56 protein-coding genes (1 of these 56 only partly in view) are annotated in these 55641 nt (G+C 59.1%); 35 read left to right on the forward strand and 21 right to left on the reverse strand.

Features of this window, described 5'->3' with window-relative positions; genetic code table 11:
- The 3 genes from AC13RM_RS17385 to AC13RM_RS17395 form a co-directional block, all read right to left on the reverse strand.
- Window positions 1-648, reverse strand: a 648-nt coding sequence (locus AC13RM_RS17385; RefSeq protein WP_488555345.1) for an alcohol dehydrogenase catalytic domain-containing protein, incomplete at its 3' end; no start/stop codon positions are given.
- A gap of 50 nt (window positions 649-698) precedes the next feature.
- Complete coding sequence (locus AC13RM_RS17390; protein ID WP_488555346.1) at window positions 699-1532, reverse strand: sugar phosphate isomerase/epimerase family protein; 834 nt, start codon at window positions 1530-1532, stop codon at window positions 699-701.
- A gap of 30 nt (window positions 1533-1562) precedes the next feature.
- Window positions 1563-1733 carry a hypothetical protein gene (locus AC13RM_RS17395; protein ID WP_488555347.1) on the reverse strand — a complete coding sequence of 57 codons (171 nt, stop codon included), beginning with the start codon at window positions 1731-1733 and terminating at the stop codon, window positions 1563-1565.
- Window positions 1734-1762: 29 nt separating this feature from the next.
- Between AC13RM_RS17395 and AC13RM_RS17400 the strand changes: the two genes are divergently transcribed.
- Entirely contained in the window at window positions 1763-2692 is a 930-nt protein-coding gene (locus AC13RM_RS17400) for a sugar ABC transporter substrate-binding protein (protein WP_488555348.1), read from the forward strand.
- A 190-nt stretch (window positions 2693-2882) separates the two neighbouring features.
- A complete protein-coding gene (locus tag AC13RM_RS17405) occupies window positions 2883-3917 on the forward strand; it encodes a sterol desaturase family protein (protein WP_488555349.1) in 1035 nt (344 codons plus the stop codon).
- A 176-nt stretch (window positions 3918-4093) separates the two neighbouring features.
- Here AC13RM_RS17405 and AC13RM_RS17410 read toward each other — a convergent pair whose 3' ends face one another.
- Window positions 4094-5134 (reverse strand): LacI family DNA-binding transcriptional regulator, encoded by a 1041-nt coding sequence (locus AC13RM_RS17410; protein WP_488555350.1) that lies wholly within the window; start codon window positions 5132-5134, stop codon window positions 4094-4096.
- Between the two features lie 177 nt (window positions 5135-5311).
- Between AC13RM_RS17410 and AC13RM_RS17415 the strand changes: the two genes are divergently transcribed.
- The 3 genes from AC13RM_RS17415 to AC13RM_RS17425 all read left to right on the forward strand — a co-directional run bounded on the left by AC13RM_RS17415 (window position 5312) and on the right by AC13RM_RS17425 (window position 7540).
- The gene (locus AC13RM_RS17415) at window positions 5312-5629 is read left to right on the forward strand and encodes a MocE family 2Fe-2S type ferredoxin (RefSeq protein WP_488555381.1); all 318 of its coding nucleotides are present in this window, start codon (window positions 5312-5314) and stop codon (window positions 5627-5629) included.
- Window positions 5626-6867 carry an NAD(P)/FAD-dependent oxidoreductase gene (locus AC13RM_RS17420; protein WP_488555351.1) on the forward strand — a complete coding sequence of 414 codons (1242 nt, stop codon included), beginning with the start codon at window positions 5626-5628 and terminating at the stop codon, window positions 6865-6867. Before AC13RM_RS17415 ends, AC13RM_RS17420 begins: the two co-directional genes overlap by 4 nt.
- Before the next feature lie 373 nt (window positions 6868-7240).
- On the forward strand, window positions 7241-7540 hold the full coding sequence (locus AC13RM_RS17425) for a tautomerase family protein (RefSeq protein ID WP_285203767.1): 300 nt from the start codon (window positions 7241-7243) through the stop codon (window positions 7538-7540).
- 8 nt (window positions 7541-7548) lie between these two features.
- Here AC13RM_RS17425 and AC13RM_RS17430 read toward each other — a convergent pair whose 3' ends face one another.
- Window positions 7549-8211 (reverse strand): HAD-IA family hydrolase, encoded by a 663-nt coding sequence (locus AC13RM_RS17430; RefSeq protein WP_374817984.1) that lies wholly within the window; start codon window positions 8209-8211, stop codon window positions 7549-7551.
- A complete protein-coding gene (locus AC13RM_RS17435) occupies window positions 8211-9131 on the reverse strand; it encodes a sugar-binding transcriptional regulator (RefSeq protein ID WP_374817986.1) in 921 nt (306 codons plus the stop codon). Before AC13RM_RS17435 ends, AC13RM_RS17430 begins: the two co-directional genes overlap by 1 nt.
- 228 nt (window positions 9132-9359) lie before the next feature.
- On the opposite strand from AC13RM_RS17435, the gene AC13RM_RS17440 reads away from it, so the two are divergent.
- From AC13RM_RS17440 to AC13RM_RS17485, 10 genes are all read left to right on the forward strand, one after another.
- Window positions 9360-10301 carry a tagatose-bisphosphate aldolase gene (locus AC13RM_RS17440; RefSeq protein WP_374817988.1) on the forward strand — a complete coding sequence of 314 codons (942 nt, stop codon included), beginning with the start codon at window positions 9360-9362 and terminating at the stop codon, window positions 10299-10301.
- The gene (locus AC13RM_RS17445) at window positions 10294-11706 is read left to right on the forward strand and encodes an ROK family protein (RefSeq protein WP_374817990.1); all 1413 of its coding nucleotides are present in this window, start codon (window positions 10294-10296) and stop codon (window positions 11704-11706) included. Before AC13RM_RS17440 ends, AC13RM_RS17445 begins: the two co-directional genes overlap by 8 nt.
- 228 nt (window positions 11707-11934) lie before the next feature.
- Window positions 11935-12924 (forward strand): substrate-binding domain-containing protein, encoded by a 990-nt coding sequence (locus AC13RM_RS17450; RefSeq protein ID WP_113233287.1) that lies wholly within the window; start codon window positions 11935-11937, stop codon window positions 12922-12924.
- Between the two features lie 109 nt (window positions 12925-13033).
- Window positions 13034-14098, forward strand: a complete 1065-nt coding sequence (locus AC13RM_RS17455) for an ABC transporter permease subunit (protein WP_374817992.1) — start codon at window positions 13034-13036, stop codon at window positions 14096-14098.
- Window positions 14091-14837, forward strand: coding sequence for an ATP-binding cassette domain-containing protein (locus AC13RM_RS17460; protein WP_015343065.1), 747 nt, complete (start codon window positions 14091-14093; stop codon window positions 14835-14837). The genes AC13RM_RS17455 and AC13RM_RS17460 overlap by 8 nt, the downstream gene beginning before the upstream one ends.
- Window positions 14838-15077: 240 nt before the next feature.
- A complete protein-coding gene (locus AC13RM_RS17465; protein WP_374817995.1) occupies window positions 15078-15335 on the forward strand; it encodes a FitA-like ribbon-helix-helix domain-containing protein in 258 nt (85 codons plus the stop codon).
- A complete protein-coding gene (locus AC13RM_RS17470; protein ID WP_374817997.1) occupies window positions 15332-15754 on the forward strand; it encodes a type II toxin-antitoxin system VapC family toxin in 423 nt (140 codons plus the stop codon). The genes AC13RM_RS17465 and AC13RM_RS17470 overlap by 4 nt, the downstream gene beginning before the upstream one ends.
- Before the next feature lie 294 nt (window positions 15755-16048).
- Window positions 16049-17563 carry an HAL/PAL/TAL family ammonia-lyase gene (locus AC13RM_RS17475; RefSeq protein WP_374817999.1) on the forward strand — a complete coding sequence of 505 codons (1515 nt, stop codon included), beginning with the start codon at window positions 16049-16051 and terminating at the stop codon, window positions 17561-17563.
- Window positions 17564-17675: 112 nt separating this feature from the next.
- On the forward strand, window positions 17676-18680 hold the full coding sequence (locus tag AC13RM_RS17480; protein ID WP_374818001.1) for an ornithine cyclodeaminase family protein: 1005 nt from the start codon (window positions 17676-17678) through the stop codon (window positions 18678-18680).
- Window positions 18681-18686: 6 nt separating this feature from the next.
- On the forward strand, window positions 18687-19502 hold the full coding sequence (locus tag AC13RM_RS17485) for a phosphate/phosphite/phosphonate ABC transporter substrate-binding protein (RefSeq protein WP_374818003.1): 816 nt from the start codon (window positions 18687-18689) through the stop codon (window positions 19500-19502).
- Window positions 19503-19533: 31 nt separating this feature from the next.
- On the opposite strand, the gene AC13RM_RS17490 is transcribed toward AC13RM_RS17485, so the two are convergent.
- Entirely contained in the window at window positions 19534-20115 is a 582-nt protein-coding gene (locus AC13RM_RS17490; RefSeq protein WP_374818005.1) for a nucleoside 2-deoxyribosyltransferase, read from the reverse strand.
- Window positions 20116-20340: 225 nt separating this feature from the next.
- On the opposite strand from AC13RM_RS17490, the gene AC13RM_RS17495 reads away from it, so the two are divergent.
- The 4 genes from AC13RM_RS17495 to AC13RM_RS17510 all read left to right on the forward strand — a co-directional run bounded on the left by AC13RM_RS17495 (window position 20341) and on the right by AC13RM_RS17510 (window position 24845).
- Complete coding sequence (locus AC13RM_RS17495) at window positions 20341-21603, forward strand: adenylate/guanylate cyclase domain-containing protein (RefSeq protein WP_374818007.1); 1263 nt, start codon at window positions 20341-20343, stop codon at window positions 21601-21603.
- Window positions 21604-21839: 236 nt separating this feature from the next.
- Window positions 21840-22364: a DUF992 domain-containing protein gene (locus AC13RM_RS17500; protein WP_113233295.1), complete on the forward strand. Its 525-nt coding sequence runs from the start codon at window positions 21840-21842 to the stop codon at window positions 22362-22364.
- Between the two features lie 182 nt (window positions 22365-22546).
- Window positions 22547-23779, forward strand: coding sequence for a peptidase T (gene pepT, locus AC13RM_RS17505; protein WP_374818009.1), 1233 nt, complete (start codon window positions 22547-22549; stop codon window positions 23777-23779).
- A gap of 274 nt (window positions 23780-24053) precedes the next feature.
- Window positions 24054-24845: a hypothetical protein gene (locus AC13RM_RS17510; RefSeq protein ID WP_488555352.1), complete on the forward strand. Its 792-nt coding sequence runs from the start codon at window positions 24054-24056 to the stop codon at window positions 24843-24845.
- 82 nt (window positions 24846-24927) lie between these two features.
- Here the strand turns inward: AC13RM_RS17510 and AC13RM_RS17515 are convergent, their stop codons facing one another.
- A complete protein-coding gene (locus tag AC13RM_RS17515; RefSeq protein ID WP_488555353.1) occupies window positions 24928-25545 on the reverse strand; it encodes a hypothetical protein in 618 nt (205 codons plus the stop codon).
- A gap of 610 nt (window positions 25546-26155) precedes the next feature.
- Here AC13RM_RS17515 and AC13RM_RS17520 point away from each other — a divergent pair.
- Genes AC13RM_RS17520 through AC13RM_RS17535 form a run of 4 tightly spaced genes read left to right on the forward strand, consistent with a single transcriptional unit; the run spans window position 26156 to window position 30762 of the window.
- Window positions 26156-26653 (forward strand): Csu type fimbrial protein, encoded by a 498-nt coding sequence (locus AC13RM_RS17520; protein ID WP_113231254.1) that lies wholly within the window; start codon window positions 26156-26158, stop codon window positions 26651-26653.
- 25 nt (window positions 26654-26678) lie between these two features.
- Window positions 26679-27398 (forward strand): fimbrial biogenesis chaperone, encoded by a 720-nt coding sequence (locus tag AC13RM_RS17525; protein ID WP_374818017.1) that lies wholly within the window; start codon window positions 26679-26681, stop codon window positions 27396-27398.
- Between the two features lie 22 nt (window positions 27399-27420).
- On the forward strand, window positions 27421-29784 hold the full coding sequence (locus AC13RM_RS17530; RefSeq protein ID WP_374818019.1) for a fimbria/pilus outer membrane usher protein: 2364 nt from the start codon (window positions 27421-27423) through the stop codon (window positions 29782-29784).
- A gap of 15 nt (window positions 29785-29799) precedes the next feature.
- On the forward strand, window positions 29800-30762 hold the full coding sequence (locus AC13RM_RS17535) for a Csu type fimbrial protein (protein ID WP_113231251.1): 963 nt from the start codon (window positions 29800-29802) through the stop codon (window positions 30760-30762).
- Between the two features lie 50 nt (window positions 30763-30812).
- Here AC13RM_RS17535 and AC13RM_RS17540 read toward each other — a convergent pair whose 3' ends face one another.
- The 3 genes from AC13RM_RS17540 to AC13RM_RS17550 form a co-directional block, all read right to left on the reverse strand.
- Complete coding sequence (locus AC13RM_RS17540) at window positions 30813-32549, reverse strand: GGDEF domain-containing protein (protein ID WP_488555354.1); 1737 nt, start codon at window positions 32547-32549, stop codon at window positions 30813-30815.
- A 364-nt stretch (window positions 32550-32913) separates the two neighbouring features.
- Complete coding sequence (locus tag AC13RM_RS17545; protein ID WP_488555355.1) at window positions 32914-33219, reverse strand: hypothetical protein; 306 nt, start codon at window positions 33217-33219, stop codon at window positions 32914-32916.
- A gap of 30 nt (window positions 33220-33249) precedes the next feature.
- On the reverse strand, window positions 33250-33471 hold the full coding sequence (locus AC13RM_RS17550) for a hypothetical protein (protein ID WP_374818028.1): 222 nt from the start codon (window positions 33469-33471) through the stop codon (window positions 33250-33252).
- A 318-nt stretch (window positions 33472-33789) separates the two neighbouring features.
- Here AC13RM_RS17550 and AC13RM_RS17555 point away from each other — a divergent pair, with 318 nt between their 5' ends.
- The 3 genes from AC13RM_RS17555 to AC13RM_RS17565 all read left to right on the forward strand — a co-directional run bounded on the left by AC13RM_RS17555 (window position 33790) and on the right by AC13RM_RS17565 (window position 35842).
- Window positions 33790-34074 carry a GNAT family N-acetyltransferase gene (locus tag AC13RM_RS17555; RefSeq protein WP_374818383.1) on the forward strand — a complete coding sequence of 95 codons (285 nt, stop codon included), beginning with the start codon at window positions 33790-33792 and terminating at the stop codon, window positions 34072-34074.
- An 83-nt stretch (window positions 34075-34157) separates the two neighbouring features.
- Window positions 34158-35117, forward strand: coding sequence for an acetylxylan esterase (locus tag AC13RM_RS17560; RefSeq protein ID WP_374818031.1), 960 nt, complete (start codon window positions 34158-34160; stop codon window positions 35115-35117).
- Window positions 35114-35842, forward strand: a complete 729-nt coding sequence (locus AC13RM_RS17565) for an esterase family protein (protein WP_374818033.1) — start codon at window positions 35114-35116, stop codon at window positions 35840-35842. The genes AC13RM_RS17560 and AC13RM_RS17565 overlap by 4 nt, the downstream gene beginning before the upstream one ends.
- Window positions 35843-35866: 24 nt before the next feature.
- On the opposite strand, the gene AC13RM_RS17570 is transcribed toward AC13RM_RS17565, so the two are convergent.
- The gene (locus tag AC13RM_RS17570) at window positions 35867-36055 is read right to left on the reverse strand and encodes a hypothetical protein (protein ID WP_095436481.1); all 189 of its coding nucleotides are present in this window, start codon (window positions 36053-36055) and stop codon (window positions 35867-35869) included.
- 356 nt (window positions 36056-36411) lie between these two features.
- On the opposite strand from AC13RM_RS17570, the gene AC13RM_RS17575 reads away from it, so the two are divergent.
- A complete protein-coding gene (locus tag AC13RM_RS17575; protein WP_374818035.1) occupies window positions 36412-38748 on the forward strand; it encodes a glucose/quinate/shikimate family membrane-bound PQQ-dependent dehydrogenase in 2337 nt (778 codons plus the stop codon).
- A gap of 49 nt (window positions 38749-38797) precedes the next feature.
- On the opposite strand, the gene AC13RM_RS17580 is transcribed toward AC13RM_RS17575, so the two are convergent.
- The 6 genes from AC13RM_RS17580 to AC13RM_RS17605 form a co-directional block, all read right to left on the reverse strand.
- Complete coding sequence (locus AC13RM_RS17580; RefSeq protein WP_374818037.1) at window positions 38798-40084, reverse strand: DUF763 domain-containing protein; 1287 nt, start codon at window positions 40082-40084, stop codon at window positions 38798-38800.
- Between the two features lie 107 nt (window positions 40085-40191).
- A complete protein-coding gene (locus AC13RM_RS17585) occupies window positions 40192-40935 on the reverse strand; it encodes an aspartate/glutamate racemase family protein (protein WP_374818039.1) in 744 nt (247 codons plus the stop codon).
- 4 nt (window positions 40936-40939) lie between these two features.
- Complete coding sequence (locus AC13RM_RS17590; protein WP_069615545.1) at window positions 40940-41761, reverse strand: ABC transporter permease; 822 nt, start codon at window positions 41759-41761, stop codon at window positions 40940-40942.
- Window position 41762: 1 nt separating this feature from the next.
- The gene (locus AC13RM_RS17595) at window positions 41763-42674 is read right to left on the reverse strand and encodes an ABC transporter permease (protein WP_488555356.1); all 912 of its coding nucleotides are present in this window, start codon (window positions 42672-42674) and stop codon (window positions 41763-41765) included.
- Between the two features lie 70 nt (window positions 42675-42744).
- Window positions 42745-44043 carry an ABC transporter substrate-binding protein gene (locus tag AC13RM_RS17600; RefSeq protein ID WP_113231242.1) on the reverse strand — a complete coding sequence of 433 codons (1299 nt, stop codon included), beginning with the start codon at window positions 44041-44043 and terminating at the stop codon, window positions 42745-42747.
- Window positions 44044-44075: 32 nt separating this feature from the next.
- Entirely contained in the window at window positions 44076-45164 is a 1089-nt protein-coding gene (locus tag AC13RM_RS17605; protein ID WP_488555357.1) for an ABC transporter ATP-binding protein, read from the reverse strand.
- Window positions 45165-45431: 267 nt separating this feature from the next.
- Here AC13RM_RS17605 and AC13RM_RS17610 point away from each other — a divergent pair, with 267 nt between their 5' ends.
- Both AC13RM_RS17610 and AC13RM_RS17615 read left to right on the forward strand, forming a co-directional pair.
- Window positions 45432-46145, forward strand: coding sequence for a GntR family transcriptional regulator (locus AC13RM_RS17610; protein ID WP_488555358.1), 714 nt, complete (start codon window positions 45432-45434; stop codon window positions 46143-46145).
- A gap of 60 nt (window positions 46146-46205) precedes the next feature.
- Complete coding sequence (locus tag AC13RM_RS17615; protein ID WP_488555359.1) at window positions 46206-47408, forward strand: amidohydrolase family protein; 1203 nt, start codon at window positions 46206-46208, stop codon at window positions 47406-47408.
- Between the two features lie 33 nt (window positions 47409-47441).
- Here AC13RM_RS17615 and AC13RM_RS17620 read toward each other — a convergent pair whose 3' ends face one another.
- Together AC13RM_RS17620 and AC13RM_RS17625 are read right to left on the reverse strand one after the other, a co-directional pair.
- The gene (locus tag AC13RM_RS17620) at window positions 47442-47576 is read right to left on the reverse strand and encodes a hypothetical protein (protein WP_274538728.1); all 135 of its coding nucleotides are present in this window, start codon (window positions 47574-47576) and stop codon (window positions 47442-47444) included.
- A 364-nt stretch (window positions 47577-47940) separates the two neighbouring features.
- Entirely contained in the window at window positions 47941-48204 is a 264-nt protein-coding gene (locus tag AC13RM_RS17625) for a hypothetical protein (protein WP_095436489.1), read from the reverse strand.
- Between the two features lie 194 nt (window positions 48205-48398).
- Here AC13RM_RS17625 and AC13RM_RS17630 point away from each other — a divergent pair, with 194 nt between their 5' ends.
- From AC13RM_RS17630 to AC13RM_RS17655, 6 genes are all read left to right on the forward strand, one after another.
- Entirely contained in the window at window positions 48399-49094 is a 696-nt protein-coding gene (locus tag AC13RM_RS17630) for a FadR/GntR family transcriptional regulator (protein WP_113231240.1), read from the forward strand.
- Window positions 49091-50257, forward strand: a complete 1167-nt coding sequence (locus AC13RM_RS17635; protein ID WP_440480136.1) for a PLP-dependent transferase — start codon at window positions 49091-49093, stop codon at window positions 50255-50257. Before AC13RM_RS17630 ends, AC13RM_RS17635 begins: the two co-directional genes overlap by 4 nt.
- A 41-nt stretch (window positions 50258-50298) precedes the next feature.
- Window positions 50299-51558, forward strand: coding sequence for an ABC transporter substrate-binding protein (locus AC13RM_RS17640; RefSeq protein WP_095436492.1), 1260 nt, complete (start codon window positions 50299-50301; stop codon window positions 51556-51558).
- A 90-nt stretch (window positions 51559-51648) separates the two neighbouring features.
- Window positions 51649-52584 (forward strand): carbohydrate ABC transporter permease, encoded by a 936-nt coding sequence (locus AC13RM_RS17645; protein ID WP_488555360.1) that lies wholly within the window; start codon window positions 51649-51651, stop codon window positions 52582-52584.
- 3 nt (window positions 52585-52587) lie between these two features.
- A complete protein-coding gene (locus AC13RM_RS17650; protein ID WP_440479044.1) occupies window positions 52588-53418 on the forward strand; it encodes a carbohydrate ABC transporter permease in 831 nt (276 codons plus the stop codon).
- Window positions 53419-53422: 4 nt separating this feature from the next.
- The gene (locus tag AC13RM_RS17655) at window positions 53423-54481 is read left to right on the forward strand and encodes an ABC transporter ATP-binding protein (protein ID WP_440479043.1); all 1059 of its coding nucleotides are present in this window, start codon (window positions 53423-53425) and stop codon (window positions 54479-54481) included.
- Between the two features lie 21 nt (window positions 54482-54502).
- Here the strand turns inward: AC13RM_RS17655 and AC13RM_RS17660 are convergent, their stop codons facing one another.
- Window positions 54503-55641: the 3' portion of a M24 family metallopeptidase gene (locus AC13RM_RS17660; protein ID WP_374818061.1), read on the reverse strand. Its footprint extends 7 nt past the window's final position; the window shows 1139 of its 1146 coding nt (coding positions 8-1146); its start codon lies beyond the right edge, outside the window; its stop codon occupies window positions 54503-54505.

A 55641-nucleotide genomic window follows, 5' to 3' on the forward strand; every position in this document is an offset into this window, starting at 1 on the left:
GCCGATGATCATGTCGGCACCGGCAAGCTTCAGGCCCTGGATAACGTTAAGCCCGATACCGCCGAGACCGAAGACGATGGCGGTTGCGCCGATCTCCACCTTGGCGGTGTTGATGACCGCACCGATGCCTGTGGTGACGCCGCAGCCGATGTAGCAGATCTTGTCGAAGGGGGCGTCGGGATTGACCTTGGCAACGGCAATCTCCGGCAGCACGGTATAATTGGCGAAGGTCGAGCAGCCCATGTAATGATGGATCTTGTCCTTGCCGATCGAGAAGCGCGAAGTGCCGTCCGGCATCAGACCCTGGCCCTGGGTCGAACGGATTGCGGTGCACAGATTGGTCTTGCGGCTGAGGCACGACGGACATTCGCGGCATTCGGGAGTATAGAGCGGAATGACGTGATCGCCCTTCCTGACCGAGGTGACGCCCGGACCGACATCGACGACAATGCCGGCACCCTCATGGCCGAGGATGGCCGGAAATAAGCCTTCCGGATCGGCACCGGACAAGGTGAAATCATCGGTGTGGCAGATGCCGGTCGCCTTGACCTCGATCAGCACTTCGCCGGCTCTCGGCCCCTCCAGCTGAACCGTCATCACCTCAAGCGGCTTGCCCGCCGCAACCGCGACCGCTGCTCTTACGTCCATAGAAAATCCTCCAAAATCAATAGCCTATGATCGATATCTAATTTGACTTCTTAGCCGGATACCTTCGCCCATAAATCGAGTATTTCTTGCCGCATCAGCAGCGATTCTTCCCAGCGGTCGGTCGTGTCTTCACCGTCCCTTCCGGTGATGGCATAGGGCTTCGGCCCTAGTTCGCAGGTGAAGGCAAGTGTGGCGTCTTTGTCGGCGCGCTTCCGCCAGCTTTTGAAGCCATATTCCCACCAGCCCAGGAACAGATCGACCCAGGGTCTGTGATGCGGGAAGGAAATTTCGATCTGAACCTGTTCGCGGGAGGCAATGCGGCCGTGGAAGGCCCAGGAGCTGTCCAATATCCGATGAATAAGGGCGTGATTTTCCTCGGATACCGGCCAGGCGAACTCCCGCCCGACAAGGAAATGGGAGATATCGCCGAGCAGCCGCAGGTCCGGCAGGCGATCGAGCAGGTCGAGCGTGAAGAAGAGATCCGTCGTCATGCGATCGCGATGCGTCTCGATCCAGACATCGATGCCGGCCTCTTCCGCCAGGCGTTGCCATCCCTCCAGCAGAGGAATGCAATCCTCAAGCCGCCGCAGGCGCACGTCCGGCTGCAGACAGATGTGATGGACATCATATTCGGCGGCGATCTCGAGCACTGGTTTCAGATCGTCGACGGTCTTCGGGAAGCATTGCCCTTCCGCCTGCAAGCCGTGCTGCTTGAGCAGACCCGCGACACGGGAGACAAAATTGCGATCGGACCAGTGGGCGCTGACGCCATCGAAGCCGGCAGCTGCTATCTTATCGATGCTTTCCTCCAGGGAAAGCTCTGGATATCTCGCACTACGCCGCTCCATAGACCAGAGCGACTGGAATATAAGCAAGTTCTGCATAGGTCCTCCCGTATGGGTGGCTTGCTCAGATCACGAATCCCGGGGCTTGGCCAGTGAGCGCGATGATGGATTTTGATCATCGGCGCTTTTCACCGCAAAGCGGATATATTCGCCTGGTCGAGAGCCTTGGCGTGATGGTTTTTCATCAAAATACTCCCGGACGCCGATCTGCCCCGTCGGTAACTCTTTCCAGGCGGTCAAGGTGGGCCGCCGTTTCCTGGGAGGAGAACATGTTGAAATTTCTGAGTGCAAGCGCGCTCGCGCTGGTGCTGTCGTCGCAAGCCTACGCCGCCGACAGAATCGGCGTTTCGATGGGCTATCTGACGACCAATTTCCAGACCCTGATCGCCAATGGCATGCAGGATTATGCCAGGACCAAGGGCCTTGATCTGCAGGTGGTGGATGCCGCCAACGACGTCAACAAGCAGCTCGATCAGGTGCGCAATTTCGCAGCCGGCGGTGTCTCGGCCATCATCGTCGATCCGGTGGATTCGGACGGCACGCCGGCGATCAGCAAGATTGCCGAAGATGCCGGCATTCCCCTGATCTACGTCAATATCCAGCCGACAGATCTCTCCACGCTCGGCAAGAAGCAGGCATTCGTCGGCTCGAATGAAACCGAATCCGGCACGTTTCAGACGAAGGAAGTCTGTCGCATGCTCGACGGCAAGGGTGAGGTCGTCATCATGGTCGGCGACCTCAGCAGCCAGGCGGCCCGCCAGCGGACGCAGGATGTGCATGACGTGCTCAAGACCGGTGATTGCAGCGGCATCAAGGTGGTGCGCGAGCAGGTCGGCAATTGGAGCCGCGTCGATGGCGCCGATCTCGTTTCGAACTGGCTGACCTCTGGCCTGTCGTTCGATGCCGTCATTGCCAACAACGACGAAATGGCACTTGGCGCGATCTCAGCGATCAAGAACGCCGGCGGTTCGACCGATAAGACGATCGTTGCGGGCATCGATGCGACGCCGGATGCGCTGCAGGCGATGAAGTCGGGCGACCTCAAGGTCACCGTGTTCCAGGACGCCAAGGCGCAGGGCCGCGGCGCCGTCGATACGGCCATCAAGGCCATCAAGGGCGAGCAGATCGACCGCGAGGTCTGGATCCCTTTCAAGCTTGTGACGAAGGAGAACATGGTTCAATTCGAGAGCCTCAACTGAGTGGAAAAGCGCCGGCAACGTAGAGCATGACTGCCGGTGTACGGGAAGGCGGGGCCGTGGCCTCCCCTTCCCCGATTGCGGCCCGGCGAATTTCCCGCCGCCGTGAGCAAATTTCATCAAATCAATGCTGTCGTTTCCAGCCGATGCCGCTGACACTGACCGCATCGTTTCATTCATCGGGAGGCACATCATGGACGACACGTTCTATGGCACGCGCGACAAGCGCGGCGACTGGAAGCCCAATAAGCTCTTGCAATATCCGCCTGTTTTCATCTGGCCGGCAAAACCGGTCGCGTTCCTGAAATGGTTCTTCGGATATCCCGGCTATCTGATGCCCTGGAATGTCGTCTATGCCGTCGTCGCAACGTTGCTCTGGCTTTACGCGACGCCCTCCATGGAGACCATGAAGACGCTGGCGCCAGGCTGGATAGCCTATCTCTTCCTGCGCAATGCCGCGCTGGTCTTCCTGTTCTTCGGCGCCTTTCACTTGCGTCTCTACATGCAGAAGAAGCAGGGCACGAGCTTCAAATACAACAGCAAATGGCCGTCGAAGGATAATTCGGCCTTCCTCTTCAGCAACCAGACCGTCGACAATGTGATCTGGACCTTTGCAAGCGCCGTACCCCTCTGGACAGCCTTTGAAGTGCTGACGCTATGGGCCTTTGCGAACGGCATCATTCCCTATGTCGACTTCGCCGAGCACCCGATCTATTGCGCCATCATCATGCTCTTGATCCCGGCGTTCCGCGATCTGCATTTCTATCTCGTGCATCGTCTGATCCACTGGCCGCCACTCTATCATGCGGTCCACAAGCTGCATCACAACAACGTCAATCCCGGTCCCTGGTCCGGCCTTGCCATGCACCCGGTCGAGCATCTCCTGTATTTCTCCGGCGTTCTCATCCATTGGATCGTACCGTCCAATCCGATCCATGCCCTGTTCCATCTGACCCATGCGGCACTTGCGCCGGCTCCGGGCCATGCCGGTTTCGACAAGATCGTGATCGGTGAGGAAGCCGGGATCGATACCCACGCCTATGATCACTATCTCCATCACAAATTCTTCGAGTGCAATTATGCCGATGGCGTGATCCCGCTCGACCAGTGGTTCGGCACCTTCCACGACGGCTCAAAAGAGGCCGAGGACCGCATGAACAAGCGCTTCATGGAGCGCGCCAAGAAATACGCGGAGAAGCAAGCGCGTCGCTCCGGCACGACGAGCTAGCAAAGAGCCGAAGCCCGGCCGGGTTTCTCCGGCCGGGCGATGATCTCAAGGACTTGCCAAAGGCGCTATATGCTCCATACGCGCGAATTGAGCTCCCCCCCGCCACCGGTTCAATCGGCCGTTGATGGCGGGAAATGCCGGAGCCTACGGCCCTCCTTCCGCAGGCTCCGGCCTTATCACTTATCGGTGAGTGGATGTGTGGCAATATTCTCCGCCGTATAGGTTAGGAATGGAACCGGCGTTTGGCTGACTGGCACGTCGATAATCCCCATTCGCGATAATATCGTATCCAGTGCGCGCCTTGCCTGGGTTTCGGGTGCCTGATCGAAAACGAGGGTCATCAGTCCCGAGGTGATGAAGCGGCGTGTTTCGTCATTGAGTTCGTGCCCTATCCAGATGCAATCCCTTCCCTGTCGTTCCTGAAAGCGCTGAAGCACCGAGCCGACCCCGAGATTGGCACCGCCGGCATTGTAGATGCCGACAATATCCGGACAGCGACGCAGCGCCTGCGTCATCACTTCCGCGGATTTCACGTCGTCATCCCAGCCGAATACGACTTCCGAAAACTGCAGTGCCGAACCACGCTGAGAACCGAGATAATCGGAGAAGCCACGAATGCGCTCCCGGTGAATCTGATAGGCCCAGCTATGACAGATGGCGACAATGCTTCCCGCCGTGTGCCGAAGCATCCGCGACATGTAGAAGCCGGCGGTTCGGCCCGCGGCATAGTTGTCGATCCCCACGAACACGTCGTCCCTTCCCGTGAGATATGAAACGATCTGGACGACTTCGATGCCGGCGGCACGCGCCTTTCGCAAGCTCTCGCGGATTGCCGGATGATCGACTGCCGCAACGATCAGGCCATGCCGGCGAATGCTGCTATTGGCCACATGCGCGGCAAACTTCTCAGGCTCGCTTTCTTCGACAAAGGTCCGTTGGACCGTGATCGAGCTATCCAGTGAGGCAGCGATCCGCTCGAAGGCATGGTTGAGCCTGCTGAAGAACGGCGACTCCGGCCTGACCAGGATGACTTCGATGCGGATCGTGCCACGATAGAGACTTGGGATGATCCCCTTATAGCCTAAGCGCTTTGCGGCCAGCACCACCTTCTCCGCCGTCTGTGGCCTGACGCTGCCGCGTTCGTTGAGAACGCGTTCAACGGTCGCAAGGCCGACACCAGCGACGGCCGCGATGTCCACGAGACGTGCCTTCTTCATTTCGCTCCTCCTGATGAAAAATGATCATAATCGGCGTGGAATGTGAAGGGTCATTTCGCGCATGCTTGAAACCAGCCGGGAGGAAAAACGATGCGCGATCAAAGCGCAACGGCAGCCTGCTCCCAGGATTGGGCGATGCCTTTCACGCCTGGCGGCGATTGCAATGAGGAGGAAGAAATGACGAACTGGGTTGATGCCTGCGCTGCTGATGAAATCGATCAGGAGGATGTTGTCCGCTTCGATCACGCCGGGCGAACCTTTGCGATCTATCGCAGCCCTGACGATGAGTATTTCGCCACGGATGGACTTTGCACCCATGAAAAAATCCATCTGGCAGACGGGCTCGTCATGGACGATACGATTGAGTGTCCGAAGCATAATGGCCGCTTCAGCTACAAGACGGGGGAAGCGCGCGGTGCTCCGGTCTGCATCAATCTGAAGACCTATCCGGTTAAAGTGGAAGGCGATCGCGTCATGATCGGGCTCGGCGCATGAGTGGCGATGCGGGCATCATCATCGTCGGTGCCGGCGAATGCGGCGCGCGCGCCGCCTTGAGCCTCAGGGAAAACGGCTACCGGCACGCAATCACCCTTATCGGCGACGAGGTCCATCTCCCCTATGAGCGGCCTCCCCTTTCTAAACAGATTTTGCTCGATGCGACAGAGCCAAAGCTGCCCGCTGTCCTCAGCGATCTTGTGCTGGCGGAGCAGGCAATCCGTCATATCGGCGGCACCTCGGCCGATGCCATCGACACGTCCGCAAAGCAATTGTTCCTCTCCGATGGCCGGGCGCTGCGCTACGACAAACTGTTGCTGGCGACCGGTGCGGTACCAAGGCGACTGCCGAACGCGCCCCTCAGCCGCCGGATAGTCTATCTGCGGACAATCGACGATGCGCTTGCGCTCCGTTCCCTTGTCCGAGCCGATATGCATATTGCAGTGCTTGGAGGCGGTTTCATCGGCCTGGAGGTCGCCGCTTCGGCGCGCGGCCGCGGAGCGAAGGTTACGGTCATCGAGTCGCAGGAGCGTATTCTCAAGCGCGGTGTCCCCGAACGGATCGCCGAAACGATCACTGCCCTGCACCAAGGCAATGGTGTCGTCGTGAAATGTGGCGTGGCGGTTCTCGGGCTCGAAGCGGATGAGCAGCGTGTCGATATTTCACTTTCCGATGGAGACGCGATTTCGGCCGATGTGCTCGTCGTCGGGATCGGCGCGCAGCCGCGCACCGAGCTTGCTGCTCGGGCCGGTATCGCGATCGATAACGGCATTGCGGTCAATGAGCATTTGGAAACATCGGAGCGCGATATCTACGCCGCCGGCGACTGCTGCTCGTTTCCGCATCTCTTGTATGGCGGGCGCTGCCTACGTCTCGAAGCCTGGCGCAATGCGCAGGATCAGGGCATTCTCGCCGCCGCCAATTTGATGGGGGCGGCGCGCAGCTATCAGGCAGTTCCCTATTTCTGGTCGGACCAGTTCGATCATACGCTGCAGATCGCCGGCCTTGCCGATGAGGGCCGCATGGTTGTGCGCAGAGACCTCGGGGACGGTGCCTTCATCCTGTTTCATCTCGACGACCAGCAGCGGCTGGTCGCCGCAAGCGGTGTCGGCCCCGGCAACAAGGTCGCCAAGGATATCAAGCTCAGCGAGATGCTGATTGCCGGACGCGTCACGCCCTCAATCGAGGCGCTGGCTGGCAACGCGAACCTGAAATCGATGCTGCCTCGAGCGGCCTGACAGGCTATCAAGATACGTTCCCTTGCGTCTTCGATCACGACAGCCTGCCGGCATTACCGGCAGGCTGCAGCAATGCATTCATGAGCAGGCGCCATAAGTGCTTTCAGCATTCAGGTGCTAATCCGGCATCCGGATCGTCCTACATTCCTTTTGCGATTCCCTAAGGTGTAGCAGCGGCCGCCATTCGTCCGGATCGCTGCGAAATCCGATGCGGATATCTGCCTTGCTCCGCAAAGACGTCGAGCCGGAGCCGAAAGCCCCATGAGTGACGTCGCAGGCTAGGTCAGATCGAAGAGAGGATAGCCATGAAACGCACCCTTCCGCAGCAAGCTTCATCCTCTCAGTGCTTTTCCTATGCGGACAAGCAAAGAGCATGGAGCTTGGTCCGGCGGAGACTTTTACCGGCCCGACAATCTCCGACAAACACAGGAATGACCCGATGCCCCATATTATTTTGAAAATGGCAGCAGGAAGAACCGACGCAATGAAGCATGCCGTGGCTGAAAATCTGGCCAAGGCGGTCATCGAAACACTCGGCGTTGACGAGAGTTCGGTTTCCGTCGCGATCGAGGATGTGGCGATGTCCGATTGGGCCGGGAAGGTCTATGTTCCCGACATCCAGGGCAAGTCAGACACGATCTATAAAAAGCCGGGCTACGATCCGTTTCGGTGAGGGGCCGGTCAATCGGGTCTGGCACAGAGACGCAGATGACCATTTGCATCGATGCTCGCGCTCACGCGATCATAGTCCTCAATAGTCGGATGCCGCGTGAATAACGGCGTCCGATGGGTCGCGCTGATCACGAGCACGGAAGCACCCGAGGTTTCTGCTGCCTCTATCCCCGCTGGTGCATCCTCAAAAATAAGACATTCTTCAATAGGTTGCGCCAACATCCTTGCAGCCAAGATGAAGCAGTCCGGCGCCGGCTTGCCATGTTGCACATCCTCGCCCGCGATCAGAATCTCCGGCCAGGGAATACCGGCTGCCGCAATGCGGACCTTGGCGAGTTCGCGTGGGGCGGAGGTGACGATCGCCCAGCGATCGGACGGCAGGCTTTTCAGAAAGCCGATAGCGCCCGCGATCGGTTCGACGCCGGCAACATCATCGATTTCGGCCTGTGTGAGTACCCTCACCTCTTCGGCGGGGTCGATCCCTGACAGGCCGAGGCGGGTGATCGTCTCGATCGCCTTGCGACCATGAACGGTCGCCAGCAGGGCGATAGCATCGACGCCGCGTTTTTCCGCCCACGCGGTCCAGACCCGTTCGGCGACCGCAATCGAATTCAGGACGGTTCCATCCATGTCGAACAGGAACGCGCCGAAGGAGCGGTCGTCAAAGGGCATCAGGATCGATCCTCGGCTTTCTGATGGGACGACAGACGATCGAGGATAGCCTGCGCTGTATTGGCATCGGTGACCAAAGCGTTGATCATTCCCGATCGCGCCGCGCCGATAATGCCGCTTGCCTTGCCGGGGGTAGCGGCAACCGCGATGCAGAGCGGCACCTTGCGCAATTGCGCGGGAGAGGCTGCAATCATGCCCTCCTCTCCATCCCAGTGCAGGATCTCGCCTTCTTCCGTGACGTAGTGGCGCAGCACGTCGCCGGTTGCTTGGCTCAGCGCCTTTTCACCCGGCAACGCCGTTTCCGAGGGGTTGGCCGCATGCGTCAGTCCGACCCCGACGATTGCCGCGTCCAGCCTGTCCCAGAGAGACGTCACCTGCTGGACTGTGGGATCTCCGAGAAATGCATCCCGGAGTTCGGTCGAAGAAATATAAGGCGCATGCAGGAAATGCGGCACGCCACCCATCTGGATCGCCGCCTGGCGTACGAATTCATTTATCTGAAAGTGAGGCGCTGCATGCTGCATGCCACCGTTCAGCGCGACCGTGACGATGCCGGGCAATTGCGGCAGGCCCGCCATTGTCACCTCGCGCACCGCCCGCCCCCAACCGATGCCGAGCGTCGAACCCGAACGCAGGCCCGCCTGTTGCAGAAGCGAGCCGACAGGCGCGGCAAGCGCGCTCAAGACATTTGATGACGGCGTATCGATCACCGCAGCGGTGCGCAGCTTCAGGCCGTCGATCAGTGCGGCACTCAGGTCCTCGGCAGGTGAAAGATCGATCACTTCAATCCGGACGATCCCGACTGCTCGGGCTCGCTGCAGCAACCGCGAAACCGTCGCCGTCGACAGGCCGAGCTTCCTGGCAATATCCACCTGCGCCATATCGGATTGGTAGTGCAGTTTGGCGACCGTGTGCAGCAACGCGCGATTTGCCGCAGCCTCCTGCGATTGAGATGAATTCAGCTTGAAATTCCTTTCTGCAATGTGTTACACATACGCCACTTGAGGAGTTATCGCTTAAAAAGCCCGGTTTCGCAACGTTTATACCGCGCATGAGAGTCCTCAATTTAAGGAGCACTGCCCTCTTCGAGGAGTGGGGAAGGCGTGCCCGTATGGGTGCCGTTTCGCAACGGCTGGAGGAAGGATCACATGACGAAATTGACGACAGCGGAGATGCGCGGCTACCAGCAGATTTGCGGCAGCGACGGCGCCATGATGGTGATTGCCTGTGACCAGCGCGGCGGCATGCGCAGCCTTCTGGCCAGGGATCCGGCCGAGCAGGCAGCGATCTCCGACAAGGTGCTGGGGGACACGAAGGCCGATATCGCCCGGTTCCTGGCAAGCAAGGCGTCCTGCGTGTTGGTCGATCCCATCTGCGCCGTGCCGGCGCTGGTCGATGATCGTGTCCTTCAGCGCGATACCGCACTGCTGATCGGCCTCGATGCTTCCGGCTGGGATACGTCGCCGGAGGGCTATCGTCTGTCGAAGCTGGTTCCCGGCATCTCCGCGCGCCGCGTGCGTCAGTTGGGGGCAACGGGCGGCAAGATCATGGTCTATCTGCGCTCGGATCGGGATGCGGCGAATGCCCACAATATTCAGATCTTGAAGCAATGCATCGAAGATTTCGCGCATGAGGATCTTCTGCTGGTCGTTGAATTCCTGACCTACAAGTTCGAAGACGAGGATGAGGCCGAGTACAAGGCGAAACTACCCTCTCTGATCGTCGGCGGCAGCAAGATCTGCCTCGATCTCGGCGCGAAGGTCTTGAAAATCCCTTATCCGGGCTCGTCGGAAGCCTGTGCCGAAGTCACGCGCCTTTCGGGCGACGTGCCCTGGGCGGTGCTGTCGGCCGGCGTCGACCATGCAACCTTTCTCACCCAGGTCGAGGATGCCATGCGCAACGGAGCTTCCGGCGTCATCGCCGGTCGCTCGCTCTGGAAAGACTGCATCTCGCTCGACCGTTCGGTAACGAAGGATCGGCTGGAGACGGTCGCGGTGCCAAGGCTTCGCGAAATCCAGGCCGTCATCGCGACGCACTTCAAGGGCAGAGGCTCGCACGGCGCTGATCAAAGGCAGCGCGCCCATGGCTGATATCGCCATCGGCGTCGATATTGGCGGCACGAATATTCGCGCTGCCCTCGTCTCTGCCCAGGGCGAGATCCTTGCAAAGCTGTCGGAAAGAACTCCGACCGATCCCCTGTTGGCATTGGAGCGCGTGATCGCGATGGCGCGCACTCTCGACACTCCTGAAGTTTTAGGGATTGGTGTCGGCATACCAGGGCGGGTCGATGTCGACAGTCGCGAAATTCTGTCTGGCGGCATCCTCAACCTCTCGAGCGTCGACTTCGTAAAGCGGCTTGAGACAGCGCTGCAAAAACCTGTTGTCATCGAGAATGATTGCAGCATGGCGCTGATCGCAGAAATGCGGATCGGTGGTGCCAAAGGCTATCAGAACGTCGCGATGCTAACGATCGGGACGGGCATTGGCGGTGCCGTCGCCCATGCCGGGCGCATCTATCATGGACACAAGGCGGCCGGACAACTCGGCCATATTTGTGTATCGCAGGATGGCCCGCCATGCCCTTGCGGCAGACGCGGCTGTGTCGAAACCTTCAGTTCGGGAACCGCTTTGCGCCGACACATCGCTGAAGCGGGATTGTCGGTGACGACAATCCGCGAAATCTTCGACATGGCGGCAGAAGGAAACGATACGGCAGTCCGCGTGCTGCGCCAATGGGCAACACCTTTGCGTGCTGCGCTTGACAATATCGCAGCGACCATGGACCCGGAGATTATCCTGCTCGGTGGCGGGCTCGGCTGTGATGCTGCGCGGGCTCTAGCCGACTTGCCGGCACCCGCCCCCTGGTTTTGCCCCGCCATATTGCCGGCGAAGCTTGCAGACGATGCCGGCGTGATCGGCTCGGGGCTTTTGATTTTCGGCGCTGATGTCCTACCGCAAGGAAAGCGGGTTGTCCTCGTCAACGGCGTGCCGGCTTCCGGCAAAAGCAGGCTGGCCAAGGCTTTGTCGCTGCGGACCGGCTGGCCGATCCTGTCTCTCGACGGCATCAAGAACCCGTTCCTGCAGCACATCGGTCCGGTCGACCGCGACTTCAATCGGACGCTGGGAAAGGCGAGCTACCAGGCGATCTGGTCTTTTATCGCGGAGGCGCCGACGGGTTCGACCTTCATCGTCGATGCATGGTTCGGCTTTCAGCCGAAGGCTCAACTGGAGAGTTATCTCAATGCTGCGCAAATAGACCATGTCGCCGAGCTTTGGTGCAAGGTGCCTGGATCGGTCGCGGGCGAGCGCTATGCCAGCCGGCTGAAGGAGCGGCTGCCGGGACATCCGGGTGCCGAATATGTGCCCGAACTGATAGCGCTTGCCGATCGGGCTGAACCCATGGGCTGTGGTGCCGTGATGACGGTCGACCAGACGGAGGAACCGGATATGGAGGCTGTCATGACCTGGCTTTCAAAGGTCTTCGAGCGCGAATGACAGGCGCCGCCGTCCGGGCAGACGGCATAAATGCGAAATAATCCTGAACCGTCGTGCGACGCTATGTCCCCCGCGGATGTGGGCATCGTGTGCATGGCAGAATTGTGTAGCTATATCAACAAGATAAAGGAAATTCCTTGCAGAAAAAAATTACTTGACGTGCCGCGGTAACCCACTGATTATCGCGTTGCCGGACAGGGGAGGTTCGGTTTCAAGAGGAGGAAAATTATGGAGCGCCGCTCATTTCTGAAGGCTTCGGCCGTGGCATCGCTCGCTACCGGTGTTGCCGCTATTGCCGGTACCACCAAAGCTGCAGACAAGAAATTTACGATTGCCCTTATACCGGGGCTGACGACCGATGCTTTTTACATCACCATGCGCAAGGGCGCCGAAGCCGCGGCCAAGGCCATCGGCGCGACGCTGGTGTTCCAAGGTGGCCCCGATTTCAACCCGGTGACACAAGTTCCGGTCCTTGATGCAGTGATTGCCAAGAAGCCCGATGCAATTCTCATCGCACCGACCGACAAGGACCAGCTGATCCAGCCGCTGAAAAAAGCCAATGATGCCGGCATCCCGGTCATCACCGTCGATACGTTCATCGGTACCGGTGTCTACCAGACCGGCAAAGGCGATGCCGATTTTCCGCTGGCCTACATCGCGTCCGACAATCTGCTCGGCGGCGCGATTGCCGCACGCGCGCTGGCGAAAGCCGTCGGCGAAAAGGGCAAGGTCTACGTTTCCAACGTCAAGCCCGGCATCTCGACCACGGATCAGCGCGAGCAGGGCTTCAAGGAGGAAATGAAAAAATATCCGAACATCACCGTTCTGGAGACGCAGTATAATGACGACGACGCCAACAAGGCGGCATCGCAGCTGCAGGCGGTCTTCGCCCGCAACTCCGATCTCGATGGTGTCTTCGGGGCCAATCTGTTCTCCGCTCTCGGTGCTGCCAACGGCGTGCAGCAGGCTGGCCAGACGGGCAAGATCCGCGTGGTCGCCTTCGATGCGCCGACGTCGATCGTCGACAACATCAACTCCGGCCTCGTCGATCTGGCGATCGCACAGCATCCGGCTGAAATCGGCTATTTCGGTGTGATGGCAGCCTATGCGCACCTGACCGGCAATTCGATCCCGACGGCGATCGGCACCGGCTTCACGGTCATCGACAAATCGAACGTCGCCGATAAGAATGTCGCGAAGTTCATCTACTCCGATTAATCCGGAGATAGTCTGTGCCTCGCCGAAAGGCGAGGCACATCATCCAACGATGATAGAGCGAACGGCGCCGTGATCTTCGCGCCTTCAACGCTTCAGTTTGGACCAGTCCATGACAATCGACAATGCAGAGGTCCGCAAGGCGGATCAGCACGTGGCGCCGCAGGCGGACCATGGCGACCAGGCAAAAACCATCCTAAACCGCATCGCGCAATTGCGTGCATGGCTCTTTCTTGCCGCGCTCATCGTGACTTTCGAGATCTGGGCGCGGATCGATTTCGGCGGCACGTTCATCGGCTCAAGCTTCAACTGGCAGTCCGTTGCCATCTTCGCGGTGGCACCGCTGCTGCTGGCGATCGGACAGACCTTCGTCATCATTTCCGGCGGCATCGATCTATCGACCGGCTTCATCATGGGGCTTGCCGCAGTCGTCGCGGCGCATATCGCCAATATCGCCGGGCTCTATATGCCGCTGCCGGTCGCGATGGTGTTTGGCATTCTCGTTGCCATGCTGGCCGCCGCCGTACCTGGCTTCATCAACGGTCTCCTGATCTCCCGTCTCAAGGTTCCGCCATTCATCGGCACGCTTGGCATGTTCGGCGTCGCCCGCGGCACGGCCTTCCTGATTGCCGGCGGCACCACCGTGCCGGTCAAGAATTCCTATTTTGCCGAACTCGGCAACGGGCGGTTCTATGGTGTTCCCTATCTCGTCATCGTCACGCTCGCCTTCGTGGTCATCATGCACTACCTGCTGAGCCAGACGCGCTTCGGCCAGCACAACTACGCCGTCGGCGCCAATGCCCAGGCCGCCCGCCGCGCCGGCATCGACATCAAGTCCCATCTCTTGCGGCTCTATATTCTCTCGGCCGTCTGCGCCGGCTTGGGCGGCGCGCTTTATGCAGCCCGCTTCACAGCGGGCGCGGCTCAGGCGGGGGAGCCCCTTCTGCTTGATAGCGTGGCTGCCGTCGTCATCGGTGGCGCCAGCCTGTTCGGCGGCTCCGGCACGATTATCGGCACGGTCGCCGGCGCTCTCGTCATCGCCGTCATCCAGTACGGTCTCGTCTTCATGAACGTGGAACCGTTCTGGCAATTCATCGCGGTCGGTATCGTCATCATCATTTCGGTGCTCATCGACCAGGCGCAGCGCCGGTTCAGCGGAGCAAAACAGGATGAATAGTGCAACTCCCCTCCTCGAGGTCCGCAATCTCTCGCGTTATTTCGGCGCGGTGCGTGCCCTCGACAATTGCTCCATGGTCGTCCGGCCCGGTGAAGTCGTAGCACTTGCGGGCGATAACGGCGCCGGCAAGACGACGATGATCAAGGCGATCTCCGGCGTCTATCCACCGACCGCCGGTGAAATCCTGATCGAAGGCAAGCCCGTCACCTTCTCATCGCCGCAGGATGCGCGAGAGAAAGGCATCGAGACGATCTACCAGGACCTTGCGCTTGCCGACAACCTGACGATCGGCTCCAACATCTTCCTTGGGCGCGAACCGATGAAAAAGCTCTTCGGTTTTCTGCCGGTTCTCGACCGGAAGGCTATGGCGGAGGCTGCGCGCAAGACGATGGCGGAGCTCGATTTCCATGTGAAGCGGCTCGATGCGCCGGTTAGCAACTTCTCCGGTGGTCAGCGCCAGGCGGTCGCGATCGGGCGTGCGGTTTACTGGAATGCCCGCATTCTCGTCATGGACGAACCGACCGCTGCACTCGGTGTGCCCGAACAGCGCAAGGTCGTGGCCCTTATCAAGTCGCTGAAGGCGCAGGGGCGCGGCGTCATCTTCATCTCGCACAATCTGCAGGATATTTTCGCCGTCTCCGACCGCATCGTCGTCCTGCGTCGAGGGATTGTCGCCGGTGAGCGTAACATCGCCGACACCAATCATGAGGAAGTCGTGAGGCTCATGATCGGCGGTTAGCAGGATCGCCAGCACATGATTTGTGCGAAGAGCGGCAATGGTGTTTCGTCGCCATTGCCGCTTCGGTATCGGCAATCAAAGGGGCTTATTTTGGAGTCGCCAAAACAAGCAGCAAAGACTGGGTGCCGGCAGTTCATGCTGGAGCGCAGTAAAATGCGGCCAAACGCGATTCCACTTGCTTTGCTTGATTGCAATCTTATATATTGCCATCAATGCACTCAAATATGAGAATGCGAAGCAATGGCATCAATCACAGTCCGTAATGTGCCGGATGAGGTGCATCGCGCGATCCGGGTGCGAGCTGCTATGCACGGTCGCAGCACTGAAGCCGAAATCCGCGACATTCTGGAAAAGGCGGCAAAGCCGGAAGGCCGTCTGAAGCTAGGTTCGCTGTTGACATCCATCGCTCGTGAAGCGGGGGGGCTAACCGAAGCCGAAGCCGAGGGTTTCAACCAGCTTCGCGACAAGACCCCGGTCGAGCCGATTAGTTTCGAATGATCGTTCTCGACACCAACGTCATTTCCGAGCTGTGGAAGGTCACGCCCGATCCGAATGTGTTGTCGTGGATCGATGCGCAGATGATCGAAACACTTTACCTCTCGATCATCAGCGTTGCCGAAATTCGCTTCGGCTTGGCTACGATGCCCGAGGGCAAGCGGCGCACGATTTATCAAGACCGATTGGAAAGAGAGGTTTTGCCGGCTTTTGCCAAGCGGGTTCTGCCTTTTGACTTGGACGCCTCGCAAGCCTATGCCGACCTGATGGCGTTAGCGAGGGCGGCAGGCAAATCCATTGGCACGGCGGACGGCTATATTGCCGCCACGGCTGCCTCACATGGCTTTGTGGTTGCCACGCGCGATACAGGCCCTTTTGAAGCTGCCGGTTTAAGCGTCATCAACCCATGGAACGTGAAATGACGGCGGTTAAGGCAGTCGCGTGACAAGTCCGCCGAACAATCCGAATATTCAAACGGCAACAGCTTGTTCATGCTGAGCATCGCCTGATGATCCGCGTTACCGCACCCGTTGATGTCTCCCTGCTCTCGCGGTCCCGAATGCATTCGATCGTTAATCGGGGAGCTGACAAGGAAATGTTCGTGATCTTCAAGCGAGAGGTGCGACTCCTTAGCCATCCGGCAACAAATGCAATCTGGGGGCTGGATCGAGAAAGAGCCACCGGCCTATAAGTGCTTTTCCTGGAGGCAAACAGGCGTGACCGAAGCCATACCCATCGTGCGTTTCACCAGTACCGCACCGAAGATAAGCGACATTACTTCCATCGCGCGCCGTAGCGCACGGATCGAGATTTCGCGTGACGTCGAAAACAAAATTAACGCTGCGCGCGCTGTCGTTGAACGCTATCTGGCGGCCGACCGGCCTGTTTATGGCTTGACCACAGCCTTGGGCGCCGGGGTCGACACCCGGCTCGCCACGGACGACCTGATCGCCTTTCAATTACGTGTACCGCAAGCCCGTGCCGTCGGAGTTGGGCCGGCGCTGCCACGCGAAACCGTCAGGGCGATGATGGCGGCTCGCATTGCCGGTATGGCGGCTGGCGGCTCCGGCGTATCGCTCCCGGTTTTCGCCGGTCTCGTCGCCGCACTGAATGCAGGCTTTCATCCGGTGGTTCCTTCGCTCGGTTCGATCGGTGCCGCCGATCTTGCGCCCTTGGCGCATATGGGACGCGCTTTGCTGGGGGATGGCGAGGCAGAACTCGATGGCGCGATCATGCCGGCGCGGGATGCCCTATCAAAGGCTGACCTAGCACCTTTGCCGATTGCGCCGAAGGATGGCCACGTGCTTGTGGTCGCCAACAGCCTTTCGGTTGGCAAGGCCTGCCTCTGCATCGAGGATATCAAGCGGCTGTTTGATTGGTCGCTTGCGGCAGTTGCGTTGAACTTCGAGGCTTTCCGGGCAAACGTCTCTGCCTTCGATGACCGGGCGCTGGCGGCCAGGCCAGCCTTCGGCCAGCGCGAGGTGGCGGCGAGACTTCGCGAGCTGCTTTCCGGGAGCTCTCTTTTTGTCGACGGTGCGGCACGGCGTCTGCAGGATCCTCTAAGCTATCGCTGTACCCCGCAGGTCTGGGGCGCCCTACTCCACGCGGTCGGTGAAGCGCGCGCAGCAACCGAGATCGAGCTTGCCAGCTCCGGTGACAATCCCGTCGTGCTCGCCGACGAGGGACTTATCCTGTCTCACGGCAATTTCGACATGACGGCCTTCGTTCTCGCATGGGAGCGGCTCGGTCAGGCCATCGCTCATTGTGCGGCGGCGACCGCCTATAGAGCGATGAAAATCATGTCTCCGGGCATGTCGGAGCTGCCGCGCTTCCTGACCTCGCTCGGGCAGAGCAGAACGGGTTTTGCCACGGTGCAGAAAACGGTCTCTGCGCTTGAGGCCGAGATACGACATCTGGCCAATCCCGTATCGCTCACACCGATCCCGGTCGCCGATGGTGTCGAAGATCAGGCGTCGATGGCGCCGAGCGTCCTGAGCAAGATCGAAGCAATGATCGAGCGAATGCGTTATCTCGTGGCAATCGAACTTGTCGCGTCGGCGCAGGCAGTCGAGCTGCGCGGCGTGGCGGGCGAGCTCGGCAGCGGGACGCTGGGCGCCTATCGACAGGTGCGCCAGCTGGTGGCACCGCTCGAGGAAGACCGTGCGCAAGGTCCTGATTTTCAGAGAGTTACGGAATTTATCGCAGAGACCGCCGCGAAGGCTGCTCCCTAATCGAAAAGGCGACAGGGTGGTTCGCCCCGCCGCCTCGCTTTCTCGCAGGCCGTCGGGCGGCCTGCATCATCCGATAGACCGGCACGGCCGGTGACATGCCTGGAGAACGGTAATGCAGGAAATCTGGATCGACTATCTCAACGCCATCGACGCCAAGGCGCTGGCACTTTCCAACGACGAAATACTCGACGCCGTGACCAAGGCGCTCGATGCGCAGGGGCGCGGCGAAACGGTTATCGAGCCTCGCGTTCATCTCGTGCCCGAGAGCTCCGACAAGGGTCATTTCAATGTGCTGCGTGGCTATGTGAAGCCGCTCGATTATGCCGGCGTCAAGGTCGTCGGCGATTTCGTCGACAACTACAAGCAGGGCCTGCCCTCGGAACTGGCGGTTCTCAATCTCTTCGATCCGCGCACGGGCGTACCGAAGGCGATCATCGATGCGACTGCCATCACCGACATGCGCACCGGTGCGGTCACCGCTATCGGCGCGCGCCATCTCGCCCGTAAGAACAGCAAGATCCTCGGCCATATCGGCGCGCGCGGCACTTCCTACTGGAACGTGCGGCTGCTCGATCACCTCTTCGATTTCGATGAAATCCGCGTGCATTCGCGCCGTCCGGAAAGCCGCGATGCCTTTGCCGCACGATTGGAAAAGGATCTCGGCAAGAAAATCATCGTGACGGACAATTGGGAGGATTGTCTGAAAGGCGCCGATATTATGATTGAGGCAAGCCGGCTGCCGGAGCCGACGCCTCTCTTCAAGACCGTCTGGGTCAAAAAAGGCGCCTTCGTCGTGCCTTACGGCACGATGAGCGCGCTCGAATTCGACCTGACCGATATCATGGACAAGGTGATTGTCGATGACTGGGGACAATGCGGACCGGGGCGTCCCTTTGGTGCCCTTCGCCGTCATGTCGATGAGGGTAAGGTGACGGCGGAGACGCTGCATGCCGAGATCGGCCAGATCGTGTGCGGTACGAAGCCGGGCCGCGAAAGCGACGACGAGACTATCCTCTTCTGGCATCGCGGCCTGAGCACTACCGACGTCGCACTCGGTGCAGCCATGGTCGAAAAGGCAAAGCGCATGAATCTCGGCCAGCGCCTCCGGTTTGCGTGACGCGCCATGACGATATCGCCTGCCGCGGCCATTGCCTGCTCACGAATGTACAATCTGAGCCCGAAAATATCCGGCCTCTGGAATCAGCTTTTTCATTGGCTTGCCGATCGGGCAGGCGTCGAGCTCGAAGTCATTGCCCATGCGGCTCCGGCACCTCTGTCCGAACTATGGGGACGTCCGGATATGGGCGCCGTCTTCATGTGCGGTTTTCCGTTCTCCCAGCTATCGCCGGCGGACCGCCCGCAGCCATTGGCAGCCCCAGTTTCTCTGGCGGACTGGGCAAACGGACAGCCAGTCTATGCGAGCTATATCGTCGCTGCTCCAGGCAAGTCGCTCACAGAAGCGGATCTTGCAACCGCACGCTGGGGCTGGACGGTGCGGGACTCTCAGTCCGGCTATAATGCGCCGAGGGAATTCTTTGCCACGCTTGCGAATGGGCCGGCAGCGGCACAAATCGTCGGTCCGCTTCTCAATCCGCGTGGCGTGGTCGACGCCATTCGTTCAGATACGATAGATGTCGGAGCCATCGACGCCTATGCCTTCCAGCTGATGGCAATGCACGAGCCGGACATGATCGCGCCATTGCGGATTGTTGCTACCACAAAACCGGCACCCTTCCCCTTGCTGGTGGCCGCAAGGCAGCAATCGCCGGATATTGTCGACGCCCTGCGCGCCGTTCTTCTCAAGGCGCACCACGATCCGGAAGGGAGCGATATTCTCGCATCGCTCGGACTGGCGGCCTTTGCCGAGCCGGATGTTGCCGCTTATGACCAGCTTCCCGCAAGAGCACGGGCGATCGATGCCGCTCTCGGAACATGGTGAAGTTCGGGCGCGCCAATCAATAGCCGGCGCATTATGCGCTGGTGACGTGCTTCAATAATTTCTTTGCCGCAAGGCTCAGGCACTCCTCGAAGGCCGTCAGATCCAGAAAGAGCTGATCCCGTGCGACCTGGCGCGTGACGATGACGCCATCACGTGCCGCTATGCCGCCGTCGAGCATCAGATTGTCGGCCATATCGAAATTCTCCAGCGCCATGCCGTCGGGACCACGGTGGCGTCCGTCCTCGCCGAGCTGAACTTCGCCGCCATAAAGCCTGTTCACACGCTCGAAGTGGTTATCGACGCAATTGGAAAAGGCAAATGCCGGGCAGCCGCGAGCGCACATGAAGCCGAGTTCGAAGGCCGTGCCGATATCGGCCGCTATGCCACGAAACGGGGTCAGATTGGCGATGATGAGATCGGCGCTCGCCATGAGTTTTTCATTGATGGCGCTGATGGCAAGGCCGCGCTGCCGGCGCGTCTCCGTCTCAGGCACGGCAAGATCACCGGGCGAAACCGGCGTAAAGCCATAGCTGCGCGCCAGCGCGATCTTGCGATCGAGGATTTCCCTCGCGTTCGGGAGAAAGACTTCCGGGCCTGCCAGATATGCTCTCAATGCCTCTCTCCTCTTCAATGGAATCTTGCACCGCAGCAGTTGCGGAACCATATGAAGCCTATGGCTGATTCAAGGCGCAGCCGCCATAGCTGGGCGCATAAATTACGAAATTGCGAAATCACGGCGATTGCCGTTCCCGGTCAACGACGAGACGCGTATAGTTCCTTTCGGACCGAATGGCGCTCTCTGTCCAGGACAGGTGACGGAATTTGTGGGGTATAGAAAATGCAATCTTCCATTGAGGCCGTTACCGCCTCGAACCAGGACGACCAGGGCAACTGGCCGACGAAACAAAGCAAGATCCTCGATTGGCTTATGAACGATGTCCGCGATCAGCGGTTCATCGACAATATCCTCGTGGAACTCTGCGAGAAAATGCGGGCAATCGGAGTTCCGGTCGCAAGAGCGACGATGCACTTCCGAACGCTGCATCCGCAATGGCTAGGGGCGAGAATTCTTTGGCGCACCGGCATGAAGGAGGCCGATATTGCGACCTTCAGCTACGGGGTCGAGAATACGCCGCAATTTCTGGCAAGCCCTATCAACGAGATCTTCAATGGCGCTACAGAAGTCCGGAAAAATCTCGAGGTCTGTGAAACGTCGGAGCTGAAATATCCGTTATATAAAGAAATGCAGGCGGAAGGACTGACCGACTATATCGCCTGGCCCATTTATCACACGCTCGGCAAGCGCCACATCGTGACCTTTGCCTCGGATGCTCCTGGCGGTTTTGCCGAACAGCACATCACCTTCTTGAAGGACCTGTTGCCGGCTCTGACAATGGTGACGGAGATCCGCTTGAAGAACATCATGGCCCGCACGCTGCTGCGGACCTATGTCGGGCCGCATGCCAGCGAGAAGATCCTGGCTGGCGCCACGACGCGGGGCAGCGGCACCACCGTCGGTGCAGCGATCCTCATTTGCGATTTGCGCGACTTCACCACCATCTCGGACATGTGGCCGCGCGACGATGTCATCGAGCTGCTAAATGGCTATTTCGACGCTATGGTCGACCCGATCGAAAAGCATGGCGGCGAGATCCTCAAATTCATGGGTGACGGCCTGTTGGCCATTTTCCCGTTGAGCGATCCGAATGCCTGTCACAATCTTCTTCTTGCCATCAGCGAGGCGCAGGCGAGCGTTGCCGTGCTCAATGAGGAAAACCGCAAGCATGGCCGTGAAGTGCTGCGCTACGGTGTCGGCGTGCATGTCGGCGATGTGATGTACGGCAATATCGGCTCGCGCACACGCCTTGATTTCACGGTCATCGGTCCAGCCGTCAATATCGCCTCACGGCTGGAGTCCTTGACTAAGGAGGTCAAGCGGCCGGTGCTTCTGTCCAAGGCCTTCGTCGACATGGCCGGCTGCCGGCGGGATATGGAAAGCCTCGGCGCCTTTCCTCTGAAAGGTCTCGGCGAACCCGTCGACGTCTTCGCTTTCGCTGCAAAAGACAAACTCCCGCAGAAAGCGGAGACGCAGGCCGGATGAACATTTGGTCCGAGAGGCCATCAATTCGGTACGGCGCGATTCAGTCGGTAGCAAAACGTGAAATGGCAAAGGGTGTCCCGGTATATAGATCCCCCTATATTATGAGGTGGATCATGACGATAGCCGCCTTAATTTTGGGATCGTTCTGCGCGTACGAACGTTAATTGAGGGTTGATTCTATCGGCTCGACCACGAGGGTGCCAGCCACCCATAATACTCTGACAAGGAGAAAACAGATGAGAAAAATCCTGACCCTGGCGTTTTCAGCGGCGTCGTTGATCGTTGCGGGCACCGCTGCGGTGCGCGCAGCCGACATGCCGGCGACCTATAGCGAGGAGCCGGATGATCGCAACGGCGTGAAGATCGGCTATCTCGAATGCGATATCGGAGGCGGCGTCGGCTATGTCCTTGGTTCCGCCAAGGAAATGGATTGCACCTTCCATTCGACGGTCGGGCATTCGCGTCGTGTCGATCATTACACCGGCGCGATCCGGAAGATGGGCGTCGATCTCGGCTTTACGACCCGCAGCCGGCTCGTTTGGCTCGTCTTCGCGCCGACAGCCGGCTATCATCGTGGTTCTTTGAGCGGCCTCTACCAGGGTGCGACCGTTGAAGCGACGGTAGGTGCCGGCGTGGGCACGAACATCCTTGTCGGTGGCACCGCCGGCTCCATCCACCTGCAGACGGTTAGCGTCACGGGTCAGCTCGGCTTGAACGTCGCGGCTACCGGTACGTCGGTGACCCTGACGTCGGTCGATTGAGTATTTCGCTCAAAGTTTTGACCATATGATATGGCCGCTCTCGCCTGGCGCTGGAGCGGCCTTTTCCGTAGAGGTGCGGCGCAGCCGCTTCGAATATCAACGTCTTAGCGCGAATTGGTTTATCCATGCACTCGCGCTGCGCTATAGCTGTGTAAACCCTGAGATTCTTTGGAGCCAGAGTCATGACCGATACCGTCACCGATCGCTTTCTTCGCTATGTCGTCGTCGATACGCAATCGGACCCGTCTTCGGTCACGCAGCCTTCCACCGCGAAACAGAAGAACCTCGGGCGCATCCTAGTTGAGGAGCTGCTGACGATCGGCCTTGGCGATGCACACCTGGATGAACATGGCTACGTCTATGCCACCATTCCATCGAATGTCGACAAGCCGGTTCCCGTTATCTGCTTCTGTTCCCATATGGACACAGCGCCCGATTTTACCGGTACGAACGTCAAGCCGCAGATCGTGCGCGACTATTCCGGCGGTGATATCCGCCTCACCGGCGATTCACAGCAGGTCATTCGCGTTGACGAGCACCCTGCCCTAAAAGATCAGATCGGCAACGACATCATCACGTCGGACGGGACGACGCTGCTTGGAGCCGATGACAAGGCTGGCCTCGCCGAAATCGTCGCGGCCGCCAAATATCTCGTCGACCATCCCGATATCCGCCACGGTACCATCAAGCTTCTGTTCACGACGGACGAAGAGATCGGGCGTGGTGTCGACAAGGTGGATTTGAAGAAGCTGGGAGCGCAATTTGCCTATACGGTCGATGGCGAAACGGCGGGGCATATAGAAGACGAGACTTTCTCGGCCGACAGTGTCGAGGTTGTCATCCATGGCGTCGCCATCCATCCAGGCTTCGCCAAAGGAAAAATGGAAAATGCCATCAGGATTGCGGGCGCGATCGTCGACAGGCTGCCGAAGAACATAGCTCCCGAAACGACGGATGGCCGCGACGGCTTCATCCACCCTACCGGCATCAGCGGCTCGATGGAAAAGGCTTCGCTCGGCTTCATCATCCGCGATTTCGACGAGCAAGGCCTTGTCGACAAGGAGACCATGCTGGAGGCGATCGTCAAGGACGTCATGAAAGCTTATCCCGGCTCCTCGCACACTTTCACCGTTCGGCATCAGTATCGCAACATGAAGACGATCCTCGATCGCCATCCGGAAATCGTCGAAAATGCTGTCGAGGCCATCCGGCGTGCCGGCATGACGCCAGTGCGCGGCAGCATTCGCGGCGGCACGGACGGTTCCAGGCTCTCCTTCATGGGTTTGCCTTGCGCCAATCTCTTTGCCGGCGGGCATGCCTTTCACTCGCCGCTGGAATGGGTGAGCCGGCAGGATATGGAACGAGCCGTAAAGACGCTTGTAGAGTTGGCTAAGGTGTGGGCGGAACGCTCCTGAACGCTTTCGAGAAAAAGCCTCGTTCATCCTATAGAAGCCTAGTAACCCTGTCGCGAAATAGGTCATTTTGGTCTGTTCGGAACCAATCTCCTTGTCATTATGCAAGCCATCCGTGAATTTTTATATTGAAGCATTACTAATTTAGATTGTCCTATAATGTAGTCTTGGGAGGAAAGGAGAATAAGTAAGCCCCTTCATTCCAACTCTACGGTGCGCGCGCTCCGGCAATCAGAACCAGACTGTCATAAAGTCTAAGCTGAAACGGAGTTTAGTCATGAGAGTACAATATTCACGGATGGCAATCGCTGCATCCGCTCTTCTTCTATTGGCCTCGACCAGTTATGCGGAGCCCGGCGGCGGTACGGATCACGGCGGTAGCCGGTCCGGAAGCGGCGGATTGGGCGCGGGTGTTGGCGTGTCGGTGGGCGGTATCAACGCTGGTTTGGGCGCCGGGCTCGGCTCCAATGGGCTTAATGCCGGCGTCGGAGCTTCCGTCGGCGGCACGAATGGCGTCAATGCCGGAGCGGGCGCTTCCGTATCCGGAACCAGTGGCGTCAATGCTGGCGTCGGCGCATCGGTTGGTGGCTCCAGCGGAGTGAATGCCGGCGTGGGCGCATCGGCCAACAGCAATGGTGTCAACGCTGGTCTCGGCGCTTCGGCCGGAGGCTCAAGCGGCGTCAATGCCGGCGCTGGCGTCTCCGTCGGCGGATCCGGGGTGGGCGTTGGAGTGGGTGTCGGTGTCGGAGGAAGCGGTTCAGGCGGCGGAAGCGGCGGTGGAACCGGTAGTGGGACTGGCGGCACCGGCTCCACGGGTGGTACCGGTTCCAGCGGAACCGGTATGGCAACCGGAGGGACCGGCGGCGCGAGCGGCTTCGGGCTGGGTTCGGGCAATTCCGGCACGGGATCGAGCACGCGCACGCTTGCCGCCTTCCGCACCATGTCGAGCGCTGAGCAGAAGCGTATGCTGATTGCCTGTCGTCAGGTGACGGCTTCCGGCAATTTCGATGCTGGTCTTGTCAGCCTTTGCCGGCTGCTGCGCAGCACGGCAAGCGCTGGTGGCCTATAGGCGGCTTGCCGCCCCTTCGCTTTAGAGCAAAAGTCTGCGCCCGTTGCCTTGATATCGGCAATGGGCGCGGACATGTGTGCCATTACCAGTCTGCGCGGGCCACATTGTCGATCATCTGCCGGCTGCGGCGCAACATCACCCCTGGGGCATCCACCGCTCTGTTCAAAAGGTTGCGTGCGCCGGCAAGCGGATGAAATCCCACCCTTTCCTCCAGCACGGGAGGCGGATCGTCGTTTGCAACAGGCGGAGTTGCCTCTGCATATTCCGAGCGACCTGTTATCAGCGGGTCTTGTGTTTCGCATTGCGGCAAGCAGCGGTCGAAATGTTCCGCGTCACCGGATGACGCGATCTTGGTCTTCGCTGCGTCGGAATGCGATGCAATGCGCTTTCCGGGCGGGCTGGTCTTGGCCATGACAGCAAGCGGCGAAGGCTGCGGAATTGGCACTGACATCTGCGGCTTTGCCGGGCTTGCGTCAACCGCTAACTGCAATTGGTTCATGGCAAGCTGCGGTGCGAGTGCCGCGCGATTGATCGCGATGCTGCCGCTGTCGTCGATGAACTGTATGGTGCGGTCGACGGGACCGGTTTGAACAATGACATAGAGAGCACCGACAACGGTGCCGCAAATAGCAAGTCCGGAACCCAGCCTTCGGGTCGTCTCGCTTTGACCATTCCACCATCTCATAGGCTGCGTATCCATCGACCGCTCCTTTTGACAAAAGCCCGGATAGCCATTTTCATGCGAACTATGGCGCGGCTTTTACCGAAACGTGGCCAATTGCAGACCTTTTGCAAAGAAATGTTGACGAATGCGTTTTGCGCATCCTGACGGTAAGGATGAACTGCCTTCGACGGCCGCCATTCCTCTTCATAATACTAGCGGAAGAACTGCGATGAAAAACCCCGCCCGCTCGACGGCCGACCTGAGTTCGCGGATAGCGAGTATAGGAAAGCTGTCGTGAACATACGGTAAGAATTGATGTTTCCGCCGCAGCCTTATGATCGAAACGCGAATCATTCGTGGCGGATGGCGCCTTCAAAATCGCTGATTCGCGTAAATTGAATCTCATATTCTCGCCGCGCTTATCATGGCAGCAGGTAAATTGTATCGAACATTATTAACCATATTTTTTAAAACTATTAATTATCTACTGGTATTCACAGAGTAAATCAAAACTCTACTTTGAGGGTATTCTTTCGATACTGTCGCAACCATCCCGGCGGTTTCCTGCCTGATTGCCAGCGAAGCATATATGTGCTTATTTTATTATATTCTGATATGTTTGAAGCATATGCGAGGGGGAATGTGAATGCTGAGAGTGCTCTGCGGTACCGTCCTGACTGGTATCGCAATGACCATGGCAGCATCGTCCGCGATGGCTGCCACTGCAACTGCCAATATGACGGTCACCATTACCATCCAGGCACAGTGCCTCGTCCAGAGTGCCAATAATCTGAACTTCGGCACCAACGGTGTCATCACCAGCAATATCGACCAGGCAACCACCATCGGCGTGCAATGCACATCCGGCCAGACCTACAATGTCGGCCTGAGTGCCGGCGCCGGCGCCGGAGCGACAACAGCCGTCCGCGTCATGACAGGCCCCGCAAGTGCGACGATCAACTACGCGATCTATAGCGATGCCAACCGGACACAGACCTGGGGTACGACCATAGGTACCGATACTGTCTCGGGCACGGGCAATGGTGCGGTCCAGAACATTAATGTCTATGGCCGGGTACCCCCGCAGACTACCCCGGCCGCGGGCGTCTACACCGATACCGTGGCGGTTACCGTCACCTACTGAAAACTCACAGATCCAGGAGACCGTCATGCAACGCATGTTGCCATGCATTGCCACGACTATGCTTTTGCTGCTCGGTGCTTACGGCTTGAACGCGGCATCCCTGCGAGTGGCACCTACAAGTCTCGAGCTCACAGCGCCGGCCGCCGCGACGGTCTTGAACCTCGCCAATGACGGAGATCATCCGATCAACGTCCAGATACGTGTCTTCAAGTGGAGCCAGGCGGGTGGCATAGAAACACTGGAACCGACCCGAGATGTCGTTGCCAGCCCACCCGCGACGAGGATGAACCCCAATGCTCAATATGTGGTCAGGGTGGTTCGCACCAGCAAGGCTCCCGTCAAGGAGGAAGAGACCTATCGCGTCATCGTCGACGAGCTGCCGGACCCTGCGCGCGCACGCGCCGGCACAGTTACCCTCATCATGCGTCAGTCTATTCCGGTCTTCTTCAAGCGGCCGGACGTAAAGCCTGCTGATATCGTCTGGAGCCTCAAACGACAGGGCAACAGCCTCTCTCTGACCGGCAAGAACAATGGCGGCAGCCGCTTCCGTCTGTCGAACGTAACCCTGGCGCAGGGGGCAACGAAGGTCGGCAGCCGTAACGGGCTGGTCGGATACGTGCTTGCGGGCGCAACGATGCAGTGGCCGATGGGAGCGGCGAAGTCTCTTTCCGGTGGTGTCGTGACACTTCATGGCCAGAGCGATCTTGGGCCGTTCGATGCTAAAGTCGCCGTTAATCAACGGTAGTGCCGGCGCCGTTTTCATATGCATGCTTTTCTCGGTCTCGGTGCTGCGTGCTCAGGAAGTACCCGATCTGCCGGCGAATACCGCCATGGCGGGCCAGCTGGCGGCGACGCTCGACGTCTACCTCGAAGTATTCATCAACAATGCGTCGATGAAGATGATAGGCAATTTCAAACAACGTCCGAACGGTTCTCTCGCGGCAACCGCAAAAGAGCTGCGCGAAGTCGGCGTCAAGCCGCCAGCCGGCGCAGCCGACGACAAGCTGATCGAGCTCAGCACCTTGCCCGGTCTGTCCTATCAGGTCGACGATGAGACGCAGCGCCTCTATGTCCAGACGACGGATAAAGGGCGCGCGCCTCGCGTCATCAATGTCAGGCAGCAGCAGGAGAATACAATCCCGGCACCCCAGGCCGGCTACGGCGCCGTCCTGAATTATTCCCTCTATGCAAGTTCCAACGGTCTCTTCCAAGGCAATTCGAACATGTTCCAGGGAATATCCGGATCGTTCGACGCACGTATCTTCAGCCCCTACGGCACGCTCAGCCAGTCCTTCCTCGCCGGATATTCAGAAGGCAGCCTTGACGGCATAACCCGGCTCAACACAACCTGGAGCTATTCCGATCCGAAGAACCTCGTTACCTATCGCGCGGGTGATCTAACCACCGGCGGCCTGTCATGGACACGGCCAGTCTATTTCGGCGGCATTCAGTTTCAGCGCAATTTTGCACTGCGTTCGGATCTGGTGACCGAACCGCTGCCCTCATTTACCGGGACGGCGGCCGTCCCTTCGACACTCGAAATCTACACCCAGAACGTTCGCACCTATTCCAGCGACGTGCCCGCCGGACCATTCGAGGTGACCAATCTCCCGGTCTTTTCAGGAAGTGGGCAAGCGACCGTCGTGCTGCGCGACAGCCTGGGGCGCGAAACCACGCAGACCTTGCCGTTCTATTCCTCCAATTGGCTTCTACGTCAGGGCCTTTTGGACTTTTCCGCCGAAATCGGCACTCCGCGTCTGAATTTCGGAACCGATTCCAACGACTATGACGGTCGTATCATGGGAGCCGCTACCGCAAGGTACGGCCTGACCGATTGGCTGACGCTGGAGGGTCACTTCGAGGGCGGCGCTGATCTTCTGAATGGCGGCGCGGGAGCCGCCTTTCCGGTCAGTTCATTCGGGGTAGCGTCAATAGCGGGCGCGGCAAGCAAAAGCGGGTCGCGTTCCGGCGCACTGATGAATGCCTCATTCGAGCTCAGTTACGACAGATGGGCTCTTTATGCCCGTGTGCAGCGAACCTTTGGCGATTATGACGACATAGCTTCGGTCTCCGCTCGGCCGACAACCAGTGTCGCCGGAGATGTGAGCATTCTCAGCGCCGGTGTGCCGCGCGCCATCGATCAGGTCACGCTGAGCGTGCCAACGCCGCTCGATCTTTCCAGTCTCAATCTCTCTTACACCAACCTCGAAAGTGCCGACGGCGCCAGGAGCAAGATCGCCGGTCTTTCCTACAGTCAGACCTTCAAGCGGGCGACAGTCTATGCGAGCGCCTTCACGGATCTCGACGACAGAAGCAATTTCGGATTCTTTGCCGGCCTCTCAATTCCCTTCGGCGGCAACGTCACGGCCAATACGGGCGTACAAGGCGGACCTAACGGCCTCGGCGTCGTTGCCGACGTTTCCAAGTCGATGCAGCAGGAGGACGGCAGCTTCGGCTGGCGCCTGCGCACCTCCGAAGGCGAAGACACCTATCGCGAGGCGGCAGTCAGCTATCGGGCTCCCTTCGCGCAGGTCGAGGCAGGCCTGCAACAGCAGGATCATCAGACCAATGCTGTGGCTCGCGTCGATGGTGCCATTGCTGTTGCAGGCGGTGGTGTCTTTGCCACAAACCGGATCGACGATGCGTTCGCCGTCGTCGATGTCGGTGCTCCCGATGTCGAGGTCCAGCAGCAGAACAGACCTGCCGGCAAGACCAATTCGAGCGGCCGCATCCTGGTGCCCAATCTGAATTCCTATGAACCGAATACCGTATCCATCGATCCCAAGAACCTACCCGTCGATGCCGATGTGCCGGCGACGAAGGAAATCGTCGTGCCAGCGGACCGCAGCGGCGTCGTCGTCAAGTTCGGCGTGTCGGAAGCACCGCAAGCCGCCCTCATTACGATCAGGGACAAGAACGGGGTGCCGCTGCGTGCCGGGCTCGGCGGTGCCTTGAAAGGATCGAGCGAGGAATTCGTCATCGGCTATGACGGACAGGCCTACATTCGCGGACTGCACGCAAGGAACACGATCGACATATCACTTGAAGATGGAACGAAGTGCCATGCCGAATTCGCCTACAAGCCGCAGCGGGGCGAACAGGTTGTCATCGATGACGTCAGGTGCCTTTGAAAGGGAGTTGAAAAGATGCTGCGTTCGCTCACTCTTTTGCTCGCACTGCTGTTGCCTTCGCTATGCGCGGCGCAAAGCTGCAGCTTCTCGGCAACCAATATGAACTTTGGCGCGGTCGATACCCTATCAGGCACCCCGGTCAATTCGACATCGACCATAAGTGTAACCTGTTCCGGCGGCGTCCTGGACCTAGGCAAGCGGCTCTTGATTTGCCCCGATATCGGCGCAGGCAGTGGCGGAGCTTCGTCGGCCGCGGCGCGCCAGATGTTGAACGGCAGCAGCTCTTTGAACTATCAGCTCTATTCCGACAATGGCCGAAGCGTGGTGTGGGGATCAAGCAGCTGGTCCTATCCGTCACGCGCACCGGTCTATGCGCTGACGATGGCCTTGCTGAATGGTTCGTTGATCGGCGCAACCGGCAGTATGACGGTCTATGGGGCTGCGCTCGGGTCTCCACCGACGGCAGTGCCGGGGGCGTTTACCTCCAGCTTCACATCGACCGACACCTCCTTCTATTACAGCTACAGTAGTGCAACGACCTGCTCTGCCCCCTCGGGAACGATTGGAACTGCGTCATTCAGCGTGAATGCAAGCGTCGCCGCCAATTGCCTCGTCAGTGTCCAAAACATCGATTTCGGGACACAGGGCGTATTGCGCACGAATGTCGATGCCACCGGTTCCGTCAGGGCAACCTGTACGCCGGGCACGACCTATACGATCTCCCTGGGTGGCGGCGGCGCGAATGCCCCACCGACGGCGCGAAAGATGGCGAAAGGGTCGGAGACGGTGACCTACGGCCTCTACAAGGATACCAGCCGGTCGCAACCCTGGGGCGATGCCAGTACGCCGGGCAGCACCGTCGCCGGAAGCGGAACAGGTACCGCTCAGCTTCTGACGGTCTACGGCCGAGTGCCACCGCAGACCACGCCATCCCCAGGCACTTACACCGATACCGTCGTGGTGACGCTCACCTTCTGAGCTCGAGTTTCCAACAAGCAGTTCGGATGATCTCGATATAGTGAAGTGTGTCAGGCCGCGCTTGCGCCGCTCTGGCCGCGTTTCGAGGCGGAGATTGCCGTCTGTCCACTCGCATTATCGGACGAGCAGACCAAATTGCGGCCGTCACGCTTGGCTTGATAGAGCCGGTTGTCCGCAACGACGACCAGCTCTTCCCAATTTTCGAACACGCATTGCGCCTGCCAATCGACGCCGAAGCTCGCCGTCACCTTCAAGCCATGCTCATCGCTGACGATGGCTTGCGCCAATGTTTCCCGCAATCGCTCGGCCGTTGAACGCGCCGACGCCTCGGTGACGTCGCCCATTACGACGATGAATTCCTCGCCGCCGTAGCGGGCGAATAGATCGGCGACGCGAAGGCACGGGCCTAGAATCTGCGCCGTTCTTTGCAGCACCATATCGCCGACAGCGTGACCGTACCGGTCGTTGATCGATTTGAAATAGTCGATATCGAGCATGATGATTGCGAAGCCTCGAGAGCCCGCTGTCGGAGTCGCGAGCAATTCCTCCACCGCATCCTCCAGCGCGCGCCGATTGAGAAGGCCGGTGAGCGCATCCGTCTGGGAGAGACGTCTCAACTCCTCCGTCATTGATTTGCGCTCCATTTCCAGGCGCCGCTTGAAGCGTTGCTGCTCGCGCAGAAGGTCAAGACGCAGGAACAGCTCCCGCATTTCACGTCCGGCGTGAGGTATCGGCGGTGGCGTCGTAAGATTGCCGACGGCAATCTCGTCGATCTGTCGCATGACGGCAAGCATCGGCCGGAAGAGCGAACGCCTGAGCACGTAGGCCAATCCAATCACGACCGATACCGCCATGCCGGCAAGCAGCGCGGAGATCAGCATGGCTCTCAGGGATTTCTGCTGTACTTTGTCAAGAGAGTTCAATGCCGCGGTTTCGATGAGTTCACGCAGGTTCTCGGTCGATTTCATTCCAGGCACGTATTTCGCTGTGAACTCGCCGGGTGTGAGCGCATTGCTCGCATTCGGATCAAAGGCAACGCGCTGAGCGTAAGGCAGCGCTCCGGCAAAGTAACTAACCGTCACCTGGTCCAACAGCCTTGCAAGGGCCCGGGATTGCAATGTAACGGGTGCGTAGGTTTTCAGCAGCGCATTCACTTCGAAAAGCCTGTTCAATTCGTTGTCGAACGCAGCTCTATAGTGGGAACGGGCCTGCCCCTGCGAGGCCAGCATCATGACGACATAAGAGCCCAGCCTTCCGGCACGCTCCCTAAGCGTTCCGGCCATCGAGGTCAGCATGACTTCGGCGCCTGTTTCGGGTGCCAGTGCAATGATCGATCGGCCGGCGACATCCCGGTAGTCCTGGGCGCGATCCGCTGCACGGAACATCGCCTGTATGGCGTCCGCGATCCTTGCGCCGCTGCGTTCGTCGCGTGGCAAGGCGGCCACTGCATCGACCGCCTGGCGACCGCTCTCCAGCTGAGCCCTAAGCGCCATGAATGCGCTGCGCATTTCCGCGGACTGGTCTATTTCCGTTTTAAAGAGCGCTTCGAGCTCGGCGATATCCTTGTCGGTCGCTTCGCGGCTTGTTTTCAGATCGGCGGCAAATTGTGCTTGCTCACGTTCCGAAGCGCCCATGAGACTGTTTGCAGGACCGCGTTCTCTCGATATCGTCGCGGCCGCATGCAGCGCCGTATGAAAACGGCCGAATTCGATTACCCCGCGCTTGTAGTTGAGGTAATCCGACAGGCTGAAGGCAATCGTCGAGCCGGCCATCATCAAGCAAACCATGATAACAGCTACCGCGCCGATCCATTGTAGCTGTTGAATTTTAAGCCGCGACAATAAATGCTCTCCAAAATCACCTTTTATTGCGGATTACATCAGGTTTGATGGAATCTTCACTTAACGAACAGGCTTAAATCTTTCTCATGTTCTTTAAGTCCGCATATCCGAAACAGCCGGCCTGGACATAACAGTCTTCAGCCCGCGGGATGACAGTTTTGTCGATCTTGCCTGCTGAATTATATTGCGGCTGGTTGCCGGCGGCATGCTTGGCGCGTGCGATAGAATAGTGCCGAAAATGAGTTCGCGGCCCGTATCGCAATTGCTTGATAGCGGACCCGCTTCATCACGCGATTCTTACCGGGAAAATCTAGTTTTGCAGAAAAATCGAAGGCATCAGGTTGGCGCGAGGCGAATAATGTGACTGGCCGACGACATGGGATATCACCAGCGCATAGACCAGGATAGAGCCGACGACGATGACGATGCCGCTAATGGGAAGTCCAATTTTTGATTTGGGAACGGTCGACCTATCCGGTGGATTCGCGCGGAGGCCCTTTCGGGTAGGTTGATCCGCCGTTGCAAGGGGGAGCTGCAGCTCCCTTTCCATGCGAGCTTGCGCATCAAGGTGCTTGCCGTATCTCGCTGCGGACCGAAACTGGATGACTTCGCCCATTTCTCACGCGGTCCCTTTTACCGCTTGCGGTTATTGGCCACTTTCCTGGCTGTTGTCATTGTTGCTATAGTCGACACGAACCACGACCTTCTCCGGCCGTTGCTCGCCATGCGGAACGATCACAGTCACGATACAACGATTCTCGCGTGGCTTGACGGATAAGAGGCGTCCCTTGGTCGTCGAAAGAACCTGATCCACCGCACTCGAGCAATCCTGAACATCGTAGGTGCTTTGAGTGACTTGACCTGCCATTGCGGAGCCTGCAATCGAAATTCCCGCAAGTATCGTTAGAACCCTGATCATGCTTCCACTATACCTCAACGAAGGCAAGGAAGCGACAGCAGTTCGCAATAAACCAAGTCTGTTTGCGCCATCTTTTCTTCTGTGCGGCAGAAATCACAGAGGCCAATATCGGCCGGGCAGCCGTGGACTTTTATAGCGAATTCATGGATGGAGATGCGGCGCATTCCGTCGATGGTTGTGTGACCTCCCCGCGACGAAGCCAACGCGCAGTTAGCCAACAGAGGTTTCGGCTTCCTGGCCGTTGAGCGGAAAGCTGATGGCGCGCTGATCGGCGGTGCTGGCCTTTCGCGACCCGGGCCGGAAGTTCCAGGCAATTTCCGGCTGGAGATCGGTTGGATTCTGGCGGCTTCCTATTGGCGGCAGGGCTACGCAGCGGAAATTAGCCGGCGTTGTCTGGAATTCGCCTGGCAGGAGCTGCAGGCTGATTGCGTGATCGGCATGATCCAACTCGAAGATGGCGATTTCGATGATATCACCGTGCCGCCAGGCAATATTCTCCGGCCGCACGTGCTCTATCGCGTCGATCGTCCCAAGCAAGAAATTCATGAATGAACAGGGAGTAAGTTGCGACGAAAGCCCCGCGGATCGGCAATCTTGGTTCTTGCCTTACCCGCGCTTTCACGCGAAAATTTGCCATGAGCATACCGACATCCCACCCCTTCGATTTCGATCCGACCTATGGCATGCAGCTTGCACAGTTGCAGGCGATAGAGACGCCGGAAGCCCCGACCGGCTTCGACGACTTCTGGCGGCAGCGCTACAGGGCGGCCCTAGCCATCGATCCGCAACCCAAGCTTCGCCACAGCAAGCAACGTCATGACAATTGGCACGTCTTCGATATCAGCTACATGTCGACAGGGTCGTTTCAGATCAATGGTTGGCTGCTCATTCCCCGCAGCGGACAGGTGCGGCGCGGCCTGGTCGTCGGACACGGATATGGCGGAAGAGACCAGCCGGAATTCGAATGGCCGGTAGAAGAGACGGCTATCCTTTTTCCCTGTTGCCGCGGGCTCTCCCTCAGCGCCAGCCCGAAAATCCCCTCGGATGCTTCTGGTCATGTTCTTTGCGGTATCGAAAACCGCGATACCTATGTCATCGGCGGCTGCGTGGAAGACATCTGGCTCGCCGTCTCGACTTTGGAGACGCTCTATCCGTGGCTTGCCGGCCATATCGGCTATAGCGGCATCAGTTTCGGGGGCGGCATCGGCGCCCTGGCAATTCCTTTCGATGCGCGGATCAGGCGCGGCCACCTCATCGTTCCGACTTTCGGCCACCGGCAGCTATGGGTGACACTGCCAACCGTCGGCAGCGCACAATCGGTTCAGGCCTATCAGGAAAAGCACGGTAGCGTTTTGGAGACGCTGCGCTTCTTCGATGCTGCGATCGCGGCAAGTCGTATCGCTGTGCCGATGCTTGTCGCACCCGCACTTTTCGATCCCGCCGTCGCGCCACCCTGCCAGTTCTCTGTCGCAAATGCGCTGCAGAAATTTAACGAAATCTTCATTCTGGATGCCGGTCATTTCGATTACACTGGCAGCGAGCAGCAGAACGCAATTCTGCGAGACAAGGTCGGGCAATTCTTCAAGGTGCTATGAACCGCGAATATCTATGCTGGTACAGCCCTCGGCTGCATCGTGACATGGAGTTGCTGGTGTTCGGCCATGCCGGCGCCAAGGTATTGGTATTTCCCACCCGCGACGGTCGTTTCTGGGAATATGAGCAGGTCGGCATCGTCGCCAGCCTCGCGGACAAGCTGAAAGCCGGGCAACTTCAGCTCTACTGCATCGAAGGGCTGGCGGCAGAAACCTTCTACGGCTTTCATCGCCACCCATCTGAGCGCATTCGCAGACACAACGCTTTTGAGGAATACATCCTCAACGAAGTCCTGCCTCTCATGGCGCAGAAGAACGGGCATGAGTGCACCATCGTTCACGGCTGCAGCCTCGGCGCCTTCCAGGCCGCAAGCCTGGTATTCCGCCACCCTCACCTCTTCCGCAAGCTGGTCGCCTTTTCCGGCCGCTACGATCTAACAATGAAGGTCGAATCCTTCACGGATCTGTTCGACGGCTATTACGACGACGACATCTATTTTCACACCCCGACACATTTTCTGCCGGGACTTGCCTGCGACTGGCGTTTGGACAGGCTGCGCCACATCGATATCGTCATGACGATCGGAGACGCCGATCCCTTCTTCGACAATAATCGTCATCTGAGCCAGCTGCTCGCCGACAAGCGGATCGATCATCGGCTGCATGTATGGGGCGGACGCGCGCATCGCGCTGGCGCTTGGCGCCGAATGGCGCCACTCTACATCTGACAAAGAAAGCGAGCTCCCAGGCCTTCAGGCCAGCCCGGCCGGTATCGGTCGAAGCGCCTTATGTGCGCCGTAATCGCGCTCGTGGGATTTGCGGTGTTGCCGCTCGGAGCTTGCGGAAAACTCGACCAGAATACGCTCCATCATGCCATCCGGATAGGTTCCGGTGTCGTTCGTTTCAACTTCCGACTGGGCGGTAACGATCTTCATATTCATCTCTAGTCCTCCGGCTCTGCACGGAAACCCTTGATTCCAATATCTGTTCCATTAGTATTCCTGAAAATTGTTAAAAAATTAACTACGTCCGTTAATCAAATCGGGCGCCACGGCATCGAGCTTGAATGGCTGGCCGGATTGGAACATTCTCGCAATCCTGGCGTTCAATCTCTGATTTGATGGGGGGCTTGATGTATCGATCCAAATCGCCCTGGGCGCAGTTCTTCTCGTTGCCGGCGAAGCAGCTGATATTGATTTAGACTTTAACCTCGAGGTTGAGATCCAAAAGGACCTCGCGGGAGTTCGCATGCCTTCGATCAATCACTGTCCAATCGGCGGATAGACTGGAGCAGATCATGGCCATCGTCATCACATCGATCATCCTCGCACTCATCGGTCTGGCACTCGGTGGCGGCGGCCTCTGGCTTGTGCTGCTTGGCGGAAGTCCCTTTTATCTTCTGGCCGGCATCGCCTTCCTCCTGACGGCGATCCTGCTTTATATGCGCAAGGCAGCCGCGCTTTGGCTCTATGCGATCTTCGTGCTGGCAGCGCTTGGATGGGCGATCTGGGAGGTCGGTTTCGACTGGTGGCAGCTCGGTCCGCGCGGCGGATTGATCATTCTGATCGGTCTGTGGCTGCTGACACCCTGGATCCGGCGACCGCTGGGCTTTCGCAGCCTGGACGGCGTTCACTACGGGGCCAATCCCTGGCCGCTTGCGATCCCCTTGATCATCGCCATCCTCGTTGCCGTCTATTCGATGACGACAGATCCACACGATCTCTCCGGCGATCTGCCGACGACAATAGCTGCGAATGCCCCGATGGGCGGCGATGTGCCGGATGGTGAATGGCATCAATATGGCAGAACTTCCTTCGGCCAACGTTACTCGCCTCTCGATCAGATCAATGCGCAGAACGTCGCAAACCTCAAGGAAGTCTGGCGATATCAGACCGGCGATGTGAAGCGTCCCGATGACATCGGCGAGACGACCTATCAGGTCACGCCACTGAAGATCGGCGATACGCTTTTTATCTGCACGCCGCATAGCCTGGCGATCGCCATCGGTGCGACAGACGGCAAGGAAAAATGGCGTTACGATGCCAATGCCGGCATGAACCCCAATCGACAGCATCAGACCTGCCGCGGCGTCTCCTATTATCACGACACGACCGTTGCAGCCGGTACGCCCTGTGCCGATCGCGTCTATCTGCCGACCTCGGATGCTCGGTTGATCGCACTCGATGCCGCCAACGGCAAGGTTTGCCCGAGCTTTGCCGACCAGGGCACCCTACATCTTGAAACTGGCATGAAATACAATCCGGCGGGCTACTATTATTCGACATCGCCGCCCGTCATCGTCGCCGACAAGATCATCATCGGCGGCGCGGTGAACGACAATTATTCCACCCAGGAACAGTCAGGCGTCATCCGCGCCTTCGATGCCCGGACCGGCGCACTGCTCTGGAACTGGGATTCGGGCAATCCGGATCAGACAGCGCCGTTGCTCGCAGGGCAGACCTACACGACCAATTCGCCGAATAGCTGGTCGGTTTCCAGCGCCGACGAGACGCTCGGCATGGTCTATGTTCCGCTTGGCAACCAGACGCCGGACCAGCTCGGCATGGGCCGCAGCGCCAATGTCGAACGCTTCTCATCCTCTGTGGTCGCGCTCGACATCAATACCGGGCAACTCAAATGGGTGCAGCAATTCGTCCATCACGATCTCTGGGATATGGATGTGCCCGCCCAGCCCGTACTTGTCGATCTGACGAAGCCCGACGGCAGCACGGTTCCCGCGCTGGTCGCTTCGACCAAGCAGGGCGACATCTATGTGCTCGATCGCCGTACGGGCGCGCCCATCATTCCTTTCAAGGAAATACCGGCGCCGAGCGGCACCATTCCCGAGGATCATGCCTCGCCGACACAGCCGATCTCCGATTTGACTTTCTCGCCGCCACCCTTGCAGGAAAAGGACATGTGGGGCGTCTCGCTGTTCGATCAGCTCGCCTGCCGCATCGCCTTCCATCGGCATCAGTATGAAGGCCGCTACACGCCACCATCGCTGCGCGGATCCATCATCTTCCCCGGCAATTTCGGCACCTTCAACTGGGGCAGCGTTGCCGTCGACCCCGAACGGCAGATCATGTTCGGCATGCCGACTTATCTGGCCTTCACCTCGCGGCTAGTGCCGCGCGCCGAGATCCCGCCAAAGGGCGCTGGCGACAAGGGCAGCGAACAGGGGCTCAACCGAAACGAAGGTTCGCCCTATGGCGTTTACATGGGGCCGTTCGTCAGCCCGCTCGGTATTCCCTGTCAGGCACCCCCTTGGGGCTATGTCGCCGGAGTCGATCTGAAGACCGGCAAGATCGCCTACAAGCACAAGAACGGCACCGTCCACGACATGACGCCCCTGCCCCTACCCTTCAAGGTCGGCGTTCCCGGCATCGGCGGCCCGATCGTGACCAAGGGCGGAGTAGCATTCCTGGGGGCAGCCGTGGACAATTATCTCAGGGCCTATGACGTGACGACCGGGAGGCAACTCTGGCAGGCACGCCTGCCGGCGGGTGGCCAGGCAACGCCGATGACCTATACCGCCAGCGACAACAAGCAATATGTCGTCATGGTGGCTGGAGGGCACGGCTCGGTCGGAACGAAGCCAGGCGACTATGTGATCGGTTATACGCTGCCCTGAATTGGTGACGGAGCGGCCAGACAAGCCGCTCCCTTCTGCCGTACGCAGTCTAGCTCTTTAAAGAACGGAGGTTACCCTCGGCGACGTTGCTTTCGGTATCCGTTGCAGGTTCCCAACCAAACACGCTGCGGCCGCCATAGGAGAAGGAGCGGTCGAACTCGCCGGCAACGATTTCCTTGAGATCGGGGCCGGTGACATAACGCTCCAGCATCCGCGATTGGTCATCCAGCCGCTTCAGCGCCGACAATTCCTCGTCACGACCGAGGCGTCCCTTCCTGACGGCGGATTTCATCACGCTGATCGTCTCATCATAGACCTTCAGCGGCACCGGAAACGGGTGCCGGTCCTTGCCGCCATGGGCGAGCGAGAAGCGCGCGGGGTCAGAGAATCGGCAGGGTGCGCCATGAACGACTTCGGCGACCATCGCCAAAGCTTTTACCGTTCTGGCGCCGACGCCAGGCGTCAGAAGTAGTTCTTCAAAATCCACCGGACCACGGTCGGCAGCCGCGGCGAGATTTCCGTGCAGGCGCCGCATGTTCACATCTTCCTGGCGCACATCATGATGTGCCGGCATGACGAGGTATGGCAGCATCGGCTGTGCTTCTTGTTTGTCAATTGCCGGAGATTTCCCTTCCAGGATATTGAATTCACGAATGATTTTATCTGGTCCCAATGAGGCAAGCAAATCCAATTGACCATTGCGGGAGCGGCTGGCACGTCGATCGGCGAGATTGACGATCTCGCCCTGCTCGCGCCCTTCGATAGCCGCGTGCGGTGAATCCAGAAAGCTCGTCAAACCCTCCGATAGCCAGTGATACCGCCGCGCCTGCCGCCGTTCATCGTTCATGCCCTGCTGGATGACGACCCACTTGCCGTCGTCGGCGACGATGAAGCCATGCAGGTAGAGGTCGAAGCCATCCTGCACGGCCGCGCTGTCCACCTTCGCGATCAGCCGGCTCTTCATGGCAAGGGACGCGCCGTCGATACCGACGCGATCGCCGATATCAAGCAGTTCGCCCGGCGTCTTGCGCGATTGCGCGCCGCGGCCGCCGCAGACATGGATGCCAAGTTCGCCGGATAGCGGCGTCAGGCCGCGCTTCAGAGCGCCAAGGACGCTCGTCGTGATCCCCGAGGAATGCCAATCCATGCCCATGACGGCGCCGAAGGACTGGAACCAGAAGGGATTGGCAAGGCGGCGAAACAGCTCGTCACGCCCGTAATGCTGCACGATCGCCTCGGTGATGACGGCGCCCAGGCGCGTCATGCGGTCGCCAAGCCACCGCGGTACGCGGCCGCCATGCAGGGGAAGATCAGCTTTGCCGGCTCTCTGTGCCAAATCCACGACTCTCGTTCTTTACCGTGGCATTGTAGCCCCGGGAGCCGAGATATGCCATTCGCAAGGTGTAGCGATCAGCAGGGCCGTGCATGTTGATTGCGATGAGATTAGGCCAATACCGCCGTCGGCGCAAAATCCTGCATTGCCCCCGAAAAAGGCTTTGGCAATGGGGAGGCAAAGGAACCGCGCTTGCTGGTGGAAAGGCCCAGCGACACCAAAGCTTCGGCCTGTTTGACCGCTGCGGCGACACCATCCACGACGGGAACGCCGTAGATCGATTGCAGCTCTCTTGCGAGATCCGTCATGCCGGCGCAGCCGAGGACAATGGCCTCCGCCCCGTCTTCTGCGAGGGCTCGCTCGATTTCCGCCCGCAGCTTTCCGATTGCACTCGAAGACGAATCTTCAAGCTCGAGCACGGGGATATCGGAGGCGCGAACCTTCGCCCGCGCGCCCATGCCATAACGATGGACAAGATTGTCGATGAGGATGCGCGAGCGTTCGAGCGTCGTCACCACGCTGAAGCGCTGCGCCAGGAAGCCGGCCGTTGCGACAGCCGCTTCACAGAGACCGACAACTGGCACGTCGCAGAACATGCGTGCGGCTTCCAGACCGGTGTCGTCGAAACAGCAGATGATCGCGGCGTCATAGCCTTCGGCTTGCCTCTCCTTCAATTCGCGCAGCATGCCGGGCACGGCGATAGCGCCGTCATAATAGCCCTCGATCGAAGCCGGCCCCATCTGCGAGGTGGCAGCGATGATCTCGGTGCCGGGGCCTGCTACGGCACGCGCGGCGATCGCCGCCTTTTCCGTCATGGAAGCGGTCGTATTCGGATTGATGAGCAGCAGGCGCATGATCTCAACTTTTCTTGGCTTGGCGGCGGCCGAGCATGGTCATGACCGCAAGTGCCAGCAGGATGATGGTAAAGGAAAAGAGCGTGGTCACCGTTCCGAGCGCGTAAAGCACCGGCGTCGTAACATTCGTCGTCATGCCGTAGATCTCGAGCGGCAGGGTATTGTAGGTGCCAGATGTCATCAGGGTGCGGGCGAACTCGTCATAGGACAGCGTGAAGCCGAAGAGGCCGACGCCGATCAGGCTGGGTGCGATCATCGGCAGCACGACATGGCGGAAGGTTTGCCAGGAGCTGGCGCCGAGATCGCGGGCTGCCTCCTCATAGGCCGGAGAAAACCGGTTGAAGACGGCAAACATGATCAGCACGCCGAACGGTAAGGTCCAGGTCAAATGTGCGCCGAAAGCGGATGAATACCACGCCGGCGCGATGCCGCCCTGCTGAAAGACGACGCCGATCCCAAGCGAAATGATGATGGACGGAACGACGAGGCTGGCAACGGTCGCATAGAACAGAAATGTCGAACCGCGAAAGCGGCGGCGAAAGGCAAGGCCTGCCAGCAGCGATACGACAACGGTCACGATCATGACCATTACGCCGAGGATCAGGGAGCGCTGGAAGGAGGCGCCGAAGTCTCCGACTGCCTGTTTTTCGAAAAGATTGGCGAACCAATGCAGCGAGACACCATTCAACGGGAAGGTCAGGCCGCCGTCCGGCCCCTGGAAAGACAGGATGATGACCGCCGAGAGCGGACCATAGAGAAACAGCACGAAAATAGTGAAGAAGATCGCGAGAACATAAAATTCCAGGCTGCGCTTTTCACGGTTCATCCTAGAGCTCCTTGCGGATATCGACGATGCGCAGGATGGCGGCGACCATCAGCAGCACGACGATCAGCAGCACGACCGCATTGGCGGCGGCTGCCGGGTATTGCAGCAGCGACATCTGGTTCTTCATCATCAACGCGATGGATGCGCTCTGACCGCCAGACATCACCTGCACGGTGGAAAAATCCGCCATGACGAGCGTGACGACGAAGATGCTGCCGATCGCCATTCCCGGCTTGGCAAGGGGGATGACGACATTCCACAGCACCTGCCATCCGCTGGCGCCGGCATCCCGCGCGGCTTCGAACAGAGAGCGGTCGATACGCATCAGCGTATTGAAGATCGGCGTCACCATGAAGAGCGTGTAGAGGTGCACCATGGCGAGCACGACGGCGAAATCGGAATAAAGCAGCCATTCGATCGGCTGGGGGATGAGGCCCATCTCGATCAGCGTCGAATTGACCAGTCCGTTACGCCCGAGAACGGGTATCCACGAGATCATGCGGATGATGTTGGAGGTCATGAAGGGCACGGTGCAGACGAGGAAAAGGATCATCTGCGTCGAGGTGCGGCGAATATGGAAAGCCAGAAAATAGGCGACCCAGAAGCCGATGAAGAGGGTCAGTACCCAGACAATTGCTGTGAATTTCAATGTGTTGAGGTAGGTTTTCCATGTAACCCACGAACCGAGCGTATCGGTGTAATTCGTGGTCAGGAATGCCGGATAGAGGCCGGCGAAATCATAATCCCAGAAACTGACGATGCCGATCATGGCGATCGGCAACAGGAAGAAGAAGCCGAGAATGAGAAAGAGCGGCGTTGCCTGCAGATAGGCCACGGCCCAGCCGGGTACGGCAAATGCGCGTCCGGCTTTCTGAGTTTCCTGCTCGGCATCCGAGGAAGCGATTGTCGCCATGGTCCGGCCTCTCCATTGGTAGGATCCTCCCCCGTTTTTGAAGCGGGAGAGGAGATGACGGATATGCAGCTTAGGCAGCGATGAATTCGTTCCAGCGACGGACCATGTAGCGGTCCTCGTCCATGACCGAATTCCAGCAGGCGACTGCGCCCATGCGGGTTTCGAAGGAACCGCCGTCGCGAACGGCGCCGGCCTTCTCCATCACCTTGCCTTCGGGAGACAGGATATCGCCCTGCGCCGGCTTGCCTTCGATCCAGTAACCCCATTCGTCGGCCGACATGAAGTTCTTGGCCGTTTCCATGCAGGCGGAGTAGTAGCCCTGGCGGTTGAGGTAGCCGCCGACCCAGCCGGAGGTGTACCAGTTGATATATTCATAAGCCGCGTCGAGCTCGGCGCCCTTGAGATGCGAGGCAAGGCCAAGGCCGCCGCCCCAGGCGCGATAGCCTTCCTTGAGCGGCTGGAAGGTGCAGGCAATGCCCTTGGAGCGGACGGCGGCAACCGCCGGCGACCACATGGACTGGATGACTACTTCGCCCGACGCCATCAGGTTGACGCTTTCGTCGAAGGACTTCCAGAAGGCACGGAACTGGCCGTCGCCCTTGGTCTTGATCAGGAATTCGATCGTCTTGTCGATTTCGGCCTTCGTCATGTTGCCCTTGTCGGCATATTTGATCTTGCCGGCGGCTTCCATGATCATCGCGGCGTCCATGATACCGATGGACGGGATATTGAGGATCGCGGTCTTGCCCTTGAAGGCCGGATCGAGAATGTCGGCCCAGCTGGTGATCGGACGACCCGTAAGATCGGGGCGAATGCCGAGCGTATCGGCATTGTAGATGGTCGGAACCATCGTCATCCACTGCGTCGGCTCCTTGGCGAATTTCTTCGAGCCCTGCCCTTCGACGAAGCCCACCGTGTGCGGCGCCGTGCCCTGTGCGATGACGCTGTCGGGCTTCAGCTTGCCGTTGATGAAGAGCGGCACGATCTTGTCGTAATATTTGAGCTTCTTCACGTCCATCGGCTGCAGTACGCCGGCCGGGAATACCTTCTTGGCGATCCAGTATTCGATGTCGGCGATATCGTAGCTGTTGGGCTGGGTGACGGCGCGCTGCGCGGCAGCGTCTGAATCGGTTGCCGTCATCTCCAGTGTGATACCGAGATCGGCCTTGCACTTCTCGGCAATGGCATTGATGTTCGAAACACCGGTGCCGAACTGGCGCAGCGTGATGTTGGTTTTGGCCCAGATGGTCGGAAAGCCAGTGATGACACCGGAGCCGGCCATGGCGCCGAAAGCGGCGGCGCCGGTCTTCAGCAGCGAGCGGCGGGAAATGCCTTTCGCGGTCTTGGTAGTCTTGGTTTCAGTGGTCATTGTCAGTTCCCCTTTTTTAATGCTTGAGATTTTCATGCGGACATACGGCCAAGAAGGATTGCATCCTCCTGAGCCCAACTCAGCGAGACGGTGTCGCCGACTGCCATGGATCTGGCGGCAGCATCGTCGTTGCTTGCGATCACGGTGAAATCATCGCTACCGGCACCAATGACGGTGATCTTCAGCGTTGCGCCGCGATATTCGACATTGGAGACCACACCGTTGAAGCCCAGCCCTTTGTCCGATGGCTGCGAAAGCCGAACGCGGTCGGTGCGCACGGCGATGTCGACGGCTTCGCCGACGGCGCGACCTGCCCCTCTCACCGAGAAGCCCTGCCCTTCCGGCGCGGTCATGGTGATCATGCCATCTTCGCTCGACGTTATCCGACCGGACAAGACGTTATGGTCACCCATGAAGCGGGCAACGAAGGCCGTCGCGGGATGTTCGAAAACCTCCCGCGGCGATCCTGCCTGCTCGATCCGGCCGTCATTCATGATGACCATGATATCGGCAAGCGCCATCGCCTCTTCCTGGCTATGCGTGACATGAACGAAAGTGATACCGAGTGACTTCTGCAGCTTCTTCAGTTCTGCGCGCATGCGGATCTTCAGGAAGGGATCGAGCGCCGATAGTGGTTCGTCCAGCAGTAATGCTTCCGGATCGGTGATCAGGGCGCGAGCAAGCGCGACACGCTGCTGCTGTCCGCCCGAAAGCTGAGCCGGACGGCGGGTGGCGTAGGCTTCCATCTGCATCAGCTTCAGCATGTCGAGCGCCTTGGCGCGGCGTTCGGCCTTGTCGACACCTTTCATCTTCAGGCTGAAGGCGACATTGTCGATAAGGTCGAGATGGGGAAACAGCGCATAGGATTGGAACATCATCGCCGTGCCGCGTCGGGCGGGCGGAAAATCCGTAACGACAGTATTTCCGAGCCTGATGTCGCCCGAGGAAATGCCTTCGTGGCCGGCGATCATGCGCAAGGTCGATGTCTTGCCGCAACCGGATGGGCCGAGGAAACAGCAATAGGAGCCTGCCGGTATTTTCAGGCTGATCGCATGGACTGCCGTGGTCGTACCGTAGACCTTCGAAACGGACACTATATCGATTTCTGCCGCTTTCGACATCATCTTCCCCTTTGGTTTGGGAAAGACATTGCATCAATCGTGCCAGTTCTGCTGCGGCGCGCTAACTGGCTGTAATTTCTATACTTTCTATTGGGTGAGAAATTTTTCCACTTTATGGGCAATTGTGAATGTGCACAGGAAATAGGCTATTGTGCGCGATTTATGCAAAATATTGTATACACTTTCGATCGTAATCCGCATCAGATTTCGTTTAACTTCCGCGCGAAACCTGTCTATCATTGCAGTCAGTTACTCAGGCTACCAATCATGAATTCTTCAACAGATGCGCTTTTGACGCCCGGCGATGCTACCGACAGCAGTGCGCAACAGATTCGCGAGGCCATTCGCGACGCAATCGTCGAGCGCCGGCTAGCACCGGGCACGAAATTATCCGAGAGCGATGTCGGCGCTCTCTTTAACGTTAGCCGGACATTGGCACGTGCCGCCCTACAGGCTCTTTCCTATGAGGGACTCGTCAGCGTGGAGAAGAATAGGGGCGCTTTCGTCGCCTATCCTTCGCCCGAGGAGGCGCGGCAGATATTCGCTGCGCGTCGTCTGGTCGAGCCGGGCATAGTGCGATCGGCAGCCGAGCATATCACCGCGCCTCAGCTCGCACAGCTCCGGCAACTCCTCGTGGAAGAAGGCCGCTTGATGGGAGAGCGCGGTCAACCCGCGCGCCGCGCCGAGATCAAGGCTTCGGGCGACTTCCATCTGATGCTGGCATCGATATCGGGCAATCTCATCATGCAGCGCTTCATGGAGGAGCTTGTCGCGCGCTCGTCGCTGGTAATTGCACTCTACGGACAATCAAGCGCCTCCAGTTGCGGCCATGCCGAGCATGGCGATATCATCACCGCTCTGGAGCGCAAGGATGTCGACACAGCCTGTGACCTGATGCTTCATCATATCGCGCATATCGAAGCCGATCTCGACCTACGCGAGCGCAAGAGTTTCGGTCTTAAAGAGGCGTTCGAGCGGTAAGACATCCGTCACCCAGGCGGTTCGCGCGAGACCGGTAGCCATGGATTCAAGGAGAAAAAATTGAGCACGATCGAAACGCTCTTTACCCGGGCCAAGCTTGCCGACGGCTCCATCAAGGATATCGGCGTCACGGGCGGGCGGATCGTGTCGATCACGGAGACTGGAGCGCCGACTTCTGCCTCCGAGCTTATCGACCTCGAAGGCATCCTCGTGGTGCCGGGCTTTGTCGAAGGGCACATTCATCTCGACACCAGCTTTTACGGTGACGCCTGGATTCCGCACAAGCCCTGCACCAACGGCTTCGATGTCCATGAGCGCGTCGCCTTCCAGGCGCAAAACATGGCGCAGGCCGCACCGATGGACGAAAGGGCCAGAAACCAGCTCGACCTCTGCATCGCCAATGGCAGCACATATATGCGCAGCCACGTTATGGTGGACGGTTCCGTTGGATTGAAGTCGCTGGAGACCGTACTTGCCGTACGCGAAGAATACCGCGGATTGATCGACATCCAGCTCGTTGCCTTTCCGCAAAGCGGCATTCTGAAAAGCCCCGGCACGCCTGAGCTTCTGGATCAGGCAATCGCCATGGGTGCCGATCTCGTCGGCGGGCTCGATCCGGCAAGCTTCGATCGCGATGTCGAAAAACATCTCGATGTGGTTTTCGGAGACGCCGAGAAGCATGGCGTCGATGTCGATATCCATCTTCATGACGGCGGCACGCTCGGCCTCTTCACCATCGAGCAGATCTGCGCCCGCGCGCGCAGTCTTTCCATGGGTGGGCACGTCACGATCAGCCACGCCTATGGACTTGGCGATCTCTCGTTCGAGGCGGCCAAGCGCGCCGCGGCCCTCATCGCCGAGAGCGGTGTCTCCATTATGACGAATGCACCGGGTGCCCACTCTTTCCCGCCAGTCGCCTTGCTTCGTACCGCTGGCGTCACAGTCTTCAGCGGCAGCGACAATATCCGCGATTCCTGGTGGCCCTATGGCGATGGCGACATGCTGGGCCGCGCAATGATGATCGGCTATCGGTCGGGCTTCTATACGGACGACGAATTGAAGGTCGCCTTCGATGTCGTGACCGAGAGCGGCGCCAAAGCTCTGCGGCTGGAGGGCTACGGCTTGCAGATCGGGGCAAAAGCCGATTTCGTTACCTTGAAGGCGGAGCATGTTCCCGAGGCGGTCGTTGCAGTGCCGAAAGGACGCGCAGTCTACAAGGCGGGCAAACTCGTCGCCAAGGATGGGGCCGTCCTGCGGCGCTGATCAAGCACCGGGACTTACGAACTGGCAGGCCTGCTAGCGCTTCAACTCCCGCTCGAATTTTTCGATCTGCTGCAGAACCCATGGGTCATCGGCGGAGTGTTGGATCGTTTCCTGTTCTGGCCGCCGCTTGCGGCGAATCCAATCGATGAAGGCGCGAAGCAACCGCATGTGGGGTATCCGATTTTTTCAGTATCTGCGAGGCCCGGCGACTAGGCTCGAAAACCAATGGAAGCCGGGCCTCGACGACCGCAAGGCGTTGCGGTGATTGCCCTTTTGCCCGCGCGAAAATGAACGCTGGCTGAACATATTGCACGGCACGATGGTTTCCTCGCATCTTTGCAGCCACTGAGAGAAAGCCTGCAAACCAATCTCATTTCACGAATGAAGAGCTTTTTTACTTGAGCGTACCGCTATCGGCAAAACTGACCTAGCCGGAAGAGAAGACGACCGTTAGACAATGCCGCGTCGCTTCCGATTTCCCCGGAGCGGCACAAGCTTAGCCTCGCCTGTGCGGGGCTTTTTTCTTTTCGGCCTATGCTTTTCTGCGCCGCGGCTCGCCGCCTGGTGCGTAGATCGTGTCCTGCTCGAAAGGAAACACCGAACCGCACCTGCAGCGCACCATATGCTTGCGCGGATCGGTCGACGGCCGTTCCGTGGAAAAGCCGCGCGGCATCTCGTCTATCTTGAAATCGCGGCTCATCGCCCGACGATCGTCAGTTTCGGAAACTTCGGCAAAGCCGGTGTGGTCGCATTTCGCGCATTCCAGCTTCCGTGAATATCGATCTCTAGCGGCCATTCTCTTCCAGCCCGGGACTCACAACACGTTCCTTCTATCAGCGCTGTCGGCACTCTTGAAGGCCGCAAACAACCTTCATTGCTGCTCGCTTTGTGCCCTTAAAAATTTAAGGGCCACAAAAAATGTCCGAGCCAAGAAAAAGAGATTGACCTGATGGCAGATGTCAGACCAATTTACCATTTATGACAAAACCCATGCTTACCCCTCTTCCTTCCATCGACCGGACGCAGCAAGTCATCGAGGCGCTGTCGATCTTCATCGAATCGTCGAAGCTGCGGGCGGGCGACCGGCTTCCGACCGAACGTGAGCTGATGGCAGCGCTTTCGGTGGGACGCTCCACCATTCGCGAGGTGATCACCTATTTCCAGGCGCTCGGCGTCATGGAGACGCGCAAAGGCAGCGGCACCTACCTGCTGAAGCCGGTTTCGAAGGCGACGATCCATATGCCGCTTTCCTTCAACCCGTCACACCTGCGCGATGCGCTGTTGCAGACGCTGGAGGTCCGCCGCGGCATCGAATGCGAGGCCGGCATGGTGGCCGCGAGAAAGCGAACCGACGAAGATCTCGTCATCATCGAAGAGAAGCTCAACGAGATGGAACGCGTGCACATGGCCAAGGGCACATCCGGGCCCGAGGACCTCGCCTTCCATCTTGCCGTCTACGATGCCACCCACAATCCGCTGTTCCGGCAGCTTCTCGAACAGATGCGCGAAACCTTCGAGCGCTTCTGGGAGCATCCTTTCGATCGGCAGGATTTTGCCCGCCGGTCCTTCCCCTATCACCGCACGCTGTTCAACGCGATCGTCGACCAGGATCCCGAGGCAGCGCGCGCCGAAACACTGAAAATTCTCGACGTCGTCGAGGAAGACATCAAGGAAATGTCCCAATGACTGACGGGCTAGAGCCGTTCGAACTCGCATCCCTTATTACAGCTCACGACGACGGCAATTTTGCCGAAGCCGTCGTGCCGCCGATCTTCCAGACCTCGCTGTTCACCTTCTCGAACTATGACGAGATGATTGCCTCCTATCGCGGCGAAAAGGTGCGGCCGATCTATACGCGCGGCCTTAACCCGACGGTGCGCATGTTCGAAGAGATGCTGGCGAAGCTGGAGGGCGGCGAGGATGCGCTCGGTTTTGCGAGCGGCATGGCGGCGATCTCATCTGCAGTGCTGAGTTTTGTCGAGCCAGGCGACAGGATCGTTGCGGTCAAACATGTCTATCCCGACGCCTTCCGCCTCTTCGGCACGGTTCTAAAGCGCATGAAGGTGGACGTGACCTATGTCGATGGTCGCGACGAAGAAGCCGTTGCGAGGGCGCTTCCCGGCGCCAAGGTTTTCTACATGGAAAGTCCGACGAGTTGGGTTATGGAAGCGCATGATGTCGGCGCACTGGCCGCCCTTGCGAAGCAGCATGGCGTCGTTTCGATGATCGATAACAGCTGGGCCACTCCCTACTTCCAGCAGCCTTTGAAACTCGGCGTCGATCTCGTCATCCATTCCGCCTCCAAGTATCTAGGCGGCCACAGCGACGTCGTCGCCGGCGTCGTTACCGGCTCGAAGGAGATGATCGCGCGCATCAAGGCCGAAGCCTACCCTTATCTCGGCGGCAAGCTTTCGCCCTTCGACGCATGGCTCCTGATCCGCGGCCTGCGCACCTTGCCGATTCGCATGAAGGCGCATGAGGCGGCTGCAATGACGATCGCCAAGCGCCTGCAGGAGCTCGATGTCGTCGAGCAAGTCTGCCACCCGGGCCTGGCCAACCGGCTGCCATCCGGACTGAATGGCACCTCGGGCCTGTTTTCTTTCATCTTCCGCGAGGGCGTCGATATCCGCGCCTTTGCCGATCGCCTCACGCTCTTCAAGCTGGGTGTGAGCTGGGGCGGACATGAGAGCCTGATCGTGCCGGGCGAAGTCGTGCTGCAGCAGAAGGCGCAGCCGAATTCAGCGCATACCTTCGGCATCAATCCGCGCTCCGTACGTCTCCATATCGGCCTCGAAGGAACCGAGGCCCTGTGGAAGGAACTCGAGGAGGCAATCGCCGCCGCCTCGTGACATCGTCAATCTGAGAGGAAAATCCAAAAAGGGGAACCAACATGAAAAGACTGATAACAGCAGCACTCTTTACCGCGTTGATGGGCGGCACCGCCTTTGCCGACACGACGCTGAAACTCGTGGAAGTCATCACGAGCCCGGAGCGCACCGAGACGCTGAAGTCGATCGTCGCGAAGTTCGAAGCCGCCAACCCGGGCACCAAGGTCGATATTATCTCCCTGCCCTGGAACGAGGCCTTCCAGAAATTCGCCACCATGGTCTCGGCCGGCGATACGCCCGACGTAATGGAAATGCCTGATACCTGGCTGTCGCTCTACGGCAATAACGGCATGCTCGAAAGCCTCGAGCCCTACCTCGCGAAGTGGGAACATACGAGTGAACTGACGCCGCGCGCGCTTCAGCTCGGCCGCGATGTCAAGAACACCGCCTATATGCTGCCCTACGGCTTCTATCTGCGTGCCATGTTCTACAACAAGAAGATCCTGAAGGACGCCGGCATCGCCGAGCCGCCGAAGACGATGGACGAATTCGTCAAGGCATCCGAGGCCATCTCGAAGCTACCGGGCAAATACGGTTACTGCATGCGCGGCGGTCCGGGCGGTCTCAACGGCTGGATGATCTTTGCCGCCTCCATGGCCGGCGACAACAAATACTTCAAGGATGACGGCACCTCGACGATGAACAGCCCCGGCTGGGCGAAGGGCATCGAGTGGATGGTCGATCTCTACAAGAAGGGCTATGCGCCAAAAGATAGCGTCAACTGGGGCTTCAACGAAGTCGTCGCCGGCTTCTATTCCGGCACCTGTGCCTTCCTCGACCAGGATCCGGATGCGCTGATCGCCGTTGCCGAACGCATGAAGAAGGATGATTTCGGCGTCGCACCGCTGCCGAAGGGTCCGGATGGCAAATCCTTCCCGACCATTGGCTATGCCGGCTGGTCGATGTTCTCGACCAGTCAGAACAAGGATCTGTCCTGGAAGCTGATTGCAACCCTTGAAGGCAAGGAAGGCAATCTGGAATGGAACAAGAAGATCGGCGCCTTGCCGGCCTATACGGCTGCGGAAAAGGACCCTTTCTATGCTGGCGATCAGTTCAAGGGCTGGTTCCAGGAACTAGCCGACAAGGATACCGTTCCCACTGTCATGCCGACCTATCTTGAGGAATTCGCCTTCTTCAAGGATTCCCTCGCCATCAAGACCTCGCAGCAGGCGTTGCTCGGCGATATCTCGGCGAAGGATCTGGCCGACCAATGGGCCGATTATCTGACCAAGGCCCAGCAGAAATTCCTAGCCAAGAAATAGAACTTACATGCGGCGGCGGAGCGATCCGCCGCCATCTCTGTGCAATTGAAACAGACGGCGTTCGAACGCCGCGAATGGGAACTCTTGCAGATGACTTCGATCACCGACACGCTCGACAGGCGTCACGACCGCAGGCCGTGGCTGAAGCGCCTCGCCGACGCCTCGGAACCCTATCTCTACAGCGCTCCTGCTCTGATCCTCATCATCGCCGTGATGCTGGTGCCGCTGGCGATCGGCATATCCTATGCGTTTCGCGATATTCAGCTGCTCAGTCCGTTTTCCGGCGGCTTCATCGGCCTGGAGCACTTTCGCGATCTCTCCAAAGATAACGCCTTCTACTGGGCGCTGAAGAATACGCTTTGGTGGACCGGTGCTTCCGTGGTGCTGCAGTTCATCTTTGGGCTAATCCTGGCACTTCTGCTGGACAAACCCTTCTTCGGCAGATCGATCGTCCAGGCACTGGTATTCCTGCCCTGGGCCGTTCCCTCCTTCCTCGCCGGCCTCAACTGGTCCTGGCTGTTCAACCCGGTCATCGGCCCGATCCCGCATTGGCTCTATGGCATGGGCCTGATGAGCGAGCCGGGCAATATCCTCTCCGATCCGAACTATGCGATGTGGGGGCCGATCATCGCCAATGTCTGGTGGGGCATCCCTTTTTTCGCGATCACGCTTCTGGCCGCGCTTCAGGCGATCCCGCGCGATCTCTATGAGGCGGCTTCTATCGACGGCGCCGGCTGGTTCGAGCGCTTCCGCTCGATCACCCTTCCCTTCCTGGCGCCGACCATCGCCATCACGGTGCTGCTGCGTACGGTCTGGATCTCCAATTTCGCCGATCTGATTGTCGTCATGACGGGCGGCGGGCCGGCGGACCGCACGCAGATCGTCGCCAGCTACATCTTCACGCAAGCCTTCAAACGGCTGGATTTCGGCTACGCCTCGGCCATCGCTCTGGTGCTGCTGGTTCTCCTTCTCACCTATTCCATGCTGATCATCCTGCTGCGGCAGACCCTGCTGAACAAGGATTGAACCATGAGACGATCCGTCCTTCCCACCATCGCGCATCGACTGGCAATTCTCTGCTACGTCGCCTTCGCGCTCTTCCCGCTCTTTTGGCTGTTGAAGGTCTCGGTAACGCCGAACGATCTGCTCTATACCGAAGGCGTGCGCATGTGGCCCTCGCGCACGACCTGGGAACACTATGCCTTCGTGCTGCAGCACAGCGATTTCCCGACCTTCTTCAAGAACAGCCTGATCGTCTCCGCCTCGACGGCGATTGCGGTGACCATCTGCGCATCCCTCTCCGGCTACGCGCTCTCGCGCTTCACCTTCCGCGCCAAATACTGGATCGTGGCGCTGATGCTGCTGACGCAGATGTTTCCGCTGGTCATGCTCGTCGCACCGATTTTCAAGATCCTGACACCGTTGCATCTGACCAATAGCCTGACCGGGCTTGTCATCGTCTACACGGCCTTCAATGTGCCCTTTGCCACCTTCCTGATGCAGTCCTTCTTCGACGGCATCCCGAAGGATCTGGAAGAAGCAGCCATGATCGACGGCGCGACGCAGTTTACCGCCTTCAGGCAAATCATTCTGCCGCTGACCTTACCCGGCATCGCAGCGACGCTCGGCTTCGTCTTCACGGCCGCATGGAGCGAACTGCTTTTCGCGCTCATGCTCATCAATGGCAACCAAGCCGCGACCTTCCCGGTCGGGCTTCTCACCTTCGTCTCGAAATTCTCCGTGGATTTTGGGCAGATGATGGCGGCGGGCGTCATGGCGCTCATTCCGGCCGCGCTCTTTTTCCTGCTCATCCAACGCTATCTCGTGCAGGGCCTGACGGCCGGCGCGGTCAAGGGTTAGTCATATGGCATCGATCGATATTCAGAACGTCAAGAAAGCCTACGGCCATGTGCAGGTGCTGCACGACATCGACCTCAGGATCAAGGATGGCGAGTTTGTCGTTCTTGTCGGGCCGTCCGGATGCGGCAAGTCCACGCTGCTCCGGATGATCGCCGGGCTCGAGGATATCAGCGGCGGCGAAATCCGCATTGCCGACAATCGTGTCAACGAGCTGCATCCGAAAGACCGCGACATCGCCATGGTCTTCCAGTCCTATGCGCTTTATCCGCATATGGACGTGGCGGGCAATATGAGCTACAGCCTGCGGCTGCGGAAAGTGGCCAAAGACGGCATCGCCAAGGCTGTCGCCGGCGCGGCATCCAAGCTCGGTCTCGATCCGCTGCTGGAGCGACGGCCGAAGGCCCTCTCGGGTGGCCAGCGCCAGCGCGTCGCCATGGGCCGCGCCATCGTGCGGCAGCCGAAAGCGTTTCTCTTCGACGAGCCCCTATCGAATCTCGATGCCCGTTTGCGCGAGCAGATGCGGGCAGAAATCAAGAAGTTGCACGGCGATCTTAAAGCGACGTCGATCTATGTCACTCACGACCAGATCGAGGCGATGACGCTGGCGGACCGCATCGTTGCCATGCATGGCGGGGTGGTTCAGCAGGTCGGCAGCCCGCTCGAACTCTACGACCGCCCCGCCAATCTTTTCGTGGCCGGCTTCATTGGTTCACCCGGCATGAACTTCCTTGATGCGACTTATGAGGGCAATGCCGTCAAGCTCAAGGATGGCACGCTCGTTTCGCTTCCGGAGCCGCTAAAATTGGCAACCGCTGCGAAGGTCACGCTCGGCATTCGCCCAGAGCATGTCGTGCTGTCGTCCAATCCGTCCGACATGACGGCCAATGTCGAACTGATCGAACCCACGGGTTTCGGCATCATCCTGCATCTTTCGCTGCACGGCCTGCCGTTCAAGGTGTTCACCCTGGATCGCACCGCTCTGAGCGCGGGGACGCAGGTCCATGTCGCCTTCCCCGCGCAGCATCTGCATGTCTTCGATGAGGATGGCAAAAGGGCGGCTTGACGGCCGCCCCGACTAAAACTCTCAGCTCGCAAACGGCTTCGTCGGTCCGCTGGACGGCTGCGTGAACCAACGCGGACCATCCGTCGTCATATAGATGTGATCCTCGAGCCGAATGCCGAATTTCTGGGGAAAGACGATCATCGGCTCGTTTGAGAAGCACATGCCGGGCGCGAGTTCCGTCGCGTTACCGCGTACGATATAAGGCTCCTCGTGAATTTCGAGGCCAAGGCCGTGACCGGCGCGGTGCGGCAGTCCCGGCAGCTTGTAATCGGGGCCAAGCGAATGTCTGGCAAGTACCGCGCGAGCCGCATCATCCAAGCTGGAGCAAGGCGCCCCCGGCTTTGCCGCGTCGAAAACGGCCTGCTGCGCCTCGCGTTCGATCGCCCAGGCATCCTCGAAAGCACTGTCGCCGCTCTTTAGCTTGTATGTCCGCGTCAGGTCCGAATGATAGCCGTCGATGCGGGCGCCCGTATCCACCAGAATGACATCGTCTTCGCCAAGCATCTGATCGCCGTCTGCGCCGTGCGGCAGGGACGTCGCTTCACCGAAGGACACGATGCAGAAGGTCGAGCCGCCATCGGCGCCGGCCTCACGATGACGCCGGTCAATGAATTCGACGACTTCCGATGCGAGAATCCCAGGCTTGAGCAGGGCATGCGCCTGCTTGTGCACGTCCAGTGTCAGGTTCATGGCATATTGAATGAGCGCGATTTCGGCTGGGGACTTGATCCGGCGCAGGCCATTGATGATCGGCCCGCCATTCACAAGCCTTTCAGCCCCAAGCTCGGCGGCCAACGCGTTGTAGAAGTAAAGCGGCATGCTGTCGTCGAGTGCCAAGACGCCCTTATCTCCCAGCACGCGGGCGATGAGTGCCGCGCTGCTCTCTTCCTCCTGCCACTCCAGGATTTCGGCCGGCAGATGCGGCAGGGTCTCAACCCTGCTCCGCTCGAAGCTCGGCACGATGTAGTGGAGATCTGTCGGCGTCACCAATGCGCCGAGAAACCGCTCGCTTGCATGCCAGACGAGCCCGGTGAAGTAGCGCAGGCTTTCGGTCGGACCGAGCAACATGCCGGCCCATCCATTTGCATCAAGCAGCTTTCGAAGCCTTGAAAGGCGCTGTTGTCTCTCCTCCGCGGTGATCCGGGGTACTGGATGTTGCC

The sequence above is a fragment of the Martinezella sp. CNPSo 3732 genome (genome assembly GCF_057784515.1).

Excerpts from the sequence above, each read along its gene's own strand:
- AC13RM_RS17390 (WP_488555346.1), bottom strand. The coding sequence starts at position 1,532 with ATGCAGAACTTGCTTATATTCCAGTCGCTCTGGTCTATGGAGCGGCGT.
- AC13RM_RS17400 (WP_488555348.1), top strand. The coding sequence starts at position 1,763 with ATGTTGAAATTTCTGAGTGCAAGCGCGCTCGCGCTGGTGCTGTCGTCG.
- AC13RM_RS17405 (WP_488555349.1), top strand. The coding sequence starts at position 2,883 with ATGGACGACACGTTCTATGGCACGCGCGACAAGCGCGGCGACTGGAAG.
- AC13RM_RS17410 (WP_488555350.1), bottom strand. The coding sequence starts at position 5,134 with ATGAAGAAGGCACGTCTCGTGGACATCGCGGCCGTCGCTGGTGTCGGC.
- AC13RM_RS17415 (WP_488555381.1), top strand. The coding sequence starts at position 5,312 with ATGACGAACTGGGTTGATGCCTGCGCTGCTGATGAAATCGATCAGGAG.
- AC13RM_RS17420 (WP_488555351.1), top strand. The coding sequence starts at position 5,626 with ATGAGTGGCGATGCGGGCATCATCATCGTCGGTGCCGGCGAATGCGGC.
- AC13RM_RS17425 (WP_285203767.1), top strand. The coding sequence starts at position 7,241 with ATGGAGCTTGGTCCGGCGGAGACTTTTACCGGCCCGACAATCTCCGAC.
- AC13RM_RS17430 (WP_374817984.1), bottom strand. The coding sequence starts at position 8,211 with ATGCCCTTTGACGACCGCTCCTTCGGCGCGTTCCTGTTCGACATGGAT.
- AC13RM_RS17440 (WP_374817988.1), top strand. The coding sequence starts at position 9,360 with ATGACGAAATTGACGACAGCGGAGATGCGCGGCTACCAGCAGATTTGC.
- AC13RM_RS17445 (WP_374817990.1), top strand. The coding sequence starts at position 10,294 with ATGGCTGATATCGCCATCGGCGTCGATATTGGCGGCACGAATATTCGC.
- AC13RM_RS17450 (WP_113233287.1), top strand. The coding sequence starts at position 11,935 with ATGGAGCGCCGCTCATTTCTGAAGGCTTCGGCCGTGGCATCGCTCGCT.
- AC13RM_RS17455 (WP_374817992.1), top strand. The coding sequence starts at position 13,034 with ATGACAATCGACAATGCAGAGGTCCGCAAGGCGGATCAGCACGTGGCG.
- AC13RM_RS17460 (WP_015343065.1), top strand. The coding sequence starts at position 14,091 with ATGAATAGTGCAACTCCCCTCCTCGAGGTCCGCAATCTCTCGCGTTAT.
- AC13RM_RS17465 (WP_374817995.1), top strand. The coding sequence starts at position 15,078 with ATGGCATCAATCACAGTCCGTAATGTGCCGGATGAGGTGCATCGCGCG.
- AC13RM_RS17470 (WP_374817997.1), top strand. The coding sequence starts at position 15,332 with ATGATCGTTCTCGACACCAACGTCATTTCCGAGCTGTGGAAGGTCACG.
- AC13RM_RS17480 (WP_374818001.1), top strand. The coding sequence starts at position 17,676 with ATGCAGGAAATCTGGATCGACTATCTCAACGCCATCGACGCCAAGGCG.
- AC13RM_RS17485 (WP_374818003.1), top strand. The coding sequence starts at position 18,687 with ATGACGATATCGCCTGCCGCGGCCATTGCCTGCTCACGAATGTACAAT.
- AC13RM_RS17495 (WP_374818007.1), top strand. The coding sequence starts at position 20,341 with ATGCAATCTTCCATTGAGGCCGTTACCGCCTCGAACCAGGACGACCAG.
- AC13RM_RS17500 (WP_113233295.1), top strand. The coding sequence starts at position 21,840 with ATGAGAAAAATCCTGACCCTGGCGTTTTCAGCGGCGTCGTTGATCGTT.
- pepT (WP_374818009.1), top strand. The coding sequence starts at position 22,547 with ATGACCGATACCGTCACCGATCGCTTTCTTCGCTATGTCGTCGTCGAT.
- AC13RM_RS17510 (WP_488555352.1), top strand. The coding sequence starts at position 24,054 with ATGAGAGTACAATATTCACGGATGGCAATCGCTGCATCCGCTCTTCTT.
- AC13RM_RS17515 (WP_488555353.1), bottom strand. The coding sequence starts at position 25,545 with ATGGATACGCAGCCTATGAGATGGTGGAATGGTCAAAGCGAGACGACC.
- AC13RM_RS17520 (WP_113231254.1), top strand. The coding sequence starts at position 26,156 with ATGCTGAGAGTGCTCTGCGGTACCGTCCTGACTGGTATCGCAATGACC.
- AC13RM_RS17525 (WP_374818017.1), top strand. The coding sequence starts at position 26,679 with ATGCAACGCATGTTGCCATGCATTGCCACGACTATGCTTTTGCTGCTC.
- AC13RM_RS17530 (WP_374818019.1), top strand. The coding sequence starts at position 27,421 with ATGCTTTTCTCGGTCTCGGTGCTGCGTGCTCAGGAAGTACCCGATCTG.
- AC13RM_RS17535 (WP_113231251.1), top strand. The coding sequence starts at position 29,800 with ATGCTGCGTTCGCTCACTCTTTTGCTCGCACTGCTGTTGCCTTCGCTA.
- AC13RM_RS17540 (WP_488555354.1), bottom strand. The coding sequence starts at position 32,549 with ATGGTTTGCTTGATGATGGCCGGCTCGACGATTGCCTTCAGCCTGTCG.
- AC13RM_RS17545 (WP_488555355.1), bottom strand. The coding sequence starts at position 33,219 with ATGGGCGAAGTCATCCAGTTTCGGTCCGCAGCGAGATACGGCAAGCAC.
- AC13RM_RS17550 (WP_374818028.1), bottom strand. The coding sequence starts at position 33,471 with ATGGCAGGTCAAGTCACTCAAAGCACCTACGATGTTCAGGATTGCTCG.
- AC13RM_RS17560 (WP_374818031.1), top strand. The coding sequence starts at position 34,158 with ATGAGCATACCGACATCCCACCCCTTCGATTTCGATCCGACCTATGGC.
- AC13RM_RS17565 (WP_374818033.1), top strand. The coding sequence starts at position 35,114 with ATGAACCGCGAATATCTATGCTGGTACAGCCCTCGGCTGCATCGTGAC.
- AC13RM_RS17570 (WP_095436481.1), bottom strand. The coding sequence starts at position 36,055 with ATGAATATGAAGATCGTTACCGCCCAGTCGGAAGTTGAAACGAACGAC.
- AC13RM_RS17575 (WP_374818035.1), top strand. The coding sequence starts at position 36,412 with ATGGCCATCGTCATCACATCGATCATCCTCGCACTCATCGGTCTGGCA.
- AC13RM_RS17585 (WP_374818039.1), bottom strand. The coding sequence starts at position 40,935 with ATGCGCCTGCTGCTCATCAATCCGAATACGACCGCTTCCATGACGGAA.
- AC13RM_RS17590 (WP_069615545.1), bottom strand. The coding sequence starts at position 41,761 with ATGAACCGTGAAAAGCGCAGCCTGGAATTTTATGTTCTCGCGATCTTC.
- AC13RM_RS17595 (WP_488555356.1), bottom strand. The coding sequence starts at position 42,674 with ATGGCGACAATCGCTTCCTCGGATGCCGAGCAGGAAACTCAGAAAGCC.
- AC13RM_RS17600 (WP_113231242.1), bottom strand. The coding sequence starts at position 44,043 with ATGACCACTGAAACCAAGACTACCAAGACCGCGAAAGGCATTTCCCGC.
- AC13RM_RS17605 (WP_488555357.1), bottom strand. The coding sequence starts at position 45,164 with ATGTCGAAAGCGGCAGAAATCGATATAGTGTCCGTTTCGAAGGTCTAC.
- AC13RM_RS17610 (WP_488555358.1), top strand. The coding sequence starts at position 45,432 with ATGAATTCTTCAACAGATGCGCTTTTGACGCCCGGCGATGCTACCGAC.
- AC13RM_RS17620 (WP_274538728.1), bottom strand. The coding sequence starts at position 47,576 with ATGCGGTTGCTTCGCGCCTTCATCGATTGGATTCGCCGCAAGCGGCGG.
- AC13RM_RS17625 (WP_095436489.1), bottom strand. The coding sequence starts at position 48,204 with ATGGCCGCTAGAGATCGATATTCACGGAAGCTGGAATGCGCGAAATGC.
- AC13RM_RS17630 (WP_113231240.1), top strand. The coding sequence starts at position 48,399 with ATGCTTACCCCTCTTCCTTCCATCGACCGGACGCAGCAAGTCATCGAG.
- AC13RM_RS17635 (WP_440480136.1), top strand. The coding sequence starts at position 49,091 with ATGACTGACGGGCTAGAGCCGTTCGAACTCGCATCCCTTATTACAGCT.
- AC13RM_RS17640 (WP_095436492.1), top strand. The coding sequence starts at position 50,299 with ATGAAAAGACTGATAACAGCAGCACTCTTTACCGCGTTGATGGGCGGC.
- AC13RM_RS17645 (WP_488555360.1), top strand. The coding sequence starts at position 51,649 with ATGACTTCGATCACCGACACGCTCGACAGGCGTCACGACCGCAGGCCG.
- AC13RM_RS17650 (WP_440479044.1), top strand. The coding sequence starts at position 52,588 with ATGAGACGATCCGTCCTTCCCACCATCGCGCATCGACTGGCAATTCTC.
- AC13RM_RS17655 (WP_440479043.1), top strand. The coding sequence starts at position 53,423 with ATGGCATCGATCGATATTCAGAACGTCAAGAAAGCCTACGGCCATGTG.